Genomic DNA, 57,671 nt, shown 5'->3' on the forward strand with positions numbered 1-57,671 from the left:
GCACGTCGAGCCACGAAATCTCCCGACAGCGGGCAATCAAGCCGACGCGGGCGCGCAGCAGGCTCGCCGACGACAGCAGCGCGCATTGCAGGATGGCGCTGCCGAGTGAGGCAAACACTACGCGCTTGCCCTTGAAGATCTCCGGCTCCCTTTCCAGCAATATGCCGATGACATGGGCGGCAACGCTCGAGCCCATGCTGTGCGAGGAAATCACATATTCATCCGCCTCTTCGTCAAGCGCCTTGCGCACGGCGCTGGCCCGCTCTTCCAGCCAGTCGTTGAAATCGGCCCGGTGCATGCGGCCGAGCGCCACCGCCATTGCCCAATCGGCAAAGAGATGCAGCGTGTGGAAGCGTTCGGAAAACGGCAGGAATGCGAAGATGAAGAAGCAGAGCGCCAGCGGCCCGCTCCAGAGCATGTGCCAGGGCGATAAACCGAGACTATAGGGGGCGACGGCGATCTGCGCCGTCAGCGCGATCGCCAACGCTGTCAGCAGGAACGGAAAGACGAAAAACAGGCCGAAGCGCCAGGCATGACGGAAATATCCCCGCATGCCGCCTTCGAGCATGATCTGGGCGCAGCTGCGAAAACCTGCAACGATCTGGCTCAGTGTATTGCCGCTGCGCAGCCTGCGCACGAACATGTCGTGATCGACCATGTAGATCCGGCTCTTCGTCTGCCACTTGGCAGGAATAGGCCCTGCCCCGGGCGCCATCTCGGCCGCCCCGGGAGCGGCTCCACCTGCCCCAGGCGCCGCGCCGCTGGTTGTAACCTCGAACCTAAGAGGATCGCTGCCGGCGTCCGGCGTCCCGATTTCGAGCGAATAACCCCAAACGGCGGAACTCTGCCTGGCTGAACGCTCGTAGCGCGCCCGATGGGCAACGCCGTCAAGCGGCTCGAAGCCCGGAAAATGCAGGACGACCCGCTTTTTTATCAATCTCATTCGGCTCTTTCGGCCGGGCGACTGGCCGGCATGTTGATACGATCCGGCTGCTGTGCCGCCGATCTCGGCGAAAAAGCAGGTATGGTCTCGAAGGCGTCTTGCTAACCGAAGTCATCAGGAATTCAATAGCAGCCATGTCATTTCCATCGTGAAGGGAGGGGTTTGTGGCCGATCTTGTCAAAGAATTGATATCAGGCGTGGTCGACAGCGTGTTGAAGGAAATCCTGAAGAAAACCACCGGCCGCATCACGACGAAGCGCCGGCGGCGCAAGACACGCCCCGCCCCGACAACGGCTGCCGCCCGAAAGGCGACCTCCGCCAAGCGCAAACCTGCCCGCAAACAGGTCAGCAAGCGACGCACAGCAGCCGGTCGCAGCCGCCAGCGCCGCAGCTGAGGTCTGACGCGATGTTATCCGCGCCGAGCGCGGTCCCTCGCATCAAATCGACCGAATGCAGGCTCATCTGGCCCGACAACCGTAACGTGATAGCCACATCGCCGAAGTGGTCTGACCAGATTGGTCTTTTTTTGGTTCAGGCGTCTGGAATTCCTGCTGTCACATGCTATCTAAGGACAACGATTGAAACGGTGGGCCTTTAACCCGCCCGTTGAAAGGATCAGGTCCCATGAGCGGCATTCACGAATTCATCGACAACGAAATCAAGAACAACGACGTCGTCCTCTTCATGAAGGGCACGCCGCAGTTTCCGCAGTGCGGTTTCTCCGGCCAGGTCGTGCAGATTCTCGATTATATCGGCGTCGACTACAAGGGCATCAACGTGCTCGCCGATTCGGAGATCCGCCAGGGCATCAAGGATTATTCCAACTGGCCGACGATCCCGCAGCTTTACGTAAAGGGCGAGTTCATCGGCGGCTGCGACATCGTCCGGGAAATGTTCCAGGCCGGTGAGCTGCAGCAGCATCTCCAGGAAAACGGCGTCACCGTTCGCGGCGCCGCCTGACCGGTCACCGGACGTCCGCCCGGTTTCCAAATCTGTTTCTTGAGTTCGAGGCGCTGCAGCCAGCAGCGCCTTGACCTGTTTATGGGAATTTCATTGTGACAGATTCCTCACAAGCCGTGTCCGCGGGCCGCCTGCCCATGGGCAAGCGTGAATTCATCGCGCTCGCCGCCTTCCTGATGGCCGTCAACTCCTTGGCGATCGATATCATGCTGCCGGCGCTGCAGCAGATCGGGGCGAGCCTCGGCGTCGAGAGCGAAAATCATCGGCAATTCGTCGTCTCCACCTATCTGCTCGGTTTCGGCTGCGCTCAGCTGTTCTACGGACCGCTCTCCGACCGTTTCGGCCGCCGCACGCCGCTGTTGATCGGTCTCGTCATCTACATCCTATCCGCCATCAGCATCGTTTTCGTCCCCTCCTTTGCGGGATTGCTCGCCCTGCGCTTCCTGCAGGGCGTTGGTTCGGCCGCAACCCGCGTCATCACCGTCTCGATTGTCCGCGATATCTATGGCGGCCGGCAGATGGCCGAGGTCATGTCGCTGATCATGATGGTCTTCATGATCGTGCCGGTGATCGCGCCCGGCACCGGCCAGGTCGTCATGTTCTTCGGCAACTGGCACCTGATCTTCCTCTTCATCGCCGCCATGGCGACCGCTATTGCGATCTGGGCTTACATCCGCCTGCCTGAAACCCTGCATCCACAGAATGTCCGCCCCTTCACCGCCCGTTCGATCTTCGGCGCCTTCAAGCTGGTGCTGACCAATCGCGTCGCGCTCTGCTACACCATCGCCAGCACGTTCATCTTCGGTGCGCTGTTCGGCTTCATCAATTCCGCTCAGCAGGTCTATGTCGGCATTTACGGTCTCGGCGTCTATTTCCCCGTCGCCTTCGCCGGCGTTGCGATCTTTATGTCGCTGTCGTCCTTCTTCAATTCTCGCTTCGTCGGCAAGCTCGGCATGCGTCGCCTGTCGCACGGTTCGCTCCTCGGCTTCATCGCCATCAACACCATCTGGCTCATCGTCCAGATGACGAGTTCGGAGCCGATGCCTTTCGCGCTGTTCATCACCTTCTTCGGTCTGGCCATGTTTCAGTTCGGCTGGATCGGCTCGAACTTCAACTCGCTCGCCATGGAGCCGCTCGGCCATGTTGCCGGCACCGCCTCCTCCGTCCTCGGCTTCATGAGCACGGTCGGCGGCGCCATGATCGGCGCCGGCATCGGCCAGGCCTTCGACGGCACTGCCCTGCCGATGGTCGCCGGCTATTTTACGGTCTCGATCGTCGGGTTGGTCTTTGTGCTGATTGCCGAGAAGGGCCGCCTCTTCCAGCAGCACAATTCGGCCGTTTGAAACGCCGACCTCATCCGCATCCAGGATATCTCCACATGACGCCGCCGCATAAACCGCACCAGGAAAACCAGGGCTCCCGACGCATCGGCATGGGCTTCGGCGAATTCGTCGTCACCATTGCCATCATGACGGCCAGCATCGCCATGGCGATCGACAGCATGCTGCCGGCCTTGCCGAATATCGGCCGCTCCCTCGGCGTCACCAACACCAACGACGCCCAGCTCATCATCGGCGTCTTCTTTCTCGGCTTCGGCGTTTCGCAGATATTCTTCGGCAGCCTTTCCGACACGTTCGGCCGCCGCAACATCCTGCTCGGCGGCCTCGTCTGCTATGTTGTCGGCATGTTTGCCGCTGCCGCCACCGGCAGCTTCGAAATGCTGCTCCTCATGCGCTTCGTGCAGGGCGTCGGCGGTGCGGCGGTGCGCATCACTACCATGGCGATCGTCCGCGACTGCTTCGGCGGCCGCGAAATGGCCCGCGTCATGTCCTATGTCATGATCGTCTTCATGATCGTGCCGATCGTCGCACCATCGGTGGGCCAACTCATCATCCTCTATTCCAATTGGCACTGGATCTTCATCCTGCTCGGCGCCGTCGCCACCATCCTCTTCGTCTGGGCACTTCTGCGGCTGAAGGAATCGCTGCCGCCGGAAGAACGCCTGCCGCTGTCGGTCAGCTCGGTTACGGACGGCTTCAAGACCGTGCTCACCAACCGCATAACCTGCGGCTATATGATCGGCCTCACAATGTTCACCGGCGTCATCAGCGCTTATGTGATTTCTGTTCAGCAGGTTTTCGGCGAGGTCTATGGTCTTGGCGACTGGCTGCCGATCGCTTTTGCCGCCACCGCCGGCGGCATTGCGGTGGCGAATTTCGCCAATGGCTTCTTCGTCCGCAAATTCGGCATGCGCCGCATTTCGCATGCCGCGCTGCTGATCTTCACGGCACTGTCGGCAATCGGATTTTTCATTGCCCTGGCCGGCAAAGCGGATTTCGCCACAGCCTATGGCATCTTCACCATCGTGCTGATGATGTTTGCCGTGATCGCCACCAATTTCACCGCCATCAGCCTTGAGCCGATGGGCAATCTCGCCGGGACGGCGACTGCCATCACCGGCTTCGTCTCGACGACGGCAGGCGCCATCCTCGGCGGCCTGGTCGGCCAGATGTTCAACGGCACGGTACAGCCTCTCTTCGGCGGCTTCGCGTTCTTCGGCATAGTGACGATCGCAGCCACCCTCTGGGCCGAGAACGGCAAGCTCTTCACCCACCCGGGCGACAGCCCGCAGTTGGATCCGGGCGCTGCCCACTTCTAATATTGAAAACTACGGTCCCGCGCACGAGAAAAGGTGCGACGGCAAAGAGAGCCCTCATGGTGAGGAGGCCCAAAGGGCCGTCTCGAACCACGAGGGCGGGCACGAAGGCCCCCAAGCGGATCTGCCTTCAGACCGTGACGACCTCACGGCGCAGCAGCTCCCACGAGGCCTTGTCGGGTGCAACCAGCAACCCGCCGTCGAGATGGTACGGCAGATAGGAAGAACCGTCGAAACGGGCGGCATGGGCGCCCGCCTCCTGCGAGACTAGCGTGCCGGCCAGATGATCCCAGGGCATCAGCTTGTTGTACATGAGGTAGTGCACGTGGCCGCCTGCAAGGGTGCGGTATTCATGGGCCGCGCAGCGATAGTTGGTGAGGAAGCGCACCTTGGCAAGATTGCCGAGAATCTCGGCCCGCTTCTCCTGCGGCAGGTAGCCGGTGGAAGCCATGCCGACCATCTGGTCGAGCGCGACAGGCTCGGCCGCGCGCAGCCGCCGCGCTTCGCCATCCGGCCGCCGCAGCCAGGCGCCGCCCCCCTTTTCCGCCATCACCCAATCGTCGCCCATCGGATCGTAAATGATGCCGGCAATCGTCTCTCCGCCTGAAATGACGGAGGCCATGACGCCGAAGGCCGGGATGCCGGCGGCGAAATTGAACGTGCCGTCGACCGGATCGACGACGATGGCGAGATCGGCGTCGGCCAGCCGGCCAAGCAGCGCCGGCTCGGCTGCGACCGTTTCTTCGCCGACAAACAGCGCGCCCGGCCAAAGCCGCTCGGATTCCGCCTTGATCATCCGCTCGGCCTGCTCGTCGGCCTCGGTGACGAGATCAGTCGCCTCGCTTTTGGCGCGCACCTCATGCCGGCCAAGCCGGCGGAAACGCGGCAGAATCTCCGCCTTCGCCGCCCGGCGCAAGAGATCGGCTAGAGCGGTCACGTCGACAGTCGCAGTCATGTCAAATCCTTTCGCGTGTCAAATCAGATGCCGATGATCTCGCGGCGGATCAGCTGCCAGCTGTCCCTGTCGGGCGCTGAGATGATGCCGCCCGTCGTCTCGCCGGGGAGATAGGGCGTGCCGTCGAATTTCGCCGTATGGCCGCCGGCCTCCTGATGTGCAAGCACGCCGGCCAGGTGATCCCAGGGCATCAGCTTCGCATGGCCGATGAAATGCAGCTTGCCGGAGGCGACCATCCAATATTCATAGGCCGAGCAGTTGAAGGCGAAGGTCATCCTGATCTTGGCCAGGTTGGAGCAGATGCGCGAGCGATCCGGGTCGTCCATATGGCCCCAGGAGATGCCGCCGACCATCTGGTTCAGGGCGGCCGGCTCCGCCACCTGGAGCCTGCTCGATTGGCCGTCCTGTCGCGTCAGGAAGGCGCCCGCTCCCTTGATCGCCGTCACCGTATCGCCAAGGACTGGATCATGAATGATGCCGGCGACCGTCTCACCCCTGACGGTGACCGCCATCATCGTCCCGAAGACGGGAAGCCCGGCGGCGAAATTGAAGGTGCCATCGACAGGATCGATGACGAAGGCGAGCTCGGCATCGGCAAGTGCCGGAACGACGGACCGATCGGCGTCATAGGCCTCCTCGCCGACGACGAGGGCTGCGGGAAATCGCTCTTTCAGCGCCGCGGTAATTCTATGTTCGGCGAGCAGATCCGCCTGCGTCACCACGTCGATTGCCGAGGTCTTTTCCGAAACATCGGCAGCGCCGAGATTGCGGAAACGCGGCATGATTTCGGCGCGTGCCGCCCGCCTGACGCTATCGCCAAGAAAGAGAATATCCTTATCTGAAATGCTCATGCGAAATCCTGTCCTTCATGCAACGACCAGCCTCCCGCAGCCGGCTTTCACGAAGGGTCGGCGACTGTCAAGCCGGAAAAGTCGAAGAGCTTCGGATCGAGCAGATGCGAGGGATTAACATGCGCGAGCGCCCGCAGCATCGTGTCCTTGCGCCCCGGCATCCGCCGCTCGATATCGGCGAGCATGTCCTTCATCGCATTGCGCTGCAGCCCCTCCTGCGAGCCGCAGAGATCGCAGGGGATGATCGGAAACTGCATGGCGCCGGCGAACTTGGCGAGGTCCTCTTCGGCCGCATAGGCAAGCGGCCGCAGCACCATCAGGTCGCCCTCGTCGTTCAGAAGTTTCGCCGGCATCGAGGCGAGCCGCCCGCCATGGAAGAAATTCATGAAAAAGGTTTCGAGAATATCCTCGCGGTGGTGGCCGAGCACCAGCGCATCGCAACCTTCCTCCCGGGCGATGCGGTAGAGATTGCCGCGCCGCAGCCGCGAACAGAGCGAGCAATAGGTCGCCCCTTCCGGCACCTTCTCCTTCACGATCGAATACGTGTCCCGATATTCAATCCGGTGCCGGACGCCGATCCTCGTCAGATAATCCGGCAGCACGTGCTTCGGAAAGTTCGGCTGCCCCTGGTCGAGATTGCAGGCGATGAGTTCGACCGGCAGCAGCCCGCGCCATTGGAGATCGAGCAGCAGCGCCAGCAGCCCGTAGGAATCTTTGCCGCCGGAAAGGCCGATCAGCCAACGCTTCTGACCTTTCAGCATATCGAAATCGTCGAAGGCCTGACGCACCTGTCTGAGCAGCCGCTTGCGCAGCTTGTTGAAGGAGACCGAACGCGGCGCGTCGGCAAACAGCGCATGGCCGATCTCATCCCCTGATACAACGGGCCCCAGATCCTCCACGATGTTGGCTGCGATATTCATGATCTCGTCCAATCGAAGATTGCAGGCTTGAATTGCCTGCCCGTCTCGTCTTATCAAGCTGGCTTTAGCAGAAAGTCGCCCGGCAACACAGCATCAATCACCGAACACCGACCAGCCGGTGCGCGCCGCCAGCATCTCCAGCGCCACGGCGCCGAGCTGCGAATTGCCGACCTTGTTCAGCCCGGGCGACCAGACCGCGATCGAGGCAATGCCCGGTGCAACCGCGAAGATGCCGCCGCCGACACCGCTCTTGCCGGGCAGACCGACATGATAGGCGAAGTCGCCCGAGCCGTCGTAATGGCCGCAGGTCAGCATCAGCGCATTGATGCGCCGCGCCCGCTTCGGCGACACCACGGAATGACCGGTCATCGGATTGCTGCCGCGCGCTGCCAGGAACAGCCCGGCGCGGGCCAGCTGCTCGCAGCTCATCGACAGGGCGCATTGATGGAAATAGACGCCGAGTACGTGATCGACGGGATGGTCGAGATTGCGGTAGGCGCGCATGAAGTTGGCGAGCGCGACATTGCGGTATCCCGTCTGCGTTTCCGAGCGCGCCACTTTGTCGTCGATGGTGATCGATTCGTCATCGGCGAGATAACGCACGAAGCGCAGCAGTTCACCGATCGCCTCGCGCGGTGCATGGCCGGCCATGACGACGTCGGTGACGGCTATCGCGCCGGCATTGATGAAGGGATTGCGCGGGATGCCGCTTTCGTGCTCGAGCTGGACAATGGAATTGAAGGCCGATCCCGACGGCTCGCGCCCGACGCGCTTCCATAGACCTTCGCCGACCTTGCCGAGCGCCAAGGTCAGCATGAAGACCTTGGAGATGCTCTGGATCGAGAAGGCGATATCGGCATCGCCGACACGATAGACCTTGCCGTCGACGGTGACGATTGCCATGCCGAACTGCCGCGGATCGACCTTGGCGAGCTCGGGAATGTAGTCGGCGACCTTGCCCTCGCCGACCCGGGGCAGGATATGGGTATAGATACTGTCGAGGATCGCCTGCAGATCCGCCATCGCTTCTCTCCGGATAACAAAAAAGCCGCCCGAAAGAGCGGCTTTTCCATAAGCGAAAACGCCTGGTGCTTATTAACGCGAATAGAATTCGACGACCAGATGCGGTTCCATGACGACCGGGAACGGAACGTCGCTGAGCGTCGGGACGCGGCCGAAAGTAGCGACCATCTTGTTGTGATCGACTTCGATATAATCCGGAACGTCGCGCTCTGCGAGGCTGACGGCTTCCAGAACGGTCACCAGCTGCTTCGACTTCTCGCGAACTTCGATGACGTCGCCGGCCTTGCAGCGGTACGAACCGATGTTGACGCGGACGCCGTTGACGGTGACGTGGCCATGGTTGACGAACTGACGGGCAGCAAAGACCGTCGGTACGAACTTGGCGCGATAGACGATCGCATCCAGGCGGGACTCCAGAAGACCGATCAGGTTTTCCGAGGTGTCGCCCTTGCGGCGGTCGGCTTCGGCGAAGATCGCGCGGAACTGCTTTTCGCGCAGGTCACCGTAGTAGCCCTTGAGCTTCTGCTTGGCGCGCAGTTGCACACCGAAGTCCGAAAGCTTGCCCTTGCGGCGCTGGCCGTGCTGGCCCGGGCCGTATTCGCGGCGGTTCACCGGGGACTTCGGACGGCCCCAGATGTTTTCGCCCATGCGGCGGTCAATTTTGTACTTGGACGATTCGCGCTTGCTCATCGTATTTCCTTTCAAAGGTTTATGCCGGTTTGTTGCCAAACCGCGCAAAGGAAACACGCCCTCCTCTGATCTCTTCCGAGATCTGACAGGATGTTTCGGTTACGCGAACAGAAACGATCCACGGGACATGTCAAATGAAACACCGGACATTGCTGCCCGGTGCTTGGCGCGGTCTTTAGAGGCCCGTCATGAAAATGTCAACTGCGCAAGAGCATGATGCCGAAAAGTGTAGGGGGTTTTCGGACGACATCATGCTCTAACTTTTTAATTGAGAACAGGATTCAGATTTTAGGCCGAGCGGGTCTAAAATCATCCTGTTCTAGAGCCCGAAAGCGCCACTATTCCGCAGCCAGCGGCTGATCGCCTGTATCCGGCGCATTGGCGTCACCCGGTGCGGTCTGGCAATTCATGTCGGGGAAAGCCACGATACGCTTGCCGGAGAAATCCGTGTGCACGACGACGACCCCCTGCTCCTCGAAATAGCCGAGCAGGCGGCGGGCGCGCCGCGCCGAATGGGTCCCATAGGCGCGGGCGATGCGCGCGTCCGACGGGCACGGTTCGCCGCAGACAGCGGCCTTGGCGAGCATCAGGAACACACCCTGCAGATCATCGGTGACGCCTGACGACAGCGACAGCGCCGTCGTCCACTCATCGCTCGCCGCCGTCGCGGCATCGACGCCGGAACGGGAGATCGCCACGCGCCGGCGGAAATCCGGCAGAGCGATCGGCGGTCCCGGCACGCGGCGCATGCGCAGCCGCACGAGAAAATCCTGGTAGAGCACGGCATCGGTGCGGAAGGCGGAGGTGGGATCGTCGAGTATTTCGGCAAGCACGCCGGCCAGGCGTTCCTCCCGCTCCTCGGCGGAGATTTCCGACTGGCTCGCCCTCGCCTCGACCGGTGCAGGCGACGCCGCCGGCGTCGAGCGTGAGAGCTCCGCCAGGATATCGGTGGTCGGCCGCGGCGCCGGCGGCGCGCGGCGCACCAGCGGACGCTGAAACTCTTCCGGATCGGGCGTGAAGATCAGGTCCTCGACATCCTGCGGCGCATCCGGCAGCGGCATCAGCTTCGGGCTGGAAGAGCGCGCCGAGGTTTCCACTGCGCCGATCTGGATCGGCAGTGGCCGGCGCGACAGCGCCGGGCCGAGTGCGACGAAATTGCCGCGCTTCAGATCGCGGAACATCTCCGCCTGGCGCCGGTCCATCCCAAGCAGGTCGGCGGCGCGCGCCATGTCGATATCGAGGAAGGTGCGGCCCATCAGGAAATTCGAGGCCTCGGCCGCGACGTTCTTGGCGAGTTTGGCAAGCCGCTGCGTGGCAATGACGCCGGCAAGGCCGCGCTTACGGCCGCGGCACATCAGGTTGGTCATCGCCCCGAGCGACATCTTGCGCGCATCTTCCGAGACATCGCCGCCGACGGACGGCGCAAACATCTGCGCTTCATCGACGACGACAAGAACGGGATACCAGTATTCGCGGTCGGCATCGAACATGCCGTTGAGGAAGGCGGCAGCGGCGCGCATCTGCTGCTCGATGTCGAGGCCTTCCAGCGTCAGCACGCAGGACACGCGATGCTGGCGGATACGGTTGGCGATGCCCGCCAGCTCTGCCTCGGTACGCTCGCCATCAACGACGATATGACCGAACCTGTCGCTGAGCGTGACGAAATCACCTTCGGGATCGATGATGACCTGCTGCACCCATTGCGCGGATTGCTCGAGCAGACGGCGCAACAGATGCGACTTGCCCGATCCGGAATTGCCCTGCACCAGCAGACGGGTCGCCAGCAGCTCCTCGATATCGAGCGTCGCCGGGCTGCCGGACGCCAATCCCATATCGATGCCAACTTGCAATACCGATCCTCGCGACGAAAAGACTCACATGAACGAAGCGCCATTCTTCCGAAACGGCAACGCCCCGTCTATCAAAGAATCTGCTGATTTTCAGGGCTGATTTCGCCAACCCACAGGACAATTCCCTCAAGCTCTCAAGCCGAATCCCTGCATCAGCCGCCGCGTCGCGAAATCCTGCTGGCCCGAGGTAAACACGGCGAAGTCGAAATTGTCGGGATGCACGGCATCGGCAACCAATGGAACCAGCGTGCGGGCGCGCCGCGCGATGGCTTCGGCCGGATCAAGCCAGTCGACCGGCCACGGAGCAATCCGCCGGAAAAGATTGGCCATGAAAGGATAATGGGTGCACGCCAACACGACGATATCCGTCTTCTGGTCGTCCTTCTCGACGAAACACTGGTCGATTTCCGCAAGCACCGCGTCGTCGGACACGGTGTCGCCGCGAATATAGGCTTCCGCCATGCGCGCCAGGTTCTCCGAGCCGACGAGGCGGACATGGCATTGCTGCGCGAAGGACTGGATGAGATCTCGCGTATAGGCCCGCTTCACCGTGCCCGGGGTTGCGAGCACCGAGACGAGGCCGGAGCGCGTGCGCTCAGCTGCCGGCTTGATCGCCGGCACGGTGCCGACGAAGGTCATCTGAGGAAAGGCGGCGCGCAGATCGGCGCCGACCAGGGTGAAAGCGGTGTTGCAGGCGATGATGCAGACTTCGGGATCATAGTCCGTCAGCAGCTTGCCAAAGAGCCCGATAATCCGCTCCTTCAGCGCCTGTTCCTCCCAGCCGCCATAGGGAAAGCCGGCATCGTCAGCGACGTATATGAAGCCGCGCTCCGGCATCAGCACGCGCGCCTCGCGCAGTACGGTCAGCCCGCCAATGCCGGAATCGAAGAGGAGGATGGGTTTCAGCTCATTCGTCGGCGCTGTCATCGGTGGGCGCATCCTTGCCGGATCGGGTGAAACCGCCTTTGCGCGGACTGTTGCGCGTAAAGCGGTCGAGGGAAGAGATGACGCCGCGCAGCACACTGATTTCCTGTTCCGTGAATGCCCGGCGGGAGAGGACTGCGCGCAGGTTGTCGACCATTTTCGGCTTTTTCGAGGGCGGATGAAAATAGTTGCGCGAATCGAGCGCCTCTTCCAGCTGGTCGAACAGGCCGAAGAGCTGCTCCTTGGTGGACGGGCGCTGCTCGAGCGCCTGGAACGGCACGGCTTCAATATCCTCCATGCCCGATTTCATCCACTCATAGGACATGAGCAGCACGGCCTGGGCAATGTTGAGCGAGGCGAAGGCGGGATTGACAGGGAAGGTGACGATCTCGTCGGCAAGCGCCACTTCCTCATTGGTCAGGCCCCAGCGCTCGCGGCCGAAGAGGATACCAGTCGCCTCACCTCCCCGGAATTTCGTGCGCAGCGTCTCGGCAGCAAAGACCGGCGAGCGCACCGGCTTATAATTGTCACGGCTGCGCGCCGTCGTCGCATAGACGAAATTGAGGTCGGCGATCGCCTGCTCCAGCGTGTCATAGACCCTCGTGCCCGCGATCACGTGGTCGGCCTTCGAGGCTGCGGCCTGCGCCTTCTCATTCGGCCAGCCGTCGCGTGGATTGACGAGGCGAAGATCGACAAGGCCGAAATTCGCCATGGCGCGCGCTACCATGCCGATATTCTCGCCCATCTGCGGCTCGACCAGAATGATAACCGGCCCTTCGGCCAGAAGTTGACGCTCGCTGTTCGTGCCTGCCATGGTCTTATCCTTGTTTTGAGCGCGCAATAGACTCGCCCGGCGCAAACGGCAAGACGTCGGCCTGCGGATAGAGCCTTTCCAGCGCCGAACCGATCATTTCGAGTCCCAGCCTGGCGCCCTCGCGCGACAGCGGCAGGTGTCGTCCTGTCGTCCGCGATGCCTTGCGCTTGATCAGGAAGCAGCTGGAGCCGCGCGGGGCGGCATCGTCGATCAGCGCGAGATCGGCCGCGATCAGCCTGTTCAGATTGTCGTCGGCGGCCGGCGCTTGATAACTCTTCGCAAGGATACGCGCCCAGTAGGTGCAGGACAGGAAGATCGCCAACGTCTGGCGAATCTGGCCGGGCCGCGTCACCACCGACCAGGAAGAACCGAGTGGTCGCGCCGCCACCGTTACATCACGGTAGCAAGCATCGATCTTCTGCGACAGCGCCATCAGTTCCAAACCGCTCTTGCCATAGCCGAGGGCGCCAAGCAGATCGCGCAGCGCCAGGAACCAGCGGGCAAGCGCGGAATCGAGTGCACCGCGCGTGCGTGTGGGAAAGACGATGAAGGCGACCGCCGTTCCGGCCGCCGCCCCGATCATGGTCTCCCCGATGCGCAGCTTCAGAAGATCGAGGGTCAGCACGCCCGTCATACCGTAGACCAGACAGAGCACGATCGAGATGAAGAAGGTCATGGTCGCATAGGAAACCTGCAGAAAATAGAAAGCGAGGAAGATGCAGACGGCGGCAACCGGGATGGCGATATCAGGCTCACCTGAAATCAGCGTTGCCAGCACAAGGCCGATCGCAATCCCGAACACGGTCCCGAGCGAGCGCGACAGCGCCCTCATCGCGGTGTCGCCGCGCGAATTGGTGTTGGTGAAGACGAGGAAGGAAGCAAGCACCGCCCAGAACCAGCGTTCGCGCGACAAGAGCAGTCCGAAGCTCATGGCGATCGCCGACGCGATGGTGATCTGCAGCGCCGCGCGCAGCAGAGGATTGGCAAGCGAAAAGTCGATCGCCTGGGATTGCGCCATATCCTTGATCGCATCGATCTCGGAGAAACCGGAGGCCTGCCCCTCGCCGATCGCCTGCGTCAACTGCTGCCGCGCCTCCCCGAGCCAGAGAAGGGCCCGCACGGTTTCGCCCTGTGGCTGATCCCTGATGGTCTCGGCCATCCCCTCAAATCTGGCGAGTTCAGCCTCATCCGCCTCGATGACGGCATGGATGAGCGCAAAAGGCGGCGGGCTCTGGAAGCTCAGCACGATCGCGCTCTCGGCGGCAAGATGGGCGTCGAAGAGCCGGACCGCCAGTTCGGCGGCGGGATCGGCGGCCCCATCGAAGACGCCGGTCGGCGGGCGCGGGATAAAGGTCTCCGCCATCAGCACCACCTCCTTCAGCCGGTCTTCCAACTGACGCAGCTCCTGCCGGTCGGCGTCGCCGATCTCGGCGGCGCCGGCGATGGCGGCGAGCTTGAAGAGGATCTGATTGATCCGGCCCCTGACGCTTTCCAGCGAACGCAGCAGGTCGCGCCGCCAATCGTCTGGCAGCAACACCGCCCTCACCAGATGGCCGACAAGCACCGCGACGACGGGGCCGATCGTCACTTCAGGCAGTTCGCCAAGCGGCGGCCGGAAATAAGCGCCCATGAAATAGGAGGTGAAGGCGAACATGCCGATGGCAAAACCGCGCGGCCCGAACACACGACCTGCCGAGGCGAGTGCGATCACCGCCAGGAAGACGAGATCGGAGAGAAAGCGGCGATCCTCGAGCCCCGCCGCGATGCCGACGACGGCAAGGCTTGCCACACAGCCAAGGAGCCGCGTCACCAACTGGCGGGAATTGCCCTTGTCGCGCACCGCCACTCCGCCTTCGATCGACAGCACGATGCCGAGGCCGAAGGCCGCGGTCGGCAACGGCAGGATGAACATGTCGATGGCAAGAAGGACCAAAAAGGAGAAAACGATCGTCAGCGTCACCCGCAGCGCCATGCGCAAGCGCGAGAGCGCCGGATCGTTGGCAAGCAGCCAGTCGCGAGCCTGAAAGCCGGAAGACAAATGCAAAACCCCTCATGCCGCGGAAGGATCGACAAATAGTGCCATGCCTGGCGAAAGCGAACCGTCCGGGATCGAATCCCGATGGTCCCGAATGTCGCGCGCCTATTGGCCCTTGGCAATCAGCGCCATCGTCGCCTTTAGGGAATCGCGGGCCTGCGTTTCGATATTCTCGGTGACGATATCGTCGATCACTGCCTGGCCGGCCTCCTCGACCACCTCGAAGCGAACGGTCGTGTAGTCCTTGGCGTCAGGCGCCTCCGAGCAGGCGGATTTCTTGAAGCGCACCGTAACCTCGGTCGTCCCGTTGACCGGGGCCGCCGCCGCCATCGTCAGATCCTCCAGCGGGCATGCGTCCTGGCCGTTGACGATGACGTCGTAATCGAAGGGCGATATGCCGTCGTCATCGACGGCAGGAAATTGCGCGGCCGCCTGGTATCTGGCGACGAAGTCCTTGCTGTAGAGATGGTCGAGCCGGCTCGCATCGAAAATGTCGGTCCAGTCGCTGTTGTTGTCGGCCCAGTTGCGCTTGGTCGCGTCCATGATCTCCCTCACGGGAGCAGTGGCATCAGCCGCATGGGCAGCGCCTGAAAAGGCGATAAGGCTTGCGATAACAACGGCGATTGTCTTCATGGTCGAATGTTCCGGGCGGGCAAATCAAGGCGGACACAGAGCATGATGCCGAAAAGTGTGAGCGGTTTTCGGACAACATCATGCTCTAACTCTTTAATTTAGAACAGGATTCAGATTTCAGGCCGATCCGGCCTAAAATCATCCTGTTCTAGCCAGATTTCAGCGCTTGGCAATGGCGGCAAAAACGCATTGGGAAGCCCGTTGCAGCTTTGCGTTCCCAGTTCACAATGCTATAGCGCTCCTCATCACGTCACCCACCCGGGACGTTTGTCCCCCTTCAAGCTCGAACGAGGCAGATACATGAACAAGATCAAGGTCGCCAATCCCGTCGCCGATCTCGACGGCGATGAAATGACGCGCATCATCTGGCAGCTCATCAAGGATAAGCTGATCCATCCGTATCTCGACCTCGACATCGACTACTACGACCTCTCGGTCGAAAACCGCGACGCCACCAACGACCAGGTGACCGTCGACGCCGCCAACGCCATCAAGAAGTACGGCGTCGGCATCAAGTGCGCGACGATCACGCCGGATGAAGCCCGCGTCAAGGAATTCAACCTCAAGGAAATGTGGAAGAGCCCGAACGGCACGATCCGCAACATCCTCGGCGGCGTCATCTTCCGCGAGCCGATCATCTGCCGCAACGTTCCGCGCCTCGTTCCCGGCTGGACGCAGCCGATCGTCGTCGGCCGTCATGCTTTCGGCGACCAGTACCGCGCCACCGACTTCAAATTCCCCGGTAAGGGCAAGCTGACGATCAAGTTCGTCGGCGAAGACGGCACCGTCATCGAGAAGGAAGTCTTCAACGCGCCGGGCGCCGGCGTTGCAATGGCCATGTACAACCTCGACGAGTCGATCCGCGAATTCGCCCGCGCCTCGATGATGTACGGCCTGATGCGCAAGTGGCCGGTATACCTGTCGACCAAGAACACCATCCTCAAGGCCTATGACGGCCGCTTCAAGGACATCTTCGAGGAAGTCTACGAGACCGAATTCAAGGATCAGTTCAAGGAAGCCGGCATCACCTACGAACACCGCCTGATCGACGACATGGTCGCCTCGGCGCTCAAGTGGTCGGGCGGCTACGTCTGGGCCTGCAAGAACTATGACGGCGACGTCCAGTCCGATACCGTTGCCCAGGGCTTCGGCTCGCTCGGCCTGATGACCTCGGTTCTGCTGACCCCGGATGGCAAGACGGTCGAAGCGGAAGCCGCCCACGGCACCGTCACCCGCCACTACCGCCAGCACCAGAAGGGCCAGGAAACTTCGACGAACTCGATCGCCTCGATCTTCGCCTGGACCCGTGGCCTCGCCCATCGCGCCAAGCTCGACGACAATGCCGCCCTTGCGAAGTTCGCTTCGACGCTGGAAAAGGTCTGCGTCGACACCGTCGAATCCGGCTTCATGACCAAGGATCTGGCGCTGTTGATCGGCCCTGATCAGCCGTGGCTCTCGACCACCGCCTTCCTCGACAAGATCGACCAGAACCTGCAGAAGGCCATGGCGTAAGCCAGCCCTTCCGGATAGCATTGAAACGGCGGGGATTTCCCCGCCGTTTTTATTTTAGGAGAACAGCAGATGACGGCCATCCTGCGACCGCTTGAACCCTCCGACCGCGCCGCCTGGGAACCCCTGTGGGAAGCGTACCAGCGCTTCTACGAAGTGGTCATCCCGCCCGAAACCACGGATCTGACCTGGGCCCGCTTCCACGATCCCGACGAACCGATGCATGCGCTCGGCGCCTTCGGCGAAGACGGCAGTCTCGTCGGCATCGTCCATGCCATCTTCCACCGCTCCTGCTGGCTGCCGCAATGGACCTGCTATCTGCAGGATCTTTATGTCGAAAACAGCCAGCGCGGCCTCGGCACCGGTGCCGCCCTGATCGATGCGGTCGCCGATCTGGCGCGCGCCAACGGCGCAGGCAGGCTCTACTGGATGACGCACGAAACGAATGCCACGGCGCGGCGGCTTTACGACAAGATCGCCGACCGCTCAGGCTTCATCCAGTATCGCAAAGCTCTCTGAAGATCGCCCTTGCACAAAGGCCTCGCCGCGCTATTGATTCCGGCGACAGCAATGCCTGAGATAACGGCAACAGCAGGAGGATGTCTTGACCGAAGAATTGGTATTCTACACAAACCCCATGTCACGCGGCCGCATTGCGCGCTGGATGCTGGAGGAAATCGGTCAACCCTATCGCACCGAACTCATGACCTTCGGCGAAACCATGAAGGCGCCCGAATATCTCTCGGTCAATCCGATGGGCAAGGTGCCGGCGATCCGCCACGGCACCACCGTGGTCACCGAATGCGCGGCAATCTGCGCCTACCTCGCCGAGACCTTCCCGGAAAAGGGGCTGGCCCCCGAACCGGAAGAGCGCGCCGCCTATTACCGCTGGATGTTCTTTGCCGCCGGCCCGTTGGAATCGGCGGTGACGATGAAGGCACTCGGCTTCGAAATTCCCGCGGAGCGCCTGCGCATGGCCGGCTGCGGCAGTTTCGGCGACGTCATGAACACGCTTGAAAAGGCTGTGTCCGGCTCGACCTACCTCGCCGGCGAACGCTTCACTGCCGCCGACGTCTATGTCGGTTCCCATATCGGCTGGGGGCTCGCGTTCGGCAGCATCGAGAAACGCCAGGCCTTCGTCGATTATTTCGGCCGCATCAGCGAGCGTCCGGCCGGCAAGCGCGCCAAAGCCCTGGACGACGAGGCCGGCGAGAGGATGCAGGCCGCCTGAGCGTTTGATAACGACATGCGTAAACAAAGAGCTATGGAGGACGCGGCATCTCAGCCGCGTCCCCGGACGATGTCAGACAAGCGGCATGTGGATTTCCGTCAGAAGCTCGGTTGGCGGCACTTCGCGCGGGTTGTTGAGATATTCCTCGAACATGACGCTGTCCTTCAACTGCCGCCCTGATTTGGGCAGCCATTCCGCATAGAGCCACTGATAGGCCTTGTGCATGTCGGCATAGGGGCCTTTGTGGCGCAGCACGGCATAGTCGCCGCCGTCGATCCTGCGCCGCTCGAACGGCGCTTCCGCCGAAACCTCGGCGGAGCCGGTCACACAAGCGATCGAGCGCAGCTGTTCGGCCGGCACGATATCGGGATCGTCGAGATAGAGACCGATCATCCGCATGTCCGGCCTGGCGAGGCCGCGGGCGTAAAGCGTGCCGAACAATGTCTCGAAGGCTTTGCCGATCTGCATATAGGGACCGCGATGGGCAACACCGATCAGCTCGGTCGGCGCGATCTCGCGTATGGTAACGTCGAACATGGCTTTGGTCTTTCCGTCAGGTGAGGGTTGGAAGGCGGCGTGGCTTCCCTCTTTCCGGTAGCGGGCCGGCGGCATGCCGTAGACCGACTTGAAGATGCGATTGAAGGATTGGAAATTGGGATAGCCTGATCGCTTCGCAATCTCACTGACGGCAAGCTCCGTGCGGACGATCTCGCCCGCCGCCCGATGCAGCCTGAGCCGCTTGACGGTAGCCGCCAGCGTCTCGCCATAGATCGCCCGGTAGATCCTGTGCCAGTGATAGCTCGACAGGCAGGCAATGCCGGCCAGGCGCTCCATATCCAGCTCCTCGTCGAGGTGGTCGTGAATATAGGCCGAAACCCGCCGCAGACGGGTTTCATAAAGCGCCCATGCCGTTTCGCCGTTCATGTCAAAGCCTTACGCAAATCGATCGACTGGAGAGAACCATATCCAGATTTGACAAATCCTGCTGACTTGAACCCGCGGCGAATCCCTCATAGACCGGAATTCCGGCTCGAACCCAAGAGGAAGACTGATGCCGGACTTTTCAACATTGATACTCTTTGCCGCTGCGGCGCTGACCCTGACCGCCACGCCCGGTCCCGACATGCTGCTGATTGCTTCGCGCAGCATCAGCCAGGGACGCTCTGCCGGATTTTTGACCTATGCAGGTATTGCGCTCGGCACTTATTGCCACGCCCTTGCTGCGGCTTTCGGGCTCTCGCAGCTCTTCCTGACCGTCCCTGTCGCCTATGACGCCGTCAGGTGGGCCGGCTGCTGCTATCTCCTCTATCTCGCCTACAAGACGATTCGTTCGGAAGGCGCCGTCTTCGCGCCTGCTTCCACGGTAAAGAGGCTCTCGGGTCGGCGCATTCTTTTCGCCGGCCTTGCCACCAACCTGCTCAATCCGAAGATGGCGCTCTTCGTAATGGCGCTATTCCCGCAATTCTTGAATACCGAGAGTGGCTCGATGGTCATGCAAATGCTGGTACTGGCCACCATCCTGAACGCCATCGGCTTCGTCGTGAATGGAACCGTCATCCTTCTCGGAGGCCAGATCTGTTCACGGCTTAGCTCCGTGTGCCGTTTCCCGAAACTGCCGCGATATATGCTCGCAACGGTGTTTACCGGGCTTGCCTGCCGTCTCGCGCTGCAGACGAGAAACTGACCGCCGCAGCCGCGCTGAAAACAACCGGCTGCGAAATCTGAAAATCTCGCAGCCGGTTCTCATTTCATACAGTTCTCGGACTGGGCGATCAGCCTGCGAGTGCCGCTGCAACAGCCTCAAGCGCCTCATCAGCCTTGGCGCCATCCGGGCCGCCGGCCTGCGCCATGTCAGGACGGCCACCGCCGCCCTTGCCGCCGAGAGCTGCCGAGGCGACGCGTACCAGATCGACAGCGCTGAAACGATCCACGAGATCGGGCGTCACCGCGACCACGGCGCTCGCCTTGCCATCTTCGGACACACCGATCAGCGTCACGATGCCAGAGCCGATGCTGGCCTTCCCATCATCGGCGAGCCCCTTAAGATCCTTCGGATCGACGCCGGCCACGGCCTTGCCGAGGTATTTCACCCCGGCGACCTCACGCACCGCATCGGCAGAACCGCCCTGCCCGCCGCCCATGGCGAGTTTGCGCTTGGCGTCGGCCAGTTCCCTTTCGAGCTTGCGGCGCTCGTCGATCAGCGTCTCGACGCGCGACAGAACTTCCGACGGCTGAACCTTCAGCGAGGCCGCGAGGGTCTTCACGCGATCGTCCTGTTCGGCGAGATACGCGCGCGCCGATTCACCGGTTACGGCTTCGAGACGGCGAACGCCAGCGCCAACGGCGCTTTCGCCGAGGATGCGGACGAGGCCGATCTGGCCGGTCGCCGACACATGCGTGCCGCCGCAAAGCTCGACCGAATAAGGCTTGTTGCTCTTTGCGCCATGAAGGCCAGTGCCCATCGAGACGACCCGCACCTCATCGCCGTATTTCTCGCCGAACAGCGCCATGGCGCCCTCGGCAATGGCGTCGTCGACACTCATCAGGCGGGTCGTGACCGGCGCATTTTGCAGCACGATCTCGTTTGCCATCTCTTCGACGATCTTGAGCTCTTCGGCCGTCATCGGCTTCGGATGCGAAACGTCGAAGCGCAGACGCTCCGGTGCGACCAGCGACCCCTTCTGCGCGACATGGGTGCCGAGCACTTCGCGCAGCGCCTCATGCAGCAGGTGCGTCGCCGAATGGTTGGCGCGCAAACGCGAACGGCGGGCGTGATCGACAGTCAGAACAACCGCATCGCCCGTCTTGAATGCGCCTTCGACAACGGTGCCAGAATGCACGAAGAGGCCCTCGCCCTTCTTCTGCGTGTCAAATATTTCGATCTTGCCGTGATCGGACGAGATGACGCCGGTATCGCCCATCTGACCACCGGATTCACCGTAGAACGGCGTCTGGTTGACAACGACCTGCACCTTGTCGCCAGCCTTGGCTCCTTCGGCGACAGCGCCGTCCTTGACGATTGCCTGCACCACGCCTTCAGCTGCTTCAGTGTCGTAACCGAGGAACTCGGTTGCGCCATGTTTTTCCCGAAGCTCAAACCAGACGGTTTCGGTCGCCTTCTCGCCGGAACCGGCCCAGTGCGAGCGGGCTTCGGCCTTCTGGCGCTGCATCGCATCGGTGAAGCCGGAGATATCGACGCCGATCTCGCGAGCGCGAAGGGCGTCCTGCGTCAGGTCGAGCGGGAAGCCGTAGGTGTCGTAGAGTTTGAAAGCCGTCTCGCCATCCAGCATATCGCCTTTGGAAAGGTCGGCAGTCGCATCGGACAGAAGCGACAGGCCGCGCTCCAGCGTCTTGCGGAATCGGTTTTCCTCGAGCTTCAGCGTCTCGGAGATCAACGCTTCGGCGCGCACAAGCTCCGGATAAGCCCGGCCCATCTGCTGCACCAGCGTCGGCAGCAACTTGTAGATCAGCGGCTCCTTGGCGCCGAGAAGCTGGGCATGACGCATGGCGCGGCGCATGATACGGCGCAGCACATAACCGCGGCCTTCATTCGACGGCAGCACGCCGTCAGCGATCAGGAAAGCTGAAGAGCGCAGGTGATCGGCGATGACGCGATGGCTGGCACTGCCCTCGGCCTTGACGCCGACGGCATCTTCGATGGCGCCGGTCAGCGTGCGGAACAAATCTGTGTCGAAGACGCTCTGGACGCCCTGGAGAATGCAGGCCATGCGCTCCAGGCCCATGCCGGTATCGATCGACGGACGCGGCAGCGGGTTGCGAACGCCCGGCTCGATTTGCTCGAACTGCATGAAGACGAGATTCCAGAACTCGAGGAACCGGTCGCCGTCTTCTTCCGCCGAGCCGGGAGGGCCGCCCCAGACATTCTCACCCTGGTCGATGAAGATCTCAGAGCACGGACCGCAGGGGCCGGTGTCGCCCATCTGCCAGAAATTGTCGGAGGTCGGGATGCGGATGATCTTGTCGTCGGAAAAACCGGCGATCTTCTTCCACAGCGTCGCCGCCTCCTCGTCTTCGGAATAGACGGTCACCAGTAGGCGATGCTTCGGCAGGCCGAAACCCTCGGTCACCAGCTTCCAGGCAAGCTCGATGGCGTTCTCCTTGAAATAGTCGCCAAAGGAGAAGTTGCCGAGCATTTCGAAGAAGGTCAGGTGGCGCGCAGTATAGCCGACATTGTCGAGATCGTTATGCTTCCCGCCGGCGCGCACGCATTTCTGCGAGGTCGTTGCCGTGGAATAGGGGCGCTTTTCCAAGCCGGTAAAGACGTTCTTGAACTGCACCATGCCGGCATTGGTGAACATCAGCGTCGGGTCGTTGCGCGGCACGAGCGGGCTCGACGGAACGATCTCGTGGCCGTTCTTCTTGAAATAGTCGAGGAAGGTCGACCGGATATCGTTCACGCCGCTCATTCTATGCCCTTCAATGCTGCCGGAGGCAGATAATACAAATCCATCGGCTTTTAACGTTCGCCTCCGCCACTGTCCAGCCGACAAACGAAACCGGCCGCATTCTCATCAGGAATGCGGCCGGTTGGAATGGTCGATGCATTCAAACGCGGAAATTACATGTCCGCGGCGGCATCGCCGTCGTCTGCATCCGGTCCGCCGTTCTGCAGGAAGCGGTCGGCGATGAGACCGGCATTCTGGCGCAACGCCAGCTCGATCTCACGGGCGAGATCCGGATTGTCGCGCAGGAAGGTCTTGGCGTTTTCGCGGCCCTGGCCGAGACGCTGGCTGTTATAGGAAAACCAGGCGCCCGACTTTTCGACGATGCCGGCCTTGACGCCGAGATCGACGAGTTCGCCGGTCTTCGATACGCCTTCGCCATACATGATGTCGAATTCGACCTGCTTGAAGGGAGGCGCCATCTTGTTCTTGACGACCTTGACGCGGGTCTGGTTGCCGATCACCTCTTCGCGCTCCTTGACCGAGCCGATGCGGCGGATGTCGAGGCGCACGGAGGCATAGAATTTCAGCGCATTGCCGCCCGTCGTCGTTTCCGGCGAACCGAACATGACGCCGATCTTCATGCGGATCTGGTTGATGAAGATCACCATCGTATTCGACTTGGAGATCGAGGCGGTCAGCTTGCGCAGCGCCTGGCTCATCAGGCGTGCCTGCAAGCCGGGAAGGCTGTCGCCCATCTCACCTTCGATTTCGGCACGCGGCGTCAGTGCGGCGACCGAGTCGACGACCAGAACGTCGACGGCGCCGGAGCGCACCAGCGTATCGGTAATCTCAAGCGCCTGCTCGCCGGTATCGGGCTGCGAGATCAGAAGGTTCTGGAGATCGACACCAAGCTTGCGGGCATAGACCGGATCGAGCGCATGTTCGGCGTCGACAAAGGCGCAGATGCCGCCCTTCTTCTGCGATTCCGCGATGGTCTGCAGCGCCAGCGTCGTCTTGCCCGAACTTTCCGGCCCGTAGATTTCGATGATGCGGCCCTTCGGCAGGCCGCCGACGCCAAGCGCGATATCGAGCCCCAGCGAACCCGTCGAAATCGTCTCGATTTCGATGACGTTCTCGTTGGAACCGAGTTTCATGATCGAGCCCTTGCCGAACGACCGCTCAATCTGTGAGAGTGCCGCTTCAAGCGCCTTGCTTTTGTCCACCGATTTGTCCTCTACCAGCCGCAATGAATTCTGAGACATCTGATCCACCTTTAGGTTATTGAAGCCGCCCAAGCAATGTCGAGTTTGTACCCTATTTGTTCCACTCTCGCAATAGGCGATCAAACGATTGAAAGAAAAAGGTAAAACAGCGCGTGTTCTATATTTGTTTTATCGATGCAAAGCAACGGCTTAAGGCAGAGGCGCCGGCCTTGCCGCCAGAAGGCACGGTGCCGATTCGCGCTTCGGGATCGGAAGGCGGTTGAAATGAAAAAGAAGATTCTTGTTCTCGGCGGCGCCCATATCGACCGGCGCGGCCGCATTTCCGGGGAGACGGCACCGGGCGCCAGCAATCCCGGCACCTGGTTCGAGGAGCCGGGCGGCGGCGGCTTCAATGCGGCGCGCAACCTCGCAAGGCTCGGTTTTCAGGTGACGATGATTTCGCCGCGCGGCGGAGATCCCATCGGCGAGATGGTCGGCGAAGCCGCCGATTTCGCTGGCATCGACGACCGGCCCTTCGTTTTCCTCGACCGCAAGACACCGAGCTACACCGCGATCATCGAGAAGGACGGCAACCTGGTGATCGCCCTCGCCGACATGGATCTCTACCGCTTCTTCGTGCCGCGGCGCCTCTCGATCCGCTGGGTGCGCGAGGCTTTCGCCGCGCATGATCTCATCCTTTTCGATGCCAATCTGCCGGAAGAGACGATCGCGGCAATCGTCGCCAAGGCACGGTCGCTGGCCAAACCCGTCGCGGCGATCGCCATTTCGCCCGCGAAGGTCGTCAGGCTGAAACCCTGCATCGCGGATATCGACTACCTGTTCATGAACGAGGCCGAAGCCGCCGCCCTTGCCGGGGAACGGCCGGACGACGCCGGCGGCTGGCCGCCGCTTCTGAACGAGATCGGCATCCGGAGCGCCGTCGTCACCCGCGGCCGCCGCGAGCTCGTCGCGCTTTGCGGCGACCGCGCCGTGACGCTGCAGCCGCCGATCGCCGAGACCCTGGCCGATGTCACCGGCGCCGGCGATTCCCTTGCCGCCGGCACGATCGCTGCCTTGCTGCATGGCCTGCCGCTCGAGCAAGCCATCCGCCACGGCACCGCGGCAGCAGCGCTGACTGTGCAGTCGCCGCACGCCGTCAACGAAAATCTGACGCCGGATCTGCTGAATGAGGCGCTTGCCCTTGTTCCCCAGATCAGAATTCTGCATTGAAGCGACCAAATGAAATAGTTGAGCATGATGTCGTCGGAAAACCGCTGACAGATTCGGCATCAGGCTCGATCGAGGACAGGACAAGATCATGACCCAGCCCATCTCCCCTCTTCTGCCGATCGCCTATTCCAAGGAAGTCGCCAGCGCCAAGCAGCGCGGCGCGCCGCTGGTGGCGCTGGAATCGACCATCATCACGCACGGCATGCCCTATCCCGGCAATATCGAGATGGCCCGCAGCGTCGAGGCGATCATTCGCGAACAGGGTGCCGTCCCTGCAACGATCGCCGTCATTCACGGCACACTGCATGTCGGTCTCGAAGCAGCCGAACTGGAGCAGCTCGCCAAGGCGACCGATGTGATGAAGGTGTCGCGCGCCGATCTCGCCTTTGCGATCGCCGAGCGCCGCACCGGCGCCACCACGGTCGCAGCGACGATGATCGCGGCGGCGCGCGCCGGCATCCGCGTCTTTGCGACAGGCGGCATCGGCGGCGTGCACCGCGGCGCCGAGGAAAGCTTCGATATCTCGGCCGATCTCGAGGAACTGGCCCGCACCGGCGTCATCGTCGTCTGCGCCGGCGCCAAGGCGATCCTCGACATTCCGAAGACGTTGGAAGTGCTGGAAACCCGCGGTGTGCCCGTCGTCACCTATGAGAACGAAGAATTCCCGGCTTTCTGGTCGCGTTCCTCGGGGCTTCGCAGCCCGCTGTCGCTGAACAGCCCGGCGGCCATCGCCAATTTCCAGGCGACACGCGAACAGTTCGGCATCGACGGCGGCATGCTGATCGCCAATCCGGTGCCGGAAGCCGACGAGATCCCGCGCGAAGAGATGGAGATCTATATCGAGCGCGCCCTGGACAGCGCCGAGCGCGACGAAGTGACCGGCAAGGCGGTGACACCCTATCTGCTCTCGACGATTTTTGACCTCACGGACGGCCAGAGCCTGAAGACGAATATAGCGCTTGTCGAGAACAATGCGCGACTGGCGGCAGAGATTGCCGTGGCGCTCGGGTAATCATCGGCGTCGCCGGCCCGTCCCGCAACAATTGTTCTGCCGTGAGGCACCCCTCTTGGGCTGCCGGCCATCTCCACAAATCGGGAGATCGACAAGAGGCTTGCTCCTCCCGCTCCGCCACCTGTTGGGGAGATGGGTGGCAGGCCAGGGGGATGGCGTGTCACGTGGAGGCGGTACTGGCTTGCTGGGTTTGCCGATCGTAAAGCGCTAACTCCTCAGCGGTCGGCGGCTCAAACAGCTTGGACCACCTAAGCAGGTCCGGCCGCGAGATGTCGAACGCGCCGACTGGAAGCTCGGCGTTTCGTCGGGAGACCCGGTCCCAGAGCTCATCAAAGGGAATGTCGAGGAAGCAGAGAACGACCCGAGCGCCGGCCGCTCGAGCTTCATTCCGGCAGACGTCGCGTTCTGCCCGTGACCACACGCCCCAATCCACGACAACGTTACACTGAAGCCCGATAGCACGCAGAGCGATCTGCCATTGTAAGCTCTCGACTCGACCTCGGCACGGCCCGGTTTCGGCTTCTGGAGTGGAAATACCGGGGTAGAGCTTGTGCATCCAGTCGTCTCCGGTCAGACGGAGGGCAGATGCTTCATGTTCGATAATCTTGGCGAGCGACGTCTTCCCTGAACCGGGAAGACCGCAGGTGAGGTAGAGCGTGAGCATAGGAAAATCTCTGATCTTGGTTTGACACGTGGCAGTGGCCCCGCGGTGTCGTGGAGGACTGCGCTTCGTTCAATGCCGCAAGGCGCGGCCAATCAGAGGTGTGTTGCCATAGTCTATCTTGTAGGACCGCTCTGCTTGAGGATCAAGAGGGAGCGCATGGATGGGCTCACACGAGGTCGTCCAGCCCGCTCCCCCGCTCTCAGCCGCTCGAGTTGATGGATTCATGGCCGAGCTGCTAACTATCCAGCGTCTCCTTCACGACCACAGCGAGCTGCTTGAGTGAAAACGGCTTCGGCAGGAACCCGAATTTCGCATCCGGCGGCAGGTTGCGGGCGAAGGCGTCCTCGGCGTAACCGGAGACGAAGATGAATTTCAGGTCGGGATAGGTCTTGCGCAGCTCACGCAGCAGCGTCGGGCCGTCCATTTCCGGCATGACGACGTCGGAAACGACGATGTCGACCTTGCCCTCAAGCTCTTCCATGATGCTCAGCGCCTCGACGCCCGAGCCCGCCTCATGAACGGTGTAGCCGCGCGTTTCCAGCATTCGCTTGCCGCCACGGCGCACCGCCTCCTCGTCTTCGACGAGCAGGACGACGGCAGATCCGGTCAGGTCCTCGGGCTGCTGCGCGGCGGGGGCCTCGGGCGGCGTGCCGACTGCGGCAATGGCGCTGTCGATCGCCCCGGCTTCGGCGGCAACCGCCGGCTCGGGGATATGGCGCGGCAGGAAGACGCGGAAGGTCGTGCCTTTACCCACTTCGGATTCCGGCTGGATGTAACCGCCCGACTGCTTGACGATGCCGTAGACCATGGCGAGACCAAGCCCGGTGCCTTTGCCGACATCCTTGGTGGTGAAGAAGGGTTCGAAGATCTTGTCCATGATGTCAGGCGCGATGCCGGTGCCGGTATCGGTGACCTCGACCAGCACCATGTCCTCGGCCGGCATGTAGGAATAGTTGAAAGCGGAGACCTCGGCAGCCGTCAGGTTTCGCGTCCGCAGCGTCAGCGTGCCGCCCTCCGGCATCGCATCGCGCGCATTGACGCAGAGATTGATCAGCACCTGCTCGAACTGCGACAGGTCGGTTTTGACGGGCCAGAGATCCCGGCCATATTGCACGTCGAGTTTGACATTGGTGCCGGAGAGCAGCCGGTCGACCAGCATGCGCAGGTCGCCGACCACATCCGTCAGGTTCAACACCGAGGGCCGCATCGTCTGCTTGCGCGAGAAGGCAAGCAACTGACGCACCAGCACAGCGGCGCGGTTGGCGTTGCGCTTGATCTCCATCAGGTCGGCGAAGCTCGCATCGGAAGGACGTGCCTGCAGCAGCAGATGGTCGGACGACAGCAGGATCGCTGTCAGCACGTTGTTGAAGTCGTGCGCGATGCCGCCGGCAAGCGTTCCGACTGCGTTCATCTTCTGCGTCTGCGCCATCTGCGCTTCCAGCGCCTTCTGCTCGGTCACCTCGACAGCATAGACGATTGCCGCCTCCTCCGGCGCCTCGTCGCTCTGATCGATGACCGCATTGACATAAAAGCGGAAATAGCGCGCCTCGTCGGTCGGCGTGCGGGTGTCGAGCGGCGCGATGTCGCCCTGCCGGTCCTTCGCCGCCGCCAGCGCCGCGGCCAGCTGCGGCCGGTCGCTCTCCTGCACGATGGTTTCGAGCGAGGGGGATTTCTCGAGATCGTCGCGCGACACGACCCCGGAAAACAGTTTCAGGAACGGCGCATTGGTGCGCAGAATGCGCCCCTCGCCATCGACCGAGGCGATCGCCATCGGCGTGTTGTTGAAGAAGCGAGTGAAGCGCATGGCGGCGGCCGAAGCGGACTGGCCGCTCTCGCTGCTCTTTTCGCGCGCGAGCACGATCGTCCGGCTTTCGCCGGGCGCGCCGTCGCGCATCGAAGTGACGCTGTGAATGATCTGCACCGGCAGGCTCTGACCGTTGGTCTTGCGCAGGTCGAGATCGAGCGTCACCGTCTTCTTCAAGCCGGGTTCGGCCTGCACCGACTGGATCAGTGCCAGCCCCTCGCCCGCCACCAAATCGCCGATCGACATCGAGCCCGGCAGGAACTTGGTCAGGTCGAGGCCCAGCCACTCGGCAAGCGTGGCATTCAGGTAGAAGATTTCGCCCTTCCGGCCGGCGGAGAAAAAGCCGGCGGGCGCGTGATCGAGATAGTCGATCGCGTTCTGCAGCTCCTTGAAGAATCGCTCCTGATCGTCGCGTTCGGCGGTGATGTCGGTGATCTGCCAGATCTGCAGCGGCTTGCCGCTATTGTCCTCCTGATGCAGCAGCCGCGCCTTCAGCCGATACCAATGCGCGCCCGAGTTGTTGGAGCCGGGTCCGACGGCGCGCAGCAGCCGGAATTCCTCGCGGCCTTCCTTGCCCTCGCGCAGACCATTGACCAGCCGATAGAGCGCCTCGTTGGACTCGCGATGGCGCGACAGCAGCGTTTCGAGCGTCTGGACTTCGGTCGCCTTGCGCGCCCCGGTCAGAGCGCCGTAGGCAGCGTTCGCATAGATGATCCGGCCCTTGTCGTCGGTGATCAGCGTCCCATCCGGGTGGCTGTTGAGAAAGGCGCGCGCCAGGCTGTCGGACTGGTGCTGCGGCATCACCTCGATGAAGCCGATGACCGAAGAGACCAGGAAGAAGATCCCGACCATGGCGAGCACGCCGAGGCCGCCAAGCACCATCTCGTTGTCGAGAGATCTTTTGAAGACGACGAAGGCACCGGCTGCCGCGATCAGCACGAGCGCCAACAGGAGAATCCGCAAAACCGTGCCAGAACGCCCCCCACGATCCACAAGCGGTGCGTTATAATCGTCGGCCTGACGCGGTTTCGTCATGTATTCCTCGCATAAGCCCTTCCCATTTCATAGCACGAACACGAAGCAGGAATCAGGCACTCTTTCCTTCTTAGCAATTTGCCACGCCGGCAAAAACACCGGTCACCGGCAAGACTGCTTGAATTCACAGGCTAGCGCGCCATCTGCCTCGGAAGCCGCCGCTGCTGCCCGTGCGCAAGCCGGCAGCCGTCATCCGGCACAATAGGAGATCGCCTTCCTGCGTCACTGGACAGGACCTTCGGCCCTTGTTTAAGGAACGGAAAAGTCGTCAATATGTGCCGAATGCGAAATGGAGTGAGTGACTATGTTCGATGATCTTGTAGGAGCTTACGGCAGCCGTTTCCTGCTTGCGGCCGGTGGCGTCGGCCTGGCGCTTCTCCTGCTCATTCTGGCGCTCTGGCTGATCCGAAGCCGCGCCCCCTCGCCCTTCGTGCGCGGCGGCCGCAACCGTCAGCCCCGCCTGCAGGTGCTGGATGCGGCAGCCGTCGATACCCGCCGCCGGCTGGTGCTGGTGCGCCGCGACGACGTCGAACATCTGATCATGATCGGCGGTCCGACCGACATCGTCATCGAAAGCCGCATCCTGGCCGAGGCGGCCGAACAGACCGAAAGCGTCAGACGGCCCGAGCCGGCCGGGGAGCGGCCAGCAATCGTCCCGCGCCCTGAAACACCGCCCGTTTCCGTAAGCCGTCCGCCGCTTGCCGCCCGTAGCGAGCCTGCCGCCGAGCCCGTCTTCGCGGCCCCAGCCGCGCCGGAGCCGCGCCCTCGCCCCGAACCGCCGGTCCAGCTGGCCGTGCCGCCGCCGGTGGCCACCAGCCCGCTTCCGGCGGAACCCGCGACAACTCCGCTGTCGGCCGAACGCGACCATTCTCCGCGCCCCGCTCCGCTCCAGCCGCGCCCGCCGGAGCAACCGATTGTCCCACCGGTTGCACAGCCCGCTCCATATCACGATACGGCGAGCGCCGCCGAAATCCTTGACGCCGCCCGCCAGCGGGTCCTGCCACAGCAGCGCATCGATCCAGAGGTCTCCGCCCCCGACAGGCCGGTGCCGCGCACCGCACCCGCGACACTCGATGACGAAGCGGCTGCGCAATCGGCAGCGGCGGTTCGCCGTGATTTCCAGCGGGTGCTGGAACAGGAAATGGCGAACAACCTGACGGCGGAGCGCATCGTGCCGACCCCGGCAAACCAGACCCCGCGCCCGGCTGCGCCGCAGCCGGCCAACCTGCCGCGCCGCGATCCCGAGCTTGCCCCGATCACCGGTGCCGACACCGAGCTGCAGAAGGAAGTTGCCCGCATTTTCGGCGAAATGAGCGTCAATCGCGACAAGTGATGCCGCAAGCCCGGTTGCGCGCATTCGTGACCTCATCATGAAGTTGCAAAAATGCCGCAATGCCGCGGCTTCTCGGTCCCGGAGTTCATCGGGCCTCCCCACCGCGTCGATCATTTGTTATCAATCGACGCGAAGAGCTTTGGCGCATCGAGGTCACACTTTGCCTAAGTAAATACCGGTCTCACTCCAATTTCACCCCGTACTGCCGCACAGCGAGATGCTGGCGGCATGCGACCATGTTCATCGGGTGGTGGCGAGAGACCGGTTTGGCATTGTTACAATGTGCCATGTGCAGTTCCGCTGCTCAGCTCTTCAGCCGCCGACAACATCGCCACACCGCGCCCGCAAGGCTTTCTCATGCACCATCTTGGTGGACTTCCGAACGGAAGACCAAGACGCGATGTGCAAGACGCTTCGGGTCCGATGGACCATCACCCCTAAGACAGCGCCCCGGCCATGGATTGCGTGTGGCGGATGCGGAGGCCTCAGAGCTTTCCGAGCCAGCGACAAGATCCGGCTGAATGCCAACGGTCGCAAACTCGACGCCTGGCTGATCTACAAATGCCTCACCTGCGAAAGGACATGGAACCGGCCAATCCTAGAGCGCCGGAATATCCGTGACATCGATCCGCTGACGCTCGATGCGCTGCAGTCGAACGACCCCGATTGGATTCGCGCAGAAACCTTCAATCTCGATGGGCTGCGGCGCAAATCACAGCGCGTGGACGAATTCGCCGAATTCGACATCGTCAAGAAGATACGGCACGAGATCGCGGGCTGGACATGCCTGGAAATCGAACTGGCGGCCCAGTTCGCCACAAATATCCGCCTGGATCGACTGCTGGCCGGGGAGTTGAAAATCTCGCGCTCGCGGCTGCAGGCTCTGCGCGATCAGGGCCTATGTCGAACGGACCCCGGCGGGGCGGATATCATGCGGCGGCGGATCAGGAGTGGCACGCTCGTCACGATCGATCTCGCCATGGAGGCAGAACGGGAGCGGCTGTGGAAACCTTTGGCTACAATTGGCCCGCTCTGATGCACGTCGCCTGGAAGCGTGTGGAGGTTCTGGGACAGCGACATGCATAAAAACAAGGGCTGAAGCGCGTCGCATGAATCAAGTTTGATGCGACGCGCTTGCATGGGCGGCGCAAGACCGATCGACAAGCCGGGAGTGCGACTCGACAAAAAAGGCGCCGCGATCAGATCGCGGCGCCCAATGTGTCTCTGCCAATATGGAAACCGTCACTCGTCGCGGTAGACCTTTTCACGACGTTCGTGGCGCTCCTGCGCCTCGATCGACAGCGTCGCGATCGGACGGGCGTCGAGGCGCTTGAGACCGATCGGTTCGCCGGTCTCCTCGCAATAGCCGTAGGTCCCGTCTTCGATGCGCTGCAGCGCCGCGTCGATCTTGGAAATCAGCTTTCTCTGCCGGTCACGAGCGCGAAGTTCGATCGCCCGGTCGGTTTCCGACGATGCCCGGTCGGCGAGATCGGGATGGTTTGCGCTCTCCTCAGCCAAATGGTCGAGTGTTTCGCGCGCTTCTCTAAGGATATCGTTTTTCCAGGCTACCAGCTTGGCCCTGAAGTAGGCTCGCTGGTTTACGTTCATGAATTCTTCCTCTTCCGAGGGAACGTAATTGCTAAGATCGATCTTCTCACTCAACGCGATTCTCCTGAAGAACATCTCATCTGGGCGGGTGTATATCCCAAGCGCTAGCCGCGATTCAAGCCAAATACGACAGCTAAACAGATTTTTAAATCTGTTACAATTTTCGGCTAACGGGCTATTTTCTCTTAATTATTCCCGCTGGCATTTTTTGCTTCGCCTTCAAAACGCCGTGTTATCGGCCCCGTTTTGCGGCTTTGCGACACGGCTGGCGGTTGACGGCGGCTGATCGCAACCGCTACTGAAAAGACCCGCCGATCCTGGATTTGCCCATGACCGTACCGCTGCCTCCGCCCAATCGCATCTACCTCCTGCGTCATGCCGAGGCCGCCTTGGCCGAACCCGGGCAACGCGATTTCGACCGGTCGCTCAACGAAAAAGGTTATGGCGATGCCGAGATCATCGCCGATCAGGCAGCCGACAAGGGCTACCGTCCGGATCTTCTCATCAGTTCGACGGCGCTGCGCTGCCGCGACACCGCCGACGCCGTCTACCGGGCGGTCGGCGTCGGGCTCGACGTGCGCTATGTCGATGCGCTCTACAACGCCACCGTCGACACCTATCTCGAAATCATCGATGCGCAGGAGGCGGCGGCCGTCATGCTTGTCGGCCACAATCCGACCATAGAGCAGGCGCTGGAGACACTGATCGGCTCCGAGGCGATGGCCCGCGCCCTTCCCGGCGGCTTTCCGACGGCAGGCCTTGCCGTCATCGATTTCGCTGCCTCCGTCAACGCCTGGTGCCTTACCGATTTCGTTGTCGTCTGAAATCGTCGGAGCAATTCGAAGAGTGGCAGGAGTTTTCGTTATCCCAGGAAAACGGAAATGCGTTCGCGCCAGTTCTTTTTCGGACAACGTCGCCTTCCTATATTGCCGGCAGTCATCAATCGGAATCGCGCCTTGCCGCCACGCCTGACATCCCTTGCCGACGACGCCCGCATCGCCTTCGACAATCTCGCCGACCGGGCGAATGGGCTCGTCAATCCGACCATAAGGCTCGGCGTCACCGGCCTCTCGCGATCCGGAAAGACGGTTTTCATCTCCTCACTTGTCCACAATCTGCTGCATGGCGGCCGACTGCCGCTGTTCGAGCCGGTGCAATCGGGCCGCGTTTCCGCTGTGCGGCTCGAGCCGCAGCCTGACGATGCCGTGCCCCGCTTCCAATACGAGGATCATATCCGGGCGCTGGTGAAGGAGCGCATCTGGCCGGATTCGACCCGCGCCATTTCCGAACTGCGCATCACGCTCGATTATCAGAGCGCCAGCGGCTGGAATCGCCTGTTCTCGCCTGGCCGGCTGTCGATCGATATCGTCGATTACCCCGGTGAATGGCTGCTCGACCTGCCGCTGCTCGGCAAGGATTACCGCACCTTCAGCGAGGAGACGATTGCGCTTGCGCAAGCCGGCGTCCGTTCCGCACTGTCGCAGGGATGGCTGTCGCTCACACGTGCCGCCGACATCAATGCCGGCGCCGATGAGATGGTCGCCCGCGACCTTGCCACGGCCTTTGCCGACTATCTCAAGGCCTGCAAGGCGGACGAACGCTCGCTCTCCACCTTGCCGCCCGGGCGCCTGCTCCTGCCCGGCGATCTCGACGGCTCGCCGGCGCTGACCTTCGCTCCGCTCGCCTTGCCGCCCGACGGGCGTCCCGACCGCGGCTCGCTTTGGGCAATGATGGAGCGGCGATACGAAGCCTATAAGTCGGTGGTCGTCAAACCCTTCTTCCGCGAGCATTTCGCCCGCCTCGACCGCCAGATCGTGCTGGTCGACGCGCTGCAGGCGATGAACCGCGGCCCCGAAGCCGTTCAAGATCTGGAACGCGCGCTGACCGATGTGCTCGCCTGTTTCCGCCCGGGCACCAATTCGCTGCTCTCCTCATTGCTTGGCCGCCGTATCGACCGCGTGCTGGTCGCCGCCACCAAGGCCGATCATCTCCATCATGAGAGCCATGACCGGCTCGACGCGCTGACCCGCCGCCTCGTCGATCGCGCCATCGCCCGCATCGGCATGGCCGGCGCCGGCATCGATGTCATGGCGCTCGCCTCCGTGCGCGCTACTCGAGAGGCATCGGTCAAACGTGACGGCCATGACCTGCCCGTCATCGTCGGTACGCCGATGGCGGGTGAAACCATTGCCGGTGAATGCTTCGACGGCCAGAGAAAGACGGCGATCTTTCCCGGCGACCTGCCGCAGGATCCGGAAGGCCTGTTTGACCGTATCGCCTCGGGCGAGACCGGTGAAACCCTGCCCGAAGTTAATGTCGTCAGGTTCCGCCCGCCGCATCTCGAGGAAACCGGCAGCGGCATCAAGCTGTCGGTGCCGCATATCCGCCTCGACCGCGCCATGCAGTTCCTGTTCGGAGACCGTCTCGCATGAGCAAGCCCCCGTCCGATCCGCCGCGCCGCCCGCCCGCCGCCTTCGCTTATGAGGATGACGCATCCGAGCCGCGCGACAACGGCCGGCAGCAACAAGGCCGGCGCAAACCGGAAAGCTTCTCTGAGAATATCGTCGTGACGCCCGACGAGGATGATCCCTTCATCAATCCTGACAGCGATCTAATCGCGCCGCCGGTCGCGACTCCGCGCAAGCGGCGCACCTCCTTTGGCAAGATCGCCGCCGGCGCCTTCGGCATATTGCTGTCGCTCGGCCTCGGCCTCTGGACCGACCGGCTGATCCGCGATCTCTTCACCCGCGCCGACTGGTTGGGTTACGCAGCCCTTGGTGTGCTCGCGATCGGCATCCTCGCCGTGCTTGCCCTCGTCATCCGCGAGACCGCAGGCATGATGCGCCTTGCCGCTGTCCAGACGATCAAGGCCGAAGCGGAAGCAGCGATCCTCGAAACACGACCGGCGAAGGCGCGCGCCGTCCTTGCGCGACTCACCACGCTGCTTGCCGCCAATCCCGAGACATCGAAGGGACGTGCGACGCTGAAGGCGACCGAGGGTGAGGTCATCGATCCTCCGCATCTAATCGCCTTGGCCGAACGAGAGCTGCTCGCCCCGCTCGACCGCAAGGCGCGCGCCCTGATCGTCAACGCCTCCAAGCGTGTCTCGATCGTCACCGCCGTCAGCCCGCGCGCGGTCGTCGATCTGCTGTATGTGCTCTACGAGGCCGTCCGCCTCATCCGCGCCATGGCGGAACTCTATGGCGGCCGCCCCGGCACGCTCGGCATGTTCCGCCTTCTGCGCGATGTGCTGGCGCATCTCGCGGTCACCGGCTCGATCGCCGTCGGTGACAGCCTCGTCCAGCAGGTGCTCGGCCATGGCCTTGCCTCGAAGCTCTCGGCCCGACTCGGCGAGGGTGTCATCAACGGCCTGATGACCGCCCGTATCGGAATCGCCGCCATGGATCTCTGCCGGCCGCTTGCCTTTCGCACGCTGAAGCGACCGGGAATCGGCGATTTCATCGCCGATCTCACACCTTCGATGTCACCGCGCGGCAACAATCCTTAACTGACCAGGCGATTCCGCAGCCGTCGCCTCCCCTAGCGTGAACATAGAATAAACTGAACATATTCAATCCGATATAGGCAGACTATTAAAAGCCGCCCGGCATGGCCACCTAACAGCTCCTCGCATTTCGGCACAATCGAAAGGAAGGATTAACCATTCTTCGGCAAAACTTGCTGCCAGTTCGTGAGTGGTGTTTGCCAAGGAAAATCCATGTATTCGCGCAAGTTTCTCTTCGTATGCGGCCTCGCCGCCGCGGCTTTGTCGCCGGTCGCAGATGTCGCTCCGGCAGCCACCGCCGCAACCCGTGACAAGGCCTTTTTCGATTCCGTCGCCGGCTCCTGGAAGGGCCCCGGCGAGATCGTCGCCGGCAAGTACAAGGGCACGAAATTCACCTGCAACCTGATCGGTGAACCCACCGGCGACAGCAATGCCGGCATCAAACTCGATGGCACCTGCCGCGTCGGCGTCTTCAAGCAGCCGATGACCGCGGTGATCTCGCAGTCCGGCTCCAGCTATAAGGGCAAGTTTCTCGACGGCGCCGCCGGCAAAGGTCTTGACGTCGTCTCCGGGGCCGTCACCGAGGACACCGTCGTGGTCGGCATCAACCGCGCCAAGCTGAATGGTGCGATGATTGCCCGCGTGCGTGACGACAAGACGATGAACGTCACCGTTTCGGTCAAGGTTGAAAGCCAGATGATTCCGGTTATCGGCCTGACATTGACGCGTCAGGTCGATGAAATGGCCGTCGGCTCGATCCAGTAGACAGATGGCATGACGGATTTTCCTGAAGCGGCGGGTTTCCCGCCGTTTCGCGTTTCAGGATCCCTGCTTCAAGCCCACCAGGCGCCGCTATCATCGGCGACCTCGATGCCCGTCACGTCAGCGTCGAGCAGCCAGTCGCTGACCGGCCGCCCCCTGACAACAAGGCTCGGGGCGATATCGGCAAGCGGCATCAGCACGAAACCGCGCTCGGTCATCCGCGGATGCGGCAGTTCCAGCCGCGGCGCCTCCTGGACGACGTCGCCATAGGTCAGCACGTCGATATCGAGCGTACGCGGGCCCCAGCGCTCGATACGCTCGCGTTTCATCTCGCGTTCGATCGACAGGCAGACATCGAGCAAAGCTTCCGGAGGAAGCCGGGTTTCGACGGCGGCGCAGGCATTGAAGAAGAACGATTGGTCGGTCTTGCCCCAGGGCGGCGTGCGATAAAGCCGCGACACGGCGGTAACACGACAATCGTCGTGCCCGTCCAGCCTTTGCAGCGCCGCTGCCATCGCCTTCACCGGCTCGCCGACATTGCCGCCGAGGCCGAGGGTGGCGGATCGCCATGCCGCCTCAGGCAAAGTGCTCAACGCTCACCTGCACGAAATCGAGCACACCGGGCACCGGCGCGTTCGGCTTGCGCACCGTGATCTTCGCCCGCCGGACCTGCGGAAATGTCTCGCAGAGCCCCTTGGCGATATCGAGCGCCAGGGCTTCGATCAGATAGCGTCGCTTGCCGGTGACGATCTGCTCGATCACGGTAAAGGCAATGCCGTAATTGACGGTATCGTCGATCGAGTCGCTTTTCAGCGCCTCGCCGGCGACGACATCGAGCTCGGCATCGACGAAGAAACGCTGGCCGAGGAATTCCTCCTCGTCATGCACGCCATGGCGCGCGAAGAAAGCGCAGTTCTGCAGCGTGATCGTGTAGGTGGTCATGTCGGCCGCTTCCTCTCGAATTCCTGGCGCGCATTGAGCATAGCATCGGCGACATCAAGCGCAGCCCTGTTGATTGCGACATTGTGCACCCGGAAAACCGCTGCTCCCTGAAGCCTGAGCAGCGCGCTGGTCGCAGCCGTCGCCACATCCCGGTCTGCCGCCTCGCGTCCGGTCACAGTGGCGAGAAAACGTTTGCGTGAGGTGCCGGCAAGCAACGGCAGGCCGAAGCGCGAAAGCTCGGAAAACCGTGCCATCAGTTCCAGATTCTCCTCTGCCGTCTCCTTGGCGAAGCCGAAGCCCGGATCGAGCACGATGCGGTCACCATTGACACCTGCCGCGGCGGCGATCGCAAGCGATCGTTCGAGGAAATGGACCTGGTCGGCGATCACATCGGCAAGTTTGACCCTATCGCGGCCGGTGTGCATGATGCAGAGCCCCGCTCCTGTCGCCGCGGCCAGTTCCGCGATACCGCTCTCCTTCTGCAGTCCGGAGACGTCGTTGACGATATGGGCGCCGGCGCTGACCGCAAGCTGCGCTGTCTCGGCGCGATAGGTGTCGATCGATATCAGCGCCTGGGTGCGGCCGCGCAACGCCTCGATGACGGGCAGCACCCGCGCCTGCTCCTCCGACGGGCTGACCGGTGCCGCGCCCGGCCGGGTCGATTCGCCGCCGATGTCGACGATCGCGGCGCCATCGCTCACCGCCTGCAGCGCGTGTTCGACGGCGGCATCGACGGTTTTGAAGCGTCCGCCATCGGAAAAGGAGTCCGGCGTCACGTTGATGATCGCCATGATCGCCGAACGACGGCCGAGTTCGATCTCCCGGCCATGGCCGACACGCCATAAACTGCCTTCGAGCCCTATCACCAGACTTGTCCTATTGATGGCGAAAAAAGCCGCCATCCGATATTGCGCTTGCGGTGGCTATGCCCCAAGCTCCTGTCGATTTCAACATGGGTTGCGTTCAGAATGCCGCTTGCAGTGCGTTATATGTGCCTTCCTGTCGCCTTTTCCATTGCTCTTTCCGTCAGCAGCCCCGCGGCAGCCGAAGTGATCGCATCGAAAAGCTACTCCTATTTCGACATCAGCGGCAAAACCGCCGATGAGCTCGACCGCGAACTCAGCCGTCGCGGCCCGACGGCGAGCGGCTCGTCGGCGCGCCATCCGGGCGCCACCAAGATCCGCTTCGGCGGCGAAGCCACCTATATTCAGGACGGCGGCCGCTGCCGCATCGGCAACGTCAAGGTCACGGTCCACACCCAGATCATCCTGCCGCGCTGGAGCAGCCGCCGTGGCGCGAGCAAAGAGCTGTCGTTGATCTGGGATGCACTGTCGAGCGACATCAAGCGCCATGAGGAGCGCCATGCGGAGATCGCCAGAGATCAGGCCCGCGCCATGGAACGCGCCATCCGCGCCTTGCCGCAGCAGCACAGCTGCGAGGCCATGCAGGAACTCGTCTCCAACGAATCAGCTCGCGGTATAGAGGAGCACGATCGGCAGCAGGCGCGATTCGACCGGGTTGAAGCCGTCAATTTCCAGAAGCGCATGTTGAGATTGCTGAATAATCGAATCAACGGCCGAGCCGGCGGAAAATAAAGGTTTTTTAAGCTGCTTGCGAGGGGAAATACTTAGCTGCGCAACAAAACTTGTGTGAAACTTGTGCGCTCCCCAGCGTTTTAATGGTCATTTTTCATTCTGGCAGACTCAACCGGAACGCGTTAATATGAACACATTCGAAAGTTCAGCTACGGTATCTGGACTTTCCTCGCTGGGTTCTCCTGGCGCGTTCCGAAGCCGCGGATGCTCCTCCCTCATCCGTAGGTAATGCGCCCGCCTCGCCTCGCTCGCACCAGCGCGCGAGGCGTCTTTTTTGTGGCTATGGCAGCGACCGCGGCGAATGCATGTCACCGGAAGTGTGCAGCGCTTCCGGGATAACGACAGGCATCAAAACAAAGAACAAAGCGCATCGCGTGAATTTGATGCGACGCGCTTTAGGCGCCGGCCTCAAGCCTGACGTTCAGGAACGTGCACGACGAGCCCGTCATAGGCAGCCTTCATCCGGATCTGACAGGAGAGCCGCGAGGTCGGGCGCACATCGAAGGCGAAGTCGAGCATGTCTTCTTCCATCGCTTCCGGCTGGCCGACCTTCTCCGTCCATTCTTCATCGACATAGACGTGACAGGTCGCGCAGGCGCAAGCGCCGCCGCATTCGGCCTCAATGCCGGGCACCGAATTGCGCACGGCATTTTCCATCACGGTGGAGCCTTGATCGACGTCGAGGTCGAAGCGCGTTCCGTCGAAGGCGACGATGGTAAGTTTGGGCATCAGGACTATCCGGTCTTCAAAGGGGTGGGCGGCTCTACTTCCGACAATTCGACGCATCAGTCAACATTGCGAAATTCGCCATAACCTCGCAGATCAGGCGGTCGCCCGCCGTCTTCAATGCGTCATATCGGGCGTCGCAAAAAGACCCGTGGTTCCGCAATGGAACAGCGGGCCTGCTGCGCAATTCCTTAAGGATAAGATTACACGGCCATTCAAACCGCTACAGTGTTTGAAAAGACGTGCGGCGCTGTGGCTCCAAAGACGGTGAAAGAAAGATCAGCCGCGGCAGAGCTTCAGGATGAAATTCTCCGCATCGAGGACGGCAGCGCCCAGCGCCGCCATCGCACCGGCATCGCCGCCGGTCTCCTCGATGACTTCCGCCGTCTGTGACACGCGAAATGCGCCGACCGAACTTGCCGCGCCTTTCAGCCGGTGCGCGGCGGCTCCGACACGCACGGTCTCGCCGCTCGCAATATCCTGGAGACACGCGCGGGCTTGGCGGGCAAACATCTGAAGGACTTCGATTTCCAGCGTCTTGTCGCCCATCGTCTGCTTTGCGAGATGAACCAGGTCGATCGGCCGGACCATGGAGGGACAGGGTCCCTTTGCATTGTCCGGCGTCTCGAATACGATATTCGATGCTGCCATCTGGGCCGCCATTTGCCAATTCTCCCGTCTCACGTCGTCCGCACTTGCAACAGTTCTGCGCCAGGAGGGTGGCCATCCCGTTAAATTCCGGCACAGCGAGCGCGGAAATCTCGGCATATGGTTAACGTCCGTTAAATATCCCTAAATTATTGGTTTTTAAGCGGGGTCTCGGATTCAAAATTGTTAACAACAGGTTAACGGGCCGCAAATCTCAAGCCTTCATTAATTGTGTGAAGAGCCCAGATGTGTCACTACGATACTGGTGGAGCGGGTTTATGGTACGCGCCTTTGCCGAGTGAGTGGATAATGGTAGTGTTTTGATACCTTCCGTTTGAAAAAGCGGCTATCTACTCTGAAATGACATGCTTATCCGTCCGCGGTTGGGATGGAGGGCCGTAACGGCAAGTTGTTCCGGGGCAAGGCGGAAGCCTGGGCAGCGCTGGCGGACCGGCCGACAGTAACGAGGCGTAACCGAATGGCGAATAACAAATACAATGAGTCGATAGAGGACAAGGCGTTCAAGGCATTGGACGAGGCGCTCCAGATCGATTTCGGCAAGGATAACGTGCCGTCTCGCCGCGGCGACGCGCCTGAGGCGCCGGAGGGGAATGTGTCTGATCCATCGAATGCGCGTAATCAGCAAGCCCAGGAAGAAGCGCAGCGCCGCAACCGCCGCGGCGCCAACGGCGACCAGGCTTCCAGGGCTCCGGCTTTCGCACCCGCCAATGACGCCAGCCGCACTACGCCCGCCTCTATCCTGAAATCTTTCGACGGCGCCTCCAGCCGCTCGGCGATGCGCACCGCCACCCTGTTTTCCGCGCTCTGGGTGATGGCGGGCCTCGGCCTGATGTCGCTGCTTTACGCGCCGCAGATCTGGCAGATCCGCTCGGTTGCCGATCTCGTCGCCCTGCCCGGCGTCATTGCCGGCCTGGTCGGCATCATCGTTCCTGTCATGATGTTCTATGCTTTCGCCATCATGATCTCCCGCGCGCAGGACATGCGCAACGCCGCCCGCTCCATGGCAGAGGTGGCATTGCGCCTGGCAGAGCCCGAAACCATTGCCTCCGAACGCATCATGACCGTAGGCCAGGCGGTGCGCCGCGAGGTTTCGGCCATGAATGAAGGCATCGAGCGCACCATCGCGCGCGCCTCCGAACTGGAAACGCTGGTCCATTCCGAAGTCAACGCGCTGGAGCGTTCCTATGCGGACAACGAATTGCGCGTGCGCGGCCTTGTCCACGAACTCGGTTCCGAACGGGAGGCGATCGTCAACCATGCCGACCGCATCCGCACGTCGATCGGCAGCGTCCACGACCAATTGAAGGAAGAACTGTCGCTCGCAACCGAAGAGATCGCCGTGCGTCTCGCCACGTCGGGCGAAGCCTTCGCCTCGCTGATCGACACGCGTGCAGCGACGATCCTGGAAAAATCGGACAGCGCCCTTCAGTCGATGGGCAGCCTGCTCGCCGCCAAGACGGACAGCCTGCTGCAAACGCTCAACGCGTCCGGCTTTGCGCTGGCCACCGAATTCGACAACCGTCTCGAAGCGCTCACCGTCAATCTCAACGAGCATGGCGAAAAACTGCTCAGCCAGTTCGAGACGCGCGCCTCGACGATGGATAGCAGCACCGAGAAGCTGAATGCGGCGCTGAACGAGCGCACGCACCAGCTCAACGAAATCCTGATTGCCCGCACCCGCGAGATCAACGAAAGCCTGACATCAGGCGAACGCACCATCGGCGGCACGCTCGACGACGTGTTGTCGAAACTGAACAGCGCGCTGGACGAAAAGGGCGCGAGCTTCCGCCAGAGCCTGCAGAGCACCGCCGACGACACCGTCATGGATCTCGACCTTCGCACCGGCTTCTTCGAGGAGCGACTGCAGACGACCGTCGCCCAGCTCTCGACCGCCTTCGATGAGCGCGTTGCCGAGTTTACCAGCGCTTTCGACAAACGCACCGGCTCGCTCGACACAAAGCTGATGGAAAGCCTCGCCCGCATCAATGAGACACTGACCGGCGGCTCGGATTCGATCGACGGCATCCTCAATTCCAGCATCGACCGCCTCGGCTCCTCGATGACCGATCAGTCGCTGGCACTCGCTGCCGCGCTCGCCACCGGCCACGAAATGCTGGAAAGCACGCTCGGCACCCACAGCGAAGAAATCACCACAGCGCTGACCAGCCGCACCGGCCAACTGACCTCGGCGCTGCAGAACGCTACGTCGGACATCGCGCTGGCGCTTGCATCGGGCACGTCCGACCTGCAGAACAATCTCCAGGCGCGCTCAGCCGAGTTCCGCGATACGCTGCGCACCACCACCAGCGAGCTGACCGCCGCCGTCGCCGCCGGCACGCAAGAGGTGACCACCGCCTTCGGCGGGCGCGCCGAGGAGTTGAGCGGCCTGCTGACGGCACGTACGGCCGAAATCAGCGAGGCGCTCGGCGCCGCGCATGGGCGCATCGACAGCGTCATGGCAGAGCGCGGCGGCGCGCTCGTCGATGCGCTGACGAGCCATCACGGCCGCTTCGAGGAAGCGCTGTCCACCCGCTCCGACGCGATCATCAACGCCGTCGCGGGCACCCACGATCGTCTCGCCGAAACGCTCGACGAGAAGGCCATGGCGCTTGCCATCTCCTTGAACGAGAGCCAGGCCCGGATCGAAGATACGCTCGAAACCCGCTCCGCCACCCTGCTGAACGCTGTTTCCGGCACCCATGACCGACTGTCCGAGACGCTCGACGAGAAGGCAATGGCGCTCGCCATCTCCCTGAACGAAAGCCAGAGCCGCATCGAGGACACGCTCGAGACCCGCTCCGCAGCCTTCCTCAATGCCGTGTCGGGCACGCATGAGCGGCTGTCGGAAACCCTCGATACGAAGGCAGCAGCGCTGACGACGTCTCTCGACGAGAGGCACGCCCGCATCGAGGATGCGCTCGGGACACGCGCCGAAGCGCTGCTCAACACCATCGCCGGCACGCGTGACCGCCTTGCCGAAACGCTTGATGAAAAGGCAATGGCGCTTGCCATTTCCTTGAACGAAGGCCAGTCTCGTCTCGAGGACACGCTGGAAACGCGTTCCGCTGCCCTGCTGAACGCTGTCTCCGGCACCCACGACCGCTTCGTCGAGGCGCTGGACGGTAAAGCGTCTGCTATTGCCACCTCGCTGAGCGAGACCCAGGCCCGTCTCGAGAATACGCTCGAAACCCGCTCGGCCGCCCTGATGGATGCCGTTTCCGGCACGCATGACCGCCTCTCCGAAACCTTGGACGAAAAAGCTATGGCGCTTGCCATTTCGCTCAACGAGAGCCAGGCGCGCATCGAGGATACGCTGGAAACCCGCTCCGCGGCCTTGCTGAATTCCGTTTCCGGCACCTACGACCGCTTCTCCGAAACTCTCGACGAGAAGGCGATGACGCTGGCCATCTCGATCAACGAGAGCCAGGCACGGATCGAAGACACGTTAGGGACCCGCTCCGAGGCCTTCCTCAACGCCGTCTCGGGCACGCATCAGCGTATCTCCGAAACGCTCGACCAGAATACATCGGCGCTCGCTGCTACCTTGAACGAAGGCCAACGGCGACTGCAGGATACGCTGGAGACGCGCTCGGAATCCTTCCTCAACGCGGTTTCCGCCACCCATGACCGGCTGTCCGAGACACTTGACGATCGGGCGATGGCGCTGGCGATCTCGCTGAACGAGAGCCAGAGCCGCCTCGAGGAGACACTGACCTCAGGTGCCGATGCGATCACCAATGCGGTCTCCGGCACGCATGAGCGCCTGAACGGCGTGCTCGACCAAAAGGCCAGCGCGCTGGCCGCTTCGTTGAATGAGGGCCAGGTTCGCATCGAGGAAGCCCTGGCACATCGCACCGCCGCGATTATCGGCGCCGTGACGGCAAGCCACGACCGCCTCACCGATTCGCTCGACGAAAAGACCATGGCGCTCGCCATTTCGCTCGACGACAATCAGAGCCGTTTCGACAGCGCGCTCGAAGCCCGCAGCAATTCCATGATGGAAGCCGTCGCCAGTGCCGAGGCGCGCGTCGCCGGCGCCTTTGCCGACAAGACTGATGCGATCCATAACGCCTATGCCGACAATCAGCAGCGGCTCGAAAATGCGCTTTCCCAGCACAGTGCGGCGCTTTCGGGCGCTCTCGATGCCGGCGGCGCCCGCTTCGAGGATCTCGTCGGCGGCTTGACCGGCCGCATCGAAGGCCGCCTGAGCGATGCCCATGTACGTCTCGGAGGCCTTGCCGAGGAGGCCGCAGCGCGCATCGAAAGCGGACTGGATTCTGCCCATGAGCGCATCCGCACGACGCTTGAGGATCGCGCCAACGCCATCGATCTGTCGCTGAACCAGGCCCATGCGCTGATCAGCGATACGCTGACCGAACAGGCGACCAGCATCGGCACATCGGTGGCGACGACCGTCAGCATGCTCGAAATGTCGCTGGAGCACCGCGAGGCCTCGATCCGTCAGGCGATCGATGCCAGCGCTCAGACATTGGAAGAGCGCATGCATGCCGGCGCCGGCCAGATCGCCGGCCGCTTCCAGGATGCGGCAAACGCGATTTCGAGCTCCGCCCAGAACCTTTCCACCCACCTTGACCAGTCGGTCGAAAGCCTTGCGGAACGTCTACAAGAAACCGGCTCCCGTATGGAAGCGGGCCTCACCACCATCGAGAGCCGCATCCGAGACGGCGTCGGCGGCGTTGCCGATAAAATCGATGCGGCCAGCAGCCAGCTGTCCGGCGTGCTTGCCGACGGCATTTCCCGCCTCGGCGCGCTTGGTGACGACACCACCCAACGCATCTCGGCGACGCTCGAAGGCAGCGCCGCAAATCTCACCCAGGCGATCGACAGCCGGACCACCAATCTGGCCGAGACCCTCGACAGCCGCACAAGCACACTGACGGGCGCCATCGAGGGCCGCACCGCAAGTCTCGGCGAAACCCTCGACCGCGGCAACGCCCGCATCGAGGAACGCCTCTCGACCATGGATCGCGCCTTGACCGTCGGCCTCGACGCCGTCAACCGCACCATCGAAGGCAAGGCCGCCGGCCTCGCTTCGACGCTGCGCAGCGCCGTGGCCGAAGCAGCCCAGGGGATGGAAGGCGAAGCGACGAGAACCACCGAACTGCTCGGCAAGACCGGCCAGCAATTCGCCGAGGATCTCAATGCAAAAAGCGACGAATTCACCCGCACCATGGATGAACGTTCGTCGCAGATCGTCACCCGCGTCGCCGAAGCCCAGAATCGTTTGGCGACCCAGGCCGCTGCCGTCGCCCAGACTTTCTCGGAAGCCGGCAATGCCATCGTCAACAAGGTCGCCGAGGCCGAGACCATCGTCGGCACGCAGGTCAATGCCATTTCCAGGGCCCTGTCGGATGCCGGTCAGTCTCTCGAAGCGCGCGGCAATGCCATCCGCACGACGCTGTCGGGGGCCGGCAGCGAGATTTCCGCCACCATGGCGGATGTCGACCGGGCGCTCGAAGCCCGCAGCAGCGCCATCCGCACAAATCTCGAGGAGCGCAGCCGCGAGATCGATACCACCCTCTCCGACATCGATCGGGCGCTCGAAGCGCGCAGCAACTCGATCCGCACGACGCTTGAGGAACGTACCCGCGACCTCAACTCGATGCTATCGGGCCGCTCGATTGAATTGACCCGCATCCTCGACGAAACGGCCCGCCCGATCATCGATCGCTATACCGATGCCGGCGAGCAGGCTGCCGCCCGCATCACCGCCGCCGCCAACCTCAGCGCCGACCGTCTGCGCGCCGAAAACGAAGCGCTCGCCAGCGCGGTTGCCGCCCGCACCGAGAATGTCGCCAACGCCGTCAGCGCCATCGAGAGCAGCCTGGTCGGCAATGTCAACGGTCTGGTCCAGCGTATGTCGGAAAGCAGCGCGGCAATGGCCATGATGATGAACCGCGCCGCCGAGCAGCTGACGAGCGTCGACGGACGTCTTGGCGAAACCACGACGCGTTTTGCCGACTCCGCCACCAAGGCCGCCGAAATGGTCAATGCCTCGACCCGGCTTCTCGAAGGCAAGGTCGATCGCCTCTCCGACATTTCAGGCCAGACACTGGCCCAGGTCGGCGGCATCATCGGCCGCTTCGACGAACATTCCAAGGTTCTGACCCAGGCCTCGCAGCTTCTCGGTGCCGCCCAGTCCAACCTTGCCTCGACCCTTGAGGAGCGCGAGAGCGCGTTGCAGGCGCTGTCCGTCAGCCTGGTGCAGCGCTCCAGCGAGATCGAAAAGACCATGCTTGGCCTCGGCGGCATGATCGAGACCGTGTTCGAGCGGGCCGAGCAGCGCTCCAACCAGGTCACCGGCAATCTGCGCCAGGGCGTGCAGTCCTCCTTTGCCGATATCGGCCGCATTCTCACCGAAACCGAAAAACGGGCCCAGGAAGCGGCCGAGACGATGCGCCAGGCGATCACCCGGGCCGGCGACGAGGCCAACACGACGATCGACGGCACCTTCGCCAATGTCGAGCGCCGTTCCGGCGATCTCTCCAATCGGATTCGCGGCGGCCTCACCGCCTCGCTGTCGGAAGTCGAGCGCATGCTCGCTGAGGCTGGCCGCGCCTCCGACGGTGCCGCTCAAACCATGCGGGAATCGCTGCGCGAGGCGATCGAGGATGCCGTCGGGCGCTTCTCCGGCGCCACCGAGGATATCCGCCGCTCCGCCGCCGACATTCGCAGCGAGCTCGACGCCACCCGCGCCGAACTGAAGCGCGGCGCCTTCGACTTGCCCGAGGAAGCCAAGGAAAGCGCCTCGGCCATGCGCCGCGCCGTCGCCGAGCAGATCAAGGCGCTTCAGGATATTTCCCAGCTCGTCGGTCGCTCCAGCCAGCAGCTTGAAATCTCCGAGCCCGTCGCCCGCTCCCTGGCTCAAGCGCAGCCGGCGCCACGCGCCGCTCAGCCGGTTGCCGCTCAGCCGCCGCAGCCGGCGGCACCCCCGCCGATCGAAGCGACGGGTCTGCGCGGAACGATCGCGCCGTCTGCTCCGGCTGTCGCCGCTCAGCGCGCCCCGCAGCCGGCCCCGGCTCGCCAGGAATCAGGCCACCAGGAACCGGGCCGGGAAAGCGGCGGCTGGATCAGCGATCTCTTACGCGGTGCATCCCGTGACGAAGCCGCCGACGAGGCGCCTGCCCGGGCTGCGGCCCGCCCGGCGGAAACCGCCGCACCGACGACGCGCAGCAACGACAGCCGCAATCCGCGCCATGTCGTGGAATCGCTGAACTCGCTCTCGGTCGATATCGCCCGCGCCATCGACCACGATGCCTCGGTCGATCTCTGGCGCCGTTACCAGCGTGGCGAGCGCGACGTCTTCACCCGCCGCCTCTACACGCTGAAGGGCCAGCAGACCTTCGACGAGATCAAGCGCAAATACGATCGCGAACCGGAATTCCGCACCGCTGTCGACCGCTATATCGGTGATTTCGAAAAGCTGCTCGCCGACGTCGCCCGTACCGACCCGAATCAGACTGTCACCCAGTCCTACCTCACCTCGGATACGGGCAAGGTCTACACCATGCTCGCCCATGCAGCGGGCAGGCTCCGCTAAGCCTGGCCGAAAATCGTAATCGGAAGCCGCTTGATCGTCTCAGGCGGCTTTCCCTTTTGAGGCGGGTTGATCTGCTTCTCAGCCATGGAACCGTGAACCGAATGACCAAGGCCCTCGTGATCATTGATGTGCAGAATGCAATTCTCTCCGGCAAGGCCAAGCCGGAGCGGCAGTCTCTCGTCGATGCCGCACTGGATCAAACCGTTGCTCGCCTCGCATCGCTGCAGGAGCTGGCGAGACAGGCAGGCGCGCCGGTCGTGCTGGTCCAACATGACGGAGACAGCGGCCATCGATTGGCGGTCGGCACGGTGGGATGGGCACTGCGCCGGGAGTTTGCCCCGCGGGAAGGCGAGGTCGTCGTCCGCAAGCAAAGCGCCGACTCCTTCTTCGAGACCGATCTCGCCGAACGCCTGAACGAACGGGCGGTCACCCATCTCGTCATCGGCGGCTGCATGTCGCAATTCTGCGTCGACACGACCGTCAGGCGCGCCGTTTCGCTCGGCTATGACGTGACGCTGGTGGCGGATGGCCATACCACAGGCGATACGACGATCCTCACCTTCTCCGAAATTGTCGCCCACCACAACGAAACCCTTGATGGGTTCGACGCGGGCAAGGCGTCGGTGGAAATCCGCGCCGCAGCCGACATCGCCTTTTAGCATCGATATCAGATCGGAAGCAGGTGCGTGGTCCTGAGCTTGCTGATCAGCGCCTCGACGACCTCTGGCACATCTCTTGCAGCGGTATCGACAACGATCGGCCTCTGCCCCCAGTCGTCGTAATTTCGCTCGACGACTTCTTGCCACGTCGGTTTGACCAGACCTTCCACATCGGTTTTGCGGGTCTCGACCCGGCGGCGATGTTCGCTCTTGTCGGAACAGATCACCTCGACCTCGGCCGCAATCACGCCGGAGCGCGCAGCGACCGCCAGCCAGGCCTCGCGGGTTATCGTCAACGGGTTGACCGAATCTGCGATCACCAGCCTGCCGAGCGCCAGATTATCCTCCGCAATGCCGTAGGCGACGACATAGCCTGCCGGGCCGATGTCATTGGAAGGGTCAACCGACGTTCTGATCGCGTGCTCGATCGTATCGACCCTCACATATACGGCTCCGAGCCGTCTCGCGAGGGCGCGCGAAATAGTCGTCTTTCCACTACCCGGCAAGCCGCCGAAGATCACCAGCATGGCCTCTCATCCCGTTCTTCCATGAGTGCACGTCAGGCAGAAAGTCCGAAAGTCTTAGCGTTGAGGAATCGGCAGAAATTCACAGATCGGACCCGCCCCTGATAGCATCTATTGTGCATTGCCGGCGGCAGTCCCGGCAAGATCATTTGCGGCCCACGCCTGGATCGCTTGCTTGAACACACGGTCACCACTGACGCCCTTTTCAAGCGTCAGCAGTGCCCATGTGCCGTCTTGATAGGAAATCGGCAAATCGATCCATTGGCGTTCAAGCAGTTCGAGGTTCCGCGCGCGAGCCTCAGGCAGATCATTGAGGGCCAGCATGTAAAGATTATCCGTGACCTTGGCCGGCACGGCTATCAATTCGTCACCGCGAGCGCCTTCTGTTGCCTTCATTGACATGCGCATGAGACTGTAAATTCCGCCTGCCTTAAATCCTGGCGCGATCTGAAACGACAATTCAACAAGGTGGCTTGCGGAGACGGAGGCATCTGCATTCCGTTCCAATGTCAGCACCGCGGTAAGGCCACGCTTCGGCACCGCAATATGCGCTTGAATGACAGGATCGGAGCGCCCGCTGGCGTCGGTGCGCATATCAATTGACCAGGCGACAGAACCAGGAAGAATCGTCGGCTGTGCGCTCCCCAGCTTCTCCTCATACAGGAACATTTGAGGGACAAGCGAACGCGGAACGGAGCGTCCGGATGCCGCAAAAGCGGAAAAAGCGATCACACCTATGCCAACGACCAGAATCATTGCCGAGCGCATCATCGAATCCCATCCCTCACAGCAGACGCTGTCTCCTACTCTGTAATTTCTTAAATCGGAATTATGCAGCAACTCAAAGGGCGGCAGAAATTCCTAAACAACTGCAGCGGCAGAAACCGGGACGCCACGCAGTCCCGGTTCCGTCTTTCATCGATCAGTTGCCCGCCCCAGCTGTAAAAGCGCCCTTGTCAAAACCGAAGACGACGAAACAAAAGCGATCAGCTGTGGATAGGACCTTTTTATTGCCGCCTGTCCTTCATTTCGTCACAAACTTTCTCGATCGGCTTGCGTTTAGCCAAGGGCTCACCCGGCCGTCTAGAGACAGAGACAGTGATACCGATGACCAAGATGACCTCCCGCCTGCGCGCCACTGCGCTCTCCTCCGCCTTGCTGATGGGCGCGTTCGCTCAGGCTGAGGCCGGCCAGGCAAGCTTCGTCGTCGATGCGCAGTCGGGTCAGGTCCTTGAAGCCTCCAATCAGGACGATCTGAACTATCCGGCATCATTGACCAAGATGATGACGCTCTATCTCGCCTTCGAGGCGCTGCATCAGGGACGTCTCACCTGGGAACAGAAGCTCACCATGTCGGAAAATGCCGAGAGCAAGGAGCCCTTCAAGCTTGCCATCGGCGCCGGCCGTCAGGTGACGCTGCGTGAAGCGGTCGAAAGCATCGTGGTATTATCGGCCAACGACTCCGCCGTGGCGATCGCCGAACAGCTCGGCGGTTCGGAACAGGCTTTCGCCAGGGCGATGACCGACAAGGCGCACCAGCTCGGCATGAAGGACACGGTCTTCAAAAATCCGTCGGGCCTTCCCGATCCGGAGCAGGTGACAACGGCACGCGATATGGCGACCCTCGGCGTCTCGTTGATGCGGGACTTCCCCGAGGAATTCAAACTCTTTTCCATGCGCGGCTTCCAGTTCCGCGGCATGAAACTGCGCGGCCACAATAACCTGATGTATCGCTATGACGGCGTCGACGGCATCAAGACCGGCTATACCGACGCATCCGGCTACAATGTCGTGACCTCGGCGCTCAAGGGTGGCCGCCGCGTGGTCGGCGTCGTCATGGGCGAAAAGACCGCGAGCATCCGCGACGACAAGATGGCGGGCCTGCTCGACAGTACCCTGTCGCCGTCGACCGCCACGGCCTACACCACACCGGGCACCCAACCCGGGGCAACGATGACGGATATGCAGCCGACGAAATAGGCCGCTGTCTATCTGAACGCCACTTCCAGGTGCTGCCGGTCTTGCGCAATCACCCGGCACTTTGTCTCGAAGCCTTCGCCTTTGATGGCAAGGATGAATTCCGAAGGAATGCCTGTCGTATTGGAGACCGAAATTCCGGCGCTCTCGGCGCCGATGGATTTGACGGTGCAGTCGATGGTCGAACGCCGATCGTTGAAGAGGATGAACCCCGCCTTCAGCACCCGCCGCCGAGCGCCGATCGCGTGATCGGCATGGATGGAACTCCATGACACACAGCGGTTCCGACCGCCGTGCTTGGCCTGATACATCGCGGCATCCGCCTGTGCCAATAGGGTCTCGATGTCCTTGCTGACGATCGAAAGCGCCGAGCTTCCGAGGCTCGCCGTGACGTGCAGAATCCCATGATCGCCGTGGATCGGCTGGAAGGCGATGGCGGCGCAAAGTTTTTCGGCGACCGCGAGGGCACCTTGACGATCGACATGCGGCAGCACGACGGCGAACTCCTCGCCGCCGATCCGGCCGAAGAGATCACCCGCACGAAGGGTCGCCTTGCAGACCGAAGCCACCGCCTTGAGAACCGCGTCTCCCGCGGCATGTCCATACCGGTCGTTCACCTGCTTGAAATGGTCGATATCGAAAACGATACAGGACAGCTCATGCTGGTGCCGCAAAGCGAGCGAAATCAGCTGGTCGGCCTCTTGTTTAAAGGCGCGCCGGGTCATCGCCTCGGTCAAGCTATCGGTGGCAGCCGACTGCATGAGATCGATGCGGTCCATCGCCGCCGCTGCCAGTTCCTCAAGAATGCCAAGATCTCTGCTGCCGAACGATCGTGGCCGGCGGTCGATCGCGCATACCGTGCCGATCATATGCCCGGCCTTGGTTCTAAGCGGCACGCCGGCATAAAAGCGGATATGGTCCTTGCCGGTCACCGAAGGATGCCGCGCAAATCGCGCATCCCTGGTGGCATCCTGCACGATGATGGGCTCGTCGCAGTCGACCACGCAACGGCAGAACGTATCTTCCAGCGACACTTCGTCGGCCGAGAGGCCGGAACAGGCCTTGTACCACTGCCGGTGCCCGTCGATCAGCGATATGATGCCGATGTCGATGGAAAAGATCTGCTTGATCAGGCGGACGATCCGCTCGAAGCCTTCGTCTCTCGGCGTGTCGAGGAGATCGAGCTGCTGCAGCGCAGCCAAACGGTCGTTTTCGCGCCCGATCGCCTCCGGCGACGACTTTCCGAACACTCGTGCAACCACCATGCAGCGTGCCTCCTGACAGCGTTAACATGATGGGTTCCACAAATTCGTGAAAAATTTGAATACGATGGCAGCCCCAGCCACAGGGGGCCGAGATTTTTTCAGAATCAGCAACTCTTGATGTCGAGGCGGCGATCGCCAAACGCCATCTCAGATTGAACGCAGCGTCCAGCTCACGATCTCGGAGACGACCGTGGAAAAGGCGCGGTCGAGAGACTTGACGAAGCCGGCATTGTCGCCGCCGGCCGGCGCCGTGGCGCGGAACACCTTCTGGGCTCGCACCGAGCCGTTGCGGTCGTTGAGGATCTTGACGGAGATTTCGATCACCGCCTGGTTGCCGCTCGACGCATCGATCTCGAAGGAGCGGATGTCGGTGACGACCTGGTAGTCGATCGCCAGCCCCTGCCCCGGCAAGCCGACGCCGCCGAGCTTGCCCGAATTTTCGAAGGCCTCGACCAGTTTCGACTGCACCATGCGCGGGAGCTTGTCGCCCCACTGCGCCCGCGAGAGATATTGAATTTCCGAGGGCGAGACACGGATGACGATCTGTTCGCTATCGAGCGCCCTCAGCGCCGTCGGACCGGCAACGAGGATCTGCCGCGATTTGGCCGCCGGTCCGTCGCCGTCGACGGCGCCCGACAGGTCAAAGGTGTCGTTCTTGGCCGCGGTGCCGCACCCGGAAAGGATCAGCGCCGTCAGCGGCAGCGCGATCACCGTTCCCCTGATCCACGAACGGCGCGACAACAGATGCGATGCGACCATATTAGGCTACCCCTGACTTCCCCTGTTAACGCCGCGTCCGGCCGTCGTACTGCTTGACCGTGTCCCCGCCGAAGATCAGGCGTTGCGGATTGCGGTCGAAGTTGGTGATCGTGTCGTTGAGATTGTTGACGGTTCCACGCATGTCGTTGACGAGAGTCTGCACGTCGCGCAAGCCGCCGCTCGAGAATTTCTGCAGATTGTCGGCGATCGGCCCGATTCGCGAATTGAGATTGTCGGCGACCTTCTTGAAGGATTCCAGCGTCTCGCGCGCTTGCGCGAACATCGATTGCGTATTGTCGGTTCCGAGCAGCGCATCGACCTTGATGAGAATACCGTCGATGCGGGTCGAGGCCGAATTCAGCTTGTTGGCCAGCTGCGATACGTCCTGGATCGTTTGGTCGATATCTTTCTGGCGTCCCGAGACCGTGTTGGCGACATCGCGGATCGAGGCGACGGCAGCGCGCGCATCCTTGGTCGCCTGCGAGATATCGTCGACCGACCCTTTGAGCTTGGCCGGATCGATCTGGGCGACGAGCGTATCGACGCGGTCGAGTGTGTCCTGTGCCTGCTTGCCGAAATCGTTGAAAGTGGTGGCCGTCTCGTCGAACTTCTGGATTGCGCCCTTGAGATCACCCGAGGCATCGGCGACGTTGGCGGTGATCCTTTCGGCATTCGAGACGATATGGTCGATCTTCTGGGCGTCGACCGCCTTGACCAGCGATTCCACAGCTTCAAGCGTCGAATCGACCCGGCCCGAAACCGCCTTCACCGTATTGGAGAGCTCACCGACGCTTTGCAGGAAGGCGTCGATATTGTCGGAATTCTTGGCAAGCGCGTCCGAGAAGGTCTCGGCATTCTTGAATGTCTGGGTCAGCGGCGCGCGCGAATCCTGGATGAAGCCCTGGAGTTCGCCGACCGCGTCATTGGCGCGGTCGAGGATCTTGTCGGCGGTGGCGAGAAGATTGGTGACGCTCGATTGATCGGCGACGATGACGGCGCGTTTGCCGTTGTCGATCGCGTGTTGGAGAATGCTTTCCTCGCCCTTGCGGCCGCCCGACAGCTCGATATAGGCGGCCCCGGTGAGACCCTGGATTTCAAGAGCGGCCTTGGTCGAGGGGTAGATCGGCGCATCGGTACGCACCTGGGTGAAGGCCAGCGAATATTGCGGATCGTCGGCATCGATCGACAGCGTCTGCACCGAGCCGATCTGAATGCCGTTGAAGCGCACCGGGGAGCCGACGCTGAGGCCGTTGGCGGAGCCCGGAATACGCACGATCAGCTCGGTCATCGGGCCGCCGCGGCCATATTCGGCCATCCAGTAGACGAAGCCGAAGGCCGCCGCGATCACCAGCACCGTGAAAAAACCGACAATCGTGTAATTGGCTTTGGTTTCCATCTTATCCGGTCACTTCCCGCTGCTGCCGTGGCGTGCGCCTTCGTCCTGCGGCACGATCGACCGCGCCCGCTTACCCTTGAAATAGGCCTGCACCCACGGATCGTCATAGGCCAGCATGTCGTCGATCGTGCCTTCCACCATTACCCGCTTCTTTCCGAGCACGGCAATACGGTCGCAGACCGAAAACAGGCTGTCGAGATCGTGTGTTACCATATAAACGGTCAGCCCCAGACTATCGCGCAGGTTGGCGATCAATTCGTCGAATTCGGCCGCGCCGATCGGGTCGAGACCCGAGGTCGGCTCGTCCAGGAAGACGAGTTCAGGATCGAGCGCCAGGGCGCGGGCAAGGGCGGCGCGCTTGATCATGCCGCCGGACAGTTCGGAGGGGTACTTGTCGGCGGCATCGGCCGCCAGCCCCACCATGCGGATCTTCAGATGCGCCAGTTCATCCATCAGCGAGCGCGGCAGATCGAGATATTCGCGCATCGGCACCTGGATGTTTTCCTTGACGGTCAGCGACGAAAACAGCGCCCCCTGCTGGAACAGCACGCCGAGCCGCATGTCGAGCGCGTTGCGCTGCGGCTCGTCGAGTTCGTCGAAGTCCTGGCCGAGGATCTTGATCGTGCCCGAGTGGCGCGGCAGCAGCCTCAGCACCGTGCGCATCAGCACCGATTTGCCGGTGCCCGAGGCGCCGACAAAACCGAGGATCTCGCCGCGATAGATATCGAGGTTCAGATTGTCGAGCACCACCTTCGAGCCAAACGCGACGGTGACGTCGCGCGCCGAGAGCACGACATCCCTGCCCTGTCCTTCGCTCTCGGTCGGTTGCTCGTTCACGCGGTCCGCCATGCTAGAAGTTGATCGCTGCATAGAACATCGCAAAAAGCCCGTCCATCAGGATGACGACGAAAATCGCTTTCACGACAGAGGCAGTCACGTGCTGGCCAAGCGATTCCGCGCTCCCGCCAACCTTCAGCCCTTCGACGGCGGCGACGATGCCGATAACGAGCGCCATGAACGGCGCCTTGATCATGCCTGACAGCACCGTCGACAGCGTCACCGCCTCGTGCAGGCGCGCCAGGAAGTTGGCGAAAGTGATTCCGGAATAGCCCCAGGCAACGACGGCAGCCCCGGCCAGCGAGGCGAAGTTCGCCAAGACCGTCAGAAGCGGCAGTGCGATGGTCAGCGCTACGAGCCTCGGAAAGATCAGTACGCCGATCGGGTTCAGCCCCATGACTTTCAGCGCGTCGATCTCTTCGCGCATCTTCATCGAGCCGATTTCGGCGGTGATCGCGCTGCCGGAGCGGCCGGCGATCATGATCGAGGTCAGGAGCACGCCGATTTCGCGCAGCTGCAGAATGCCGACGAGATCGACGACGAAGACTTCCGCCCCGAAATAGCGCAGCTGGAAGGCGCCCTGCTGGGCGATGATAGCCCCGATCAGGAACGACATCAGCAGGATGATCGGAACCGCGCGCACGCCCATATGGTCGATCTGGTTGACGATCGAAGCCGGCGAAACACCGCTGCCGCGGCCGAACTTCATCTGCGCGCCGCGCACCGCCGAGCCGAGGATATACATGGCGGCGGCGAGATTGTCCCAGACGTCGTAGGTCATCTTGCCGATCGGCGCGAGGATGCGCGCGGCAAGGGAAACCTTCTCCTTCGGCTCCGGCTCCGGTTTGGCCGGTTCCTCGGAAAACATCGCCAGCATTTCGTCGATATGCGGATTGGTGCCTTCGAAGCGGACCGTCCGTCCGGCCGCCTCCTCTTCCTTCTTCAGCCGGCAGAGCAACCAGATGCCCGCCGTATCGATATCGGTAATCTCGGACAGATCGACCGTCAGGTTACCCGCCTTCTGGTGCAGGAGCTTTTCGAAATCGCGCAGCACCAGATGCACATAGGCGCTGCGCCAGTTGCCGCTAAGACGCACATGCTGTCCCGAACCATCGGACTGGTCGTCCACGACAAGCGAGGCAGCGTTGCGATTCTCGGCGTTCAAGATACTTGTGTCTTTCAAGGCTTACAGCGACAGTGCCGACTCGCGAAGCGGTTCGTCGCCCGGCGCGTCAATATACAGAAGCAACGTGCAATTTCCATGCTTGCAGGACAGCAATAATGCCGCGCATCCTTGATATCCAGATGAATTCCTTTCCGATTGCCGGGACTTTTACCATCGCGCGCGGCGCAAAGACGCAGGCCGAGGTCATCACCTGCACGCTGATGGACGAAGGGGCTGAGGGGCGCGGCGAATGTGTGCCCTATCGCCGCTACGGCGAAACGATGGAGAGCGTTCTTGCCCAGATCGAAGCCGCGCGTCCGCTGATCGAGGCAGGCATCTCGCGGCACGACCTGCTGTCGGCGATGCCGCCAGGCGCTGCCCGCAACGCCGTCGATTGCGCCCTCTGGGATCTGGAAGCGAAACGGACGGGCCAAAGCGTCGCGTCTCGACTGGGCATTGCCGATCCGAAACCGCTGACGACAGCCTATACCATCTCGCTTGGCGAACCGGAGGTGATGGCGGCCCAGGCGCGCGAACACGCCGGCCGCGCCCTGCTCAAGGTCAAGGTCGGCACCGGCGACGATGGAAGCCGCATTCGCGCCGTCCGCGCGGCCGCGCCCGAGGCCGCCATCATCCTCGATGCCAATGAAGGCTGGCCGGAACCGGTGCTGGAGCGTCACCTCAACATTGCTGCGGAGGCGGGTGTGACGCTCGTCGAGCAGCCGCTGCCGGCCGGCCGCGACGCCTTGCTTGCCGAGATCCGCCGCCCGCTGCTCGTCTGCGCCGACGAGAGCGTCCACCATACCGGGGATCTCGCAAGCCTTGCCGACCGCTATGATGCTATCAACATCAAGCTCGACAAGTCAGGCGGCCTCACCGAAGCCCTGGCGATGAAGACCGAAGCCGAGCGGCTCGGCTTCGCCATCATGATCGGCTGCATGGTCGGCACCTCGCTTGCCATGGCGCCGGCGGTGCTACTCGCCCAGAATGCCGATTTCGTTGATCTCGATGGTCCGCTACTGCTCGCCCGCGACCGCGAGC

Annotated in this window: 50 protein-coding genes (2 of these 50 only partly in view); 21 read left to right on the forward strand and 29 right to left on the reverse strand. The window is 62.3% G+C overall.

Features of this window, described 5'->3' with window-relative positions; genetic code table 11:
• Positions 1 to 943: the 5' portion of a hypothetical protein gene (locus EFD56_RS10490; protein ID WP_085742591.1), read on the reverse strand. Its footprint begins 275 nt before the window's first position; 943 of the gene's 1,218 nt are visible here — the first part of the coding sequence; its start codon is at positions 941 to 943; the stop codon falls past the left edge of the window.
• Between the two features lie 164 nt (positions 944 to 1,107).
• Here EFD56_RS10490 and EFD56_RS10495 point away from each other — a divergent pair, with 164 nt between their 5' ends.
• The 4 genes from EFD56_RS10495 (at position 1,108) to EFD56_RS10510 (ending at position 4,562) form a co-directional block, all read left to right on the forward strand.
• Positions 1,108 to 1,338 carry a hypothetical protein gene (locus EFD56_RS10495; protein ID WP_085742592.1) on the forward strand — a complete coding sequence of 77 codons (231 nt, stop codon included), beginning with the start codon at positions 1,108 to 1,110 and terminating at the stop codon, positions 1,336 to 1,338.
• Positions 1,339 to 1,567: 229 nt separating this feature from the next.
• Complete coding sequence (gene grxD / locus EFD56_RS10500; protein WP_012483990.1) at positions 1,568 to 1,903, forward strand: Grx4 family monothiol glutaredoxin; 336 nt, start codon at positions 1,568 to 1,570, stop codon at positions 1,901 to 1,903.
• A 137-nt stretch (positions 1,904 to 2,040) separates the two neighbouring features.
• The gene (locus EFD56_RS10505) at positions 2,041 to 3,246 is read left to right on the forward strand and encodes a multidrug effflux MFS transporter (RefSeq protein WP_085742593.1); all 1,206 of its coding nucleotides are present in this window, start codon (positions 2,041 to 2,043) and stop codon (positions 3,244 to 3,246) included.
• A gap of 35 nt (positions 3,247 to 3,281) precedes the next feature.
• Positions 3,282 to 4,562 carry a multidrug effflux MFS transporter gene (locus tag EFD56_RS10510; RefSeq protein ID WP_126905198.1) on the forward strand — a complete coding sequence of 427 codons (1,281 nt, stop codon included), beginning with the start codon at positions 3,282 to 3,284 and terminating at the stop codon, positions 4,560 to 4,562.
• A gap of 127 nt (positions 4,563 to 4,689) precedes the next feature.
• On the opposite strand, the gene EFD56_RS10515 is transcribed toward EFD56_RS10510, so the two are convergent.
• The 10 genes from EFD56_RS10515 to EFD56_RS10560 form a co-directional block, all read right to left on the reverse strand.
• On the reverse strand, positions 4,690 to 5,514 hold the full coding sequence (locus EFD56_RS10515; protein WP_085742595.1) for an inositol monophosphatase family protein: 825 nt from the start codon (positions 5,512 to 5,514) through the stop codon (positions 4,690 to 4,692).
• Positions 5,515 to 5,537: 23 nt separating this feature from the next.
• Complete coding sequence (locus tag EFD56_RS10520) at positions 5,538 to 6,365, reverse strand: inositol monophosphatase family protein (protein WP_085742596.1); 828 nt, start codon at positions 6,363 to 6,365, stop codon at positions 5,538 to 5,540.
• Between the two features lie 47 nt (positions 6,366 to 6,412).
• Positions 6,413 to 7,285 (reverse strand): tRNA 2-thiocytidine(32) synthetase TtcA, encoded by an 873-nt coding sequence (gene ttcA / locus EFD56_RS10525; protein ID WP_085743638.1) that lies wholly within the window; start codon positions 7,283 to 7,285, stop codon positions 6,413 to 6,415.
• 93 nt (positions 7,286 to 7,378) lie between these two features.
• The gene (locus tag EFD56_RS10530) at positions 7,379 to 8,308 is read right to left on the reverse strand and encodes a glutaminase (protein ID WP_085742597.1); all 930 of its coding nucleotides are present in this window, start codon (positions 8,306 to 8,308) and stop codon (positions 7,379 to 7,381) included.
• A gap of 72 nt (positions 8,309 to 8,380) precedes the next feature.
• A complete protein-coding gene (rpsD, locus tag EFD56_RS10535) occupies positions 8,381 to 8,998 on the reverse strand; it encodes a 30S ribosomal protein S4 (protein WP_004676212.1) in 618 nt (205 codons plus the stop codon).
• A 338-nt stretch (positions 8,999 to 9,336) separates the two neighbouring features.
• Positions 9,337 to 10,848: a helicase HerA domain-containing protein gene (locus EFD56_RS10540; RefSeq protein WP_085742598.1), complete on the reverse strand. Its 1,512-nt coding sequence runs from the start codon at positions 10,846 to 10,848 to the stop codon at positions 9,337 to 9,339.
• Positions 10,849 to 10,974: 126 nt separating this feature from the next.
• Positions 10,975 to 11,775 (reverse strand): glutamate racemase, encoded by an 801-nt coding sequence (murI, locus tag EFD56_RS10545; protein WP_046977152.1) that lies wholly within the window; start codon positions 11,773 to 11,775, stop codon positions 10,975 to 10,977.
• Positions 11,756 to 12,586 carry an RNA methyltransferase gene (locus EFD56_RS10550; protein ID WP_085742599.1) on the reverse strand — a complete coding sequence of 277 codons (831 nt, stop codon included), beginning with the start codon at positions 12,584 to 12,586 and terminating at the stop codon, positions 11,756 to 11,758. Before EFD56_RS10550 ends, murI begins: the two co-directional genes overlap by 20 nt.
• A 4-nt stretch (positions 12,587 to 12,590) precedes the next feature.
• Positions 12,591 to 14,630: an FUSC family protein gene (locus tag EFD56_RS10555; RefSeq protein WP_184337047.1), complete on the reverse strand. Its 2,040-nt coding sequence runs from the start codon at positions 14,628 to 14,630 to the stop codon at positions 12,591 to 12,593.
• A gap of 96 nt (positions 14,631 to 14,726) precedes the next feature.
• Positions 14,727 to 15,254: a hypothetical protein gene (locus tag EFD56_RS10560; RefSeq protein WP_085742601.1), complete on the reverse strand. Its 528-nt coding sequence runs from the start codon at positions 15,252 to 15,254 to the stop codon at positions 14,727 to 14,729.
• A 300-nt stretch (positions 15,255 to 15,554) separates the two neighbouring features.
• Between EFD56_RS10560 and EFD56_RS10565 the strand changes: the two genes are divergently transcribed.
• From EFD56_RS10565 to EFD56_RS10575, 3 genes are all read left to right on the forward strand, one after another.
• On the forward strand, positions 15,555 to 16,766 hold the full coding sequence (locus EFD56_RS10565; RefSeq protein WP_004676199.1) for an NADP-dependent isocitrate dehydrogenase: 1,212 nt from the start codon (positions 15,555 to 15,557) through the stop codon (positions 16,764 to 16,766).
• A 69-nt stretch (positions 16,767 to 16,835) separates the two neighbouring features.
• Positions 16,836 to 17,282: a GNAT family N-acetyltransferase gene (locus EFD56_RS10570; RefSeq protein ID WP_004676198.1), complete on the forward strand. Its 447-nt coding sequence runs from the start codon at positions 16,836 to 16,838 to the stop codon at positions 17,280 to 17,282.
• Positions 17,283 to 17,367: 85 nt separating this feature from the next.
• The gene (locus EFD56_RS10575) at positions 17,368 to 17,994 is read left to right on the forward strand and encodes a glutathione S-transferase family protein (RefSeq protein ID WP_010003180.1); all 627 of its coding nucleotides are present in this window, start codon (positions 17,368 to 17,370) and stop codon (positions 17,992 to 17,994) included.
• Between the two features lie 72 nt (positions 17,995 to 18,066).
• On the opposite strand, the gene EFD56_RS10580 is transcribed toward EFD56_RS10575, so the two are convergent.
• A complete protein-coding gene (locus tag EFD56_RS10580) occupies positions 18,067 to 18,918 on the reverse strand; it encodes an AraC family transcriptional regulator (RefSeq protein ID WP_010003181.1) in 852 nt (283 codons plus the stop codon).
• Between the two features lie 127 nt (positions 18,919 to 19,045).
• On the opposite strand from EFD56_RS10580, the gene EFD56_RS10585 reads away from it, so the two are divergent.
• Positions 19,046 to 19,678: a LysE family translocator gene (locus EFD56_RS10585; protein WP_064834928.1), complete on the forward strand. Its 633-nt coding sequence runs from the start codon at positions 19,046 to 19,048 to the stop codon at positions 19,676 to 19,678.
• Positions 19,679 to 19,766: 88 nt separating this feature from the next.
• Here EFD56_RS10585 and alaS read toward each other — a convergent pair whose 3' ends face one another.
• On the reverse strand, positions 19,767 to 22,421 hold the full coding sequence (gene alaS / locus EFD56_RS10590) for an alanine--tRNA ligase (protein ID WP_085742602.1): 2,655 nt from the start codon (positions 22,419 to 22,421) through the stop codon (positions 19,767 to 19,769).
• Positions 22,422 to 22,573: 152 nt separating this feature from the next.
• A complete protein-coding gene (recA, locus tag EFD56_RS10595; protein ID WP_004676193.1) occupies positions 22,574 to 23,662 on the reverse strand; it encodes a recombinase RecA in 1,089 nt (362 codons plus the stop codon).
• A 225-nt stretch (positions 23,663 to 23,887) separates the two neighbouring features.
• Here recA and EFD56_RS10600 point away from each other — a divergent pair, with 225 nt between their 5' ends.
• Positions 23,888 to 24,832 carry a carbohydrate kinase family protein gene (locus EFD56_RS10600; RefSeq protein ID WP_064825318.1) on the forward strand — a complete coding sequence of 315 codons (945 nt, stop codon included), beginning with the start codon at positions 23,888 to 23,890 and terminating at the stop codon, positions 24,830 to 24,832.
• Positions 24,833 to 24,920: 88 nt separating this feature from the next.
• A complete protein-coding gene (locus tag EFD56_RS10605) occupies positions 24,921 to 25,844 on the forward strand; it encodes a pseudouridine-5'-phosphate glycosidase (RefSeq protein WP_085742603.1) in 924 nt (307 codons plus the stop codon).
• Between the two features lie 160 nt (positions 25,845 to 26,004).
• Here EFD56_RS10605 and EFD56_RS10610 read toward each other — a convergent pair whose 3' ends face one another.
• Both EFD56_RS10610 and cckA read right to left on the reverse strand, forming a co-directional pair.
• On the reverse strand, positions 26,005 to 26,508 hold the full coding sequence (locus EFD56_RS10610) for a P-loop nucleotide/nucleoside kinase family protein (protein WP_126905199.1): 504 nt from the start codon (positions 26,506 to 26,508) through the stop codon (positions 26,005 to 26,007).
• Between the two features lie 235 nt (positions 26,509 to 26,743).
• Entirely contained in the window at positions 26,744 to 29,347 is a 2,604-nt protein-coding gene (cckA, locus tag EFD56_RS10615; protein ID WP_126905200.1) for a cell cycle histidine kinase CckA, read from the reverse strand.
• Between the two features lie 304 nt (positions 29,348 to 29,651).
• On the opposite strand from cckA, the gene EFD56_RS10620 reads away from it, so the two are divergent.
• Positions 29,652 to 30,680, forward strand: coding sequence for a flagellar biosynthetic protein FliO (locus EFD56_RS10620; RefSeq protein ID WP_184337048.1), 1,029 nt, complete (start codon positions 29,652 to 29,654; stop codon positions 30,678 to 30,680).
• A gap of 400 nt (positions 30,681 to 31,080) precedes the next feature.
• Positions 31,081 to 31,716: a DUF1062 domain-containing protein gene (locus EFD56_RS10625; protein WP_004672742.1), complete on the forward strand. Its 636-nt coding sequence runs from the start codon at positions 31,081 to 31,083 to the stop codon at positions 31,714 to 31,716.
• A 206-nt stretch (positions 31,717 to 31,922) separates the two neighbouring features.
• Here EFD56_RS10625 and dksA read toward each other — a convergent pair whose 3' ends face one another.
• The gene (gene dksA / locus EFD56_RS10630) at positions 31,923 to 32,342 is read right to left on the reverse strand and encodes an RNA polymerase-binding protein DksA (RefSeq protein ID WP_008525884.1); all 420 of its coding nucleotides are present in this window, start codon (positions 32,340 to 32,342) and stop codon (positions 31,923 to 31,925) included.
• A 275-nt stretch (positions 32,343 to 32,617) separates the two neighbouring features.
• Here dksA and EFD56_RS10635 point away from each other — a divergent pair, with 275 nt between their 5' ends.
• The 4 genes from EFD56_RS10635 to EFD56_RS10650 all read left to right on the forward strand — a co-directional run bounded on the left by EFD56_RS10635 (position 32,618) and on the right by EFD56_RS10650 (position 36,558).
• Positions 32,618 to 33,112, forward strand: coding sequence for a SixA phosphatase family protein (locus tag EFD56_RS10635; protein ID WP_085742607.1), 495 nt, complete (start codon positions 32,618 to 32,620; stop codon positions 33,110 to 33,112).
• A 132-nt stretch (positions 33,113 to 33,244) separates the two neighbouring features.
• Positions 33,245 to 34,720 (forward strand): YcjX family GTP-binding protein, encoded by a 1,476-nt coding sequence (locus tag EFD56_RS10640; RefSeq protein ID WP_085743639.1) that lies wholly within the window; start codon positions 33,245 to 33,247, stop codon positions 34,718 to 34,720.
• Entirely contained in the window at positions 34,717 to 35,796 is a 1,080-nt protein-coding gene (locus EFD56_RS10645) for a YcjF family protein (protein WP_126905201.1), read from the forward strand. The genes EFD56_RS10640 and EFD56_RS10645 overlap by 4 nt, the downstream gene beginning before the upstream one ends.
• 210 nt (positions 35,797 to 36,006) lie before the next feature.
• On the forward strand, positions 36,007 to 36,558 hold the full coding sequence (locus EFD56_RS10650; protein WP_016733212.1) for a hypothetical protein: 552 nt from the start codon (positions 36,007 to 36,009) through the stop codon (positions 36,556 to 36,558).
• A 68-nt stretch (positions 36,559 to 36,626) separates the two neighbouring features.
• On the opposite strand, the gene folK is transcribed toward EFD56_RS10650, so the two are convergent.
• From folK to folP, 3 genes are read right to left on the reverse strand one after another with little or no spacing between them, the layout of a single operon-like run.
• Positions 36,627 to 37,139, reverse strand: a complete 513-nt coding sequence (gene folK, locus EFD56_RS10655; protein ID WP_012484014.1) for a 2-amino-4-hydroxy-6-hydroxymethyldihydropteridine diphosphokinase — start codon at positions 37,137 to 37,139, stop codon at positions 36,627 to 36,629.
• Positions 37,132 to 37,497 (reverse strand): dihydroneopterin aldolase, encoded by a 366-nt coding sequence (gene folB / locus EFD56_RS10660; RefSeq protein WP_009986496.1) that lies wholly within the window; start codon positions 37,495 to 37,497, stop codon positions 37,132 to 37,134. Before folB ends, folK begins: the two co-directional genes overlap by 8 nt.
• On the reverse strand, positions 37,494 to 38,363 hold the full coding sequence (gene folP, locus EFD56_RS10665; protein ID WP_085743640.1) for a dihydropteroate synthase: 870 nt from the start codon (positions 38,361 to 38,363) through the stop codon (positions 37,494 to 37,496). Before folP ends, folB begins: the two co-directional genes overlap by 4 nt.
• A gap of 102 nt (positions 38,364 to 38,465) precedes the next feature.
• On the opposite strand from folP, the gene EFD56_RS10670 reads away from it, so the two are divergent.
• Entirely contained in the window at positions 38,466 to 39,092 is a 627-nt protein-coding gene (locus tag EFD56_RS10670) for a DUF922 domain-containing Zn-dependent protease (protein WP_085742609.1), read from the forward strand.
• 408 nt (positions 39,093 to 39,500) lie between these two features.
• On the opposite strand, the gene EFD56_RS10675 is transcribed toward EFD56_RS10670, so the two are convergent.
• Together EFD56_RS10675 and EFD56_RS10680 are read right to left on the reverse strand one after the other, a co-directional pair.
• On the reverse strand, positions 39,501 to 39,821 hold the full coding sequence (locus EFD56_RS10675) for a 2Fe-2S iron-sulfur cluster-binding protein (protein WP_011425597.1): 321 nt from the start codon (positions 39,819 to 39,821) through the stop codon (positions 39,501 to 39,503).
• 276 nt (positions 39,822 to 40,097) lie between these two features.
• Positions 40,098 to 40,481, reverse strand: a complete 384-nt coding sequence (locus tag EFD56_RS10680; protein ID WP_085742610.1) for an Hpt domain-containing protein — start codon at positions 40,479 to 40,481, stop codon at positions 40,098 to 40,100.
• A 463-nt stretch (positions 40,482 to 40,944) separates the two neighbouring features.
• Here EFD56_RS10680 and EFD56_RS10685 point away from each other — a divergent pair, with 463 nt between their 5' ends.
• Together EFD56_RS10685 and EFD56_RS10690 are read left to right on the forward strand one after the other, a co-directional pair.
• Positions 40,945 to 48,048 carry an apolipoprotein A-IV repeat region-like domain-containing protein gene (locus EFD56_RS10685; RefSeq protein WP_126905202.1) on the forward strand — a complete coding sequence of 2,368 codons (7,104 nt, stop codon included), beginning with the start codon at positions 40,945 to 40,947 and terminating at the stop codon, positions 48,046 to 48,048.
• Between the two features lie 101 nt (positions 48,049 to 48,149).
• Entirely contained in the window at positions 48,150 to 48,707 is a 558-nt protein-coding gene (locus EFD56_RS10690) for a cysteine hydrolase family protein (protein ID WP_010003401.1), read from the forward strand.
• 8 nt (positions 48,708 to 48,715) lie between these two features.
• On the opposite strand, the gene EFD56_RS10695 is transcribed toward EFD56_RS10690, so the two are convergent.
• A complete protein-coding gene (locus EFD56_RS10695) occupies positions 48,716 to 49,234 on the reverse strand; it encodes a P-loop nucleotide/nucleoside kinase family protein (protein WP_064818330.1) in 519 nt (172 codons plus the stop codon).
• A gap of 108 nt (positions 49,235 to 49,342) precedes the next feature.
• The gene (locus tag EFD56_RS10700) at positions 49,343 to 50,002 is read right to left on the reverse strand and encodes a hypothetical protein (RefSeq protein ID WP_126905203.1); all 660 of its coding nucleotides are present in this window, start codon (positions 50,000 to 50,002) and stop codon (positions 49,343 to 49,345) included.
• Positions 50,003 to 50,338: 336 nt separating this feature from the next.
• On the opposite strand from EFD56_RS10700, the gene EFD56_RS10705 reads away from it, so the two are divergent.
• Complete coding sequence (locus tag EFD56_RS10705; protein WP_064818332.1) at positions 50,339 to 51,211, forward strand: D-alanyl-D-alanine carboxypeptidase family protein; 873 nt, start codon at positions 50,339 to 50,341, stop codon at positions 51,209 to 51,211.
• An 8-nt stretch (positions 51,212 to 51,219) separates the two neighbouring features.
• On the opposite strand, the gene EFD56_RS10710 is transcribed toward EFD56_RS10705, so the two are convergent.
• From EFD56_RS10710 to EFD56_RS10730, 5 genes are all read right to left on the reverse strand, one after another.
• The gene (locus EFD56_RS10710; RefSeq protein WP_064818333.1) at positions 51,220 to 52,473 is read right to left on the reverse strand and encodes a sensor domain-containing diguanylate cyclase; all 1,254 of its coding nucleotides are present in this window, start codon (positions 52,471 to 52,473) and stop codon (positions 51,220 to 51,222) included.
• A gap of 147 nt (positions 52,474 to 52,620) precedes the next feature.
• Complete coding sequence (locus EFD56_RS10715) at positions 52,621 to 53,232, reverse strand: ABC-type transport auxiliary lipoprotein family protein (protein WP_064818334.1); 612 nt, start codon at positions 53,230 to 53,232, stop codon at positions 52,621 to 52,623.
• Between the two features lie 25 nt (positions 53,233 to 53,257).
• Positions 53,258 to 54,628, reverse strand: a complete 1,371-nt coding sequence (locus EFD56_RS10720; protein WP_004676137.1) for an MlaD family protein — start codon at positions 54,626 to 54,628, stop codon at positions 53,258 to 53,260.
• A gap of 9 nt (positions 54,629 to 54,637) precedes the next feature.
• A complete protein-coding gene (locus tag EFD56_RS10725; protein ID WP_085742612.1) occupies positions 54,638 to 55,477 on the reverse strand; it encodes an ABC transporter ATP-binding protein in 840 nt (279 codons plus the stop codon).
• 1 nt (position 55,478) lies between these two features.
• Positions 55,479 to 56,648, reverse strand: coding sequence for an ABC transporter permease (locus EFD56_RS10730; protein WP_170965692.1), 1,170 nt, complete (start codon positions 56,646 to 56,648; stop codon positions 55,479 to 55,481).
• 98 nt (positions 56,649 to 56,746) lie between these two features.
• On the opposite strand from EFD56_RS10730, the gene dgcA reads away from it, so the two are divergent.
• A protein-coding gene (gene dgcA / locus EFD56_RS10735) for an N-acetyl-D-Glu racemase DgcA (protein ID WP_085742613.1) crosses the window boundary here: on the forward strand, positions 56,747 to 57,671 show its 5' portion. 59 nt of this gene lie beyond the right edge of the window; only the first 925 of its 984 coding nucleotides appear in the window; its start codon is at positions 56,747 to 56,749; its stop codon lies beyond the right edge, outside the window.

This window comes from Rhizobium phaseoli (assembly GCF_003985125.1).
Classification (GTDB): Bacteria; Pseudomonadota; Alphaproteobacteria; order Rhizobiales; family Rhizobiaceae; genus Rhizobium; species Rhizobium phaseoli.

Bases quoted from the DNA above. Each gene is read 5' to 3' on its own strand.
- grxD (WP_012483990.1), top strand. From the start codon at position 1,568: ATGAGCGGCATTCACGAATTCATCGACAACGAAATCAAGAACAACGAC.
- EFD56_RS10505 (WP_085742593.1), top strand. From the start codon at position 2,041: ATGGGCAAGCGTGAATTCATCGCGCTCGCCGCCTTCCTGATGGCCGTC.
- EFD56_RS10510 (WP_126905198.1), top strand. From the start codon at position 3,282: ATGACGCCGCCGCATAAACCGCACCAGGAAAACCAGGGCTCCCGACGC.
- EFD56_RS10515 (WP_085742595.1), bottom strand. From the start codon at position 5,514: ATGACTGCGACTGTCGACGTGACCGCTCTAGCCGATCTCTTGCGCCGG.
- EFD56_RS10520 (WP_085742596.1), bottom strand. From the start codon at position 6,365: ATGAGCATTTCAGATAAGGATATTCTCTTTCTTGGCGATAGCGTCAGG.
- ttcA (WP_085743638.1), bottom strand. From the start codon at position 7,285: ATGAATATCGCAGCCAACATCGTGGAGGATCTGGGGCCCGTTGTATCA.
- EFD56_RS10530 (WP_085742597.1), bottom strand. From the start codon at position 8,308: ATGGCGGATCTGCAGGCGATCCTCGACAGTATCTATACCCATATCCTG.
- rpsD (WP_004676212.1), bottom strand. From the start codon at position 8,998: ATGAGCAAGCGCGAATCGTCCAAGTACAAAATTGACCGCCGCATGGGC.
- murI (WP_046977152.1), bottom strand. From the start codon at position 11,775: ATGACAGCGCCGACGAATGAGCTGAAACCCATCCTCCTCTTCGATTCC.
- EFD56_RS10550 (WP_085742599.1), bottom strand. From the start codon at position 12,586: ATGGCAGGCACGAACAGCGAGCGTCAACTTCTGGCCGAAGGGCCGGTT.
- EFD56_RS10560 (WP_085742601.1), bottom strand. From the start codon at position 15,254: ATGAAGACAATCGCCGTTGTTATCGCAAGCCTTATCGCCTTTTCAGGC.
- EFD56_RS10565 (WP_004676199.1), top strand. From the start codon at position 15,555: ATGAACAAGATCAAGGTCGCCAATCCCGTCGCCGATCTCGACGGCGAT.
- EFD56_RS10570 (WP_004676198.1), top strand. From the start codon at position 16,836: ATGACGGCCATCCTGCGACCGCTTGAACCCTCCGACCGCGCCGCCTGG.
- EFD56_RS10580 (WP_010003181.1), bottom strand. From the start codon at position 18,918: ATGAACGGCGAAACGGCATGGGCGCTTTATGAAACCCGTCTGCGGCGG.
- EFD56_RS10585 (WP_064834928.1), top strand. From the start codon at position 19,046: ATGCCGGACTTTTCAACATTGATACTCTTTGCCGCTGCGGCGCTGACC.
- alaS (WP_085742602.1), bottom strand. From the start codon at position 22,421: ATGAGCGGCGTGAACGATATCCGGTCGACCTTCCTCGACTATTTCAAG.
- recA (WP_004676193.1), bottom strand. From the start codon at position 23,662: ATGTCTCAGAATTCATTGCGGCTGGTAGAGGACAAATCGGTGGACAAA.
- EFD56_RS10600 (WP_064825318.1), top strand. From the start codon at position 23,888: ATGAAAAAGAAGATTCTTGTTCTCGGCGGCGCCCATATCGACCGGCGC.
- EFD56_RS10605 (WP_085742603.1), top strand. From the start codon at position 24,921: ATGACCCAGCCCATCTCCCCTCTTCTGCCGATCGCCTATTCCAAGGAA.
- EFD56_RS10610 (WP_126905199.1), bottom strand. From the start codon at position 26,508: ATGCTCACGCTCTACCTCACCTGCGGTCTTCCCGGTTCAGGGAAGACG.
- cckA (WP_126905200.1), bottom strand. From the start codon at position 29,347: ATGACGAAACCGCGTCAGGCCGACGATTATAACGCACCGCTTGTGGAT.
- EFD56_RS10620 (WP_184337048.1), top strand. From the start codon at position 29,652: ATGTTCGATGATCTTGTAGGAGCTTACGGCAGCCGTTTCCTGCTTGCG.
- EFD56_RS10625 (WP_004672742.1), top strand. From the start codon at position 31,081: ATGTGCAAGACGCTTCGGGTCCGATGGACCATCACCCCTAAGACAGCG.
- EFD56_RS10635 (WP_085742607.1), top strand. From the start codon at position 32,618: ATGACCGTACCGCTGCCTCCGCCCAATCGCATCTACCTCCTGCGTCAT.
- EFD56_RS10645 (WP_126905201.1), top strand. From the start codon at position 34,717: ATGAGCAAGCCCCCGTCCGATCCGCCGCGCCGCCCGCCCGCCGCCTTC.
- EFD56_RS10650 (WP_016733212.1), top strand. From the start codon at position 36,007: ATGTATTCGCGCAAGTTTCTCTTCGTATGCGGCCTCGCCGCCGCGGCT.
- folB (WP_009986496.1), bottom strand. From the start codon at position 37,497: ATGACCACCTACACGATCACGCTGCAGAACTGCGCTTTCTTCGCGCGC.
- EFD56_RS10670 (WP_085742609.1), top strand. From the start codon at position 38,466: ATGCCGCTTGCAGTGCGTTATATGTGCCTTCCTGTCGCCTTTTCCATT.
- EFD56_RS10675 (WP_011425597.1), bottom strand. From the start codon at position 39,821: ATGCCCAAACTTACCATCGTCGCCTTCGACGGAACGCGCTTCGACCTC.
- EFD56_RS10680 (WP_085742610.1), bottom strand. From the start codon at position 40,481: ATGGCGGCCCAGATGGCAGCATCGAATATCGTATTCGAGACGCCGGAC.
- EFD56_RS10685 (WP_126905202.1), top strand. From the start codon at position 40,945: ATGGCGAATAACAAATACAATGAGTCGATAGAGGACAAGGCGTTCAAG.
- EFD56_RS10690 (WP_010003401.1), top strand. From the start codon at position 48,150: ATGACCAAGGCCCTCGTGATCATTGATGTGCAGAATGCAATTCTCTCC.
- EFD56_RS10695 (WP_064818330.1), bottom strand. From the start codon at position 49,234: ATGCTGGTGATCTTCGGCGGCTTGCCGGGTAGTGGAAAGACGACTATT.
- EFD56_RS10700 (WP_126905203.1), bottom strand. From the start codon at position 50,002: ATGATGCGCTCGGCAATGATTCTGGTCGTTGGCATAGGTGTGATCGCT.
- EFD56_RS10705 (WP_064818332.1), top strand. From the start codon at position 50,339: ATGACCAAGATGACCTCCCGCCTGCGCGCCACTGCGCTCTCCTCCGCC.
- EFD56_RS10710 (WP_064818333.1), bottom strand. From the start codon at position 52,473: ATGGTGGTTGCACGAGTGTTCGGAAAGTCGTCGCCGGAGGCGATCGGG.
- EFD56_RS10715 (WP_064818334.1), bottom strand. From the start codon at position 53,232: ATGGTCGCATCGCATCTGTTGTCGCGCCGTTCGTGGATCAGGGGAACG.
- EFD56_RS10720 (WP_004676137.1), bottom strand. From the start codon at position 54,628: ATGGAAACCAAAGCCAATTACACGATTGTCGGTTTTTTCACGGTGCTG.
- EFD56_RS10725 (WP_085742612.1), bottom strand. From the start codon at position 55,477: ATGGCGGACCGCGTGAACGAGCAACCGACCGAGAGCGAAGGACAGGGC.